At 73.8% G+C, this 57,671-nt stretch carries 45 protein-coding genes (2 of these 45 running past the window's edge); 27 read left to right on the forward strand and 18 right to left on the reverse strand.

Going from position 1 to position 57,671, the window contains the following annotated elements:
- Positions 1-97: the end of an MFS transporter gene (locus ACZ404_RS02085; RefSeq protein WP_468435341.1), read on the forward strand. It extends 1,406 nt beyond the left edge of the window; only the last 97 of its 1,503 coding nucleotides appear in the window; the start codon falls outside the window, past its left edge; it ends in the stop codon at positions 95-97.
- 366 nt (positions 98-463) lie between these two features.
- Here ACZ404_RS02085 and ACZ404_RS02090 read toward each other — a convergent pair whose 3' ends face one another.
- Positions 464-1,258, reverse strand: a complete 795-nt coding sequence (locus ACZ404_RS02090; RefSeq protein WP_468435342.1) for a LysR family substrate-binding domain-containing protein — start codon at positions 1,256-1,258, stop codon at positions 464-466.
- Between the two features lie 58 nt (positions 1,259-1,316).
- Between ACZ404_RS02090 and ACZ404_RS02095 the strand changes: the two genes are divergently transcribed.
- From ACZ404_RS02095 to ACZ404_RS02130, 8 genes are all read left to right on the forward strand, one after another.
- Positions 1,317-1,709 (forward strand): DUF5997 family protein, encoded by a 393-nt coding sequence (locus ACZ404_RS02095; RefSeq protein ID WP_468435343.1) that lies wholly within the window; start codon positions 1,317-1,319, stop codon positions 1,707-1,709.
- Between the two features lie 122 nt (positions 1,710-1,831).
- Positions 1,832-2,686, forward strand: coding sequence for a DUF4132 domain-containing protein (locus tag ACZ404_RS02100; RefSeq protein WP_468435344.1), 855 nt, complete (start codon positions 1,832-1,834; stop codon positions 2,684-2,686).
- The gene (locus ACZ404_RS02105; protein ID WP_468435345.1) at positions 2,683-7,674 is read left to right on the forward strand and encodes a hypothetical protein; all 4,992 of its coding nucleotides are present in this window, start codon (positions 2,683-2,685) and stop codon (positions 7,672-7,674) included. The genes ACZ404_RS02100 and ACZ404_RS02105 overlap by 4 nt, the downstream gene beginning before the upstream one ends.
- A gap of 49 nt (positions 7,675-7,723) precedes the next feature.
- A complete protein-coding gene (locus tag ACZ404_RS02110; RefSeq protein ID WP_468435346.1) occupies positions 7,724-8,893 on the forward strand; it encodes an ATP-binding protein in 1,170 nt (389 codons plus the stop codon).
- A gap of 5 nt (positions 8,894-8,898) precedes the next feature.
- On the forward strand, positions 8,899-12,855 hold the full coding sequence (locus ACZ404_RS02115; protein ID WP_468435347.1) for a DUF5682 family protein: 3,957 nt from the start codon (positions 8,899-8,901) through the stop codon (positions 12,853-12,855).
- Positions 12,852-14,630, forward strand: a complete 1,779-nt coding sequence (locus ACZ404_RS02120; RefSeq protein WP_468435348.1) for a hypothetical protein — start codon at positions 12,852-12,854, stop codon at positions 14,628-14,630. The genes ACZ404_RS02115 and ACZ404_RS02120 overlap by 4 nt, the downstream gene beginning before the upstream one ends.
- 260 nt (positions 14,631-14,890) lie before the next feature.
- Entirely contained in the window at positions 14,891-15,706 is an 816-nt protein-coding gene (locus ACZ404_RS02125; RefSeq protein WP_468435834.1) for a helix-turn-helix transcriptional regulator, read from the forward strand.
- Between the two features lie 308 nt (positions 15,707-16,014).
- Positions 16,015-16,311 (forward strand): L-rhamnose mutarotase, encoded by a 297-nt coding sequence (locus ACZ404_RS02130; protein WP_468435349.1) that lies wholly within the window; start codon positions 16,015-16,017, stop codon positions 16,309-16,311.
- Between the two features lie 147 nt (positions 16,312-16,458).
- Here ACZ404_RS02130 and ACZ404_RS02135 read toward each other — a convergent pair whose 3' ends face one another.
- Both ACZ404_RS02135 and ACZ404_RS02140 read right to left on the reverse strand, forming a co-directional pair.
- A complete protein-coding gene (locus ACZ404_RS02135) occupies positions 16,459-18,690 on the reverse strand; it encodes an alpha-L-fucosidase (RefSeq protein WP_468435350.1) in 2,232 nt (743 codons plus the stop codon).
- Between the two features lie 300 nt (positions 18,691-18,990).
- Positions 18,991-19,413, reverse strand: a complete 423-nt coding sequence (locus ACZ404_RS02140) for a secondary thiamine-phosphate synthase enzyme YjbQ (RefSeq protein WP_468435351.1) — start codon at positions 19,411-19,413, stop codon at positions 18,991-18,993.
- Between the two features lie 90 nt (positions 19,414-19,503).
- On the opposite strand from ACZ404_RS02140, the gene ACZ404_RS02145 reads away from it, so the two are divergent.
- Positions 19,504-20,589 carry an NAD(P)-binding domain-containing protein gene (locus ACZ404_RS02145; protein WP_468435352.1) on the forward strand — a complete coding sequence of 362 codons (1,086 nt, stop codon included), beginning with the start codon at positions 19,504-19,506 and terminating at the stop codon, positions 20,587-20,589.
- A 12-nt stretch (positions 20,590-20,601) separates the two neighbouring features.
- Here the strand turns inward: ACZ404_RS02145 and mltG are convergent, their stop codons facing one another.
- Positions 20,602-21,642 carry an endolytic transglycosylase MltG gene (gene mltG, locus ACZ404_RS02150; protein WP_468435353.1) on the reverse strand — a complete coding sequence of 347 codons (1,041 nt, stop codon included), beginning with the start codon at positions 21,640-21,642 and terminating at the stop codon, positions 20,602-20,604.
- Positions 21,643-21,846: 204 nt separating this feature from the next.
- A complete protein-coding gene (locus tag ACZ404_RS02155) occupies positions 21,847-23,655 on the reverse strand; it encodes an ABC transporter ATP-binding protein (protein WP_468435354.1) in 1,809 nt (602 codons plus the stop codon).
- A gap of 113 nt (positions 23,656-23,768) precedes the next feature.
- Between ACZ404_RS02155 and ACZ404_RS02160 the strand changes: the two genes are divergently transcribed.
- Positions 23,769-24,218: a MarR family winged helix-turn-helix transcriptional regulator gene (locus ACZ404_RS02160; RefSeq protein WP_468435355.1), complete on the forward strand. Its 450-nt coding sequence runs from the start codon at positions 23,769-23,771 to the stop codon at positions 24,216-24,218.
- A gap of 42 nt (positions 24,219-24,260) precedes the next feature.
- Here the strand turns inward: ACZ404_RS02160 and ACZ404_RS02165 are convergent, their stop codons facing one another.
- Both ACZ404_RS02165 and ACZ404_RS02170 read right to left on the reverse strand, forming a co-directional pair.
- The gene (locus tag ACZ404_RS02165; protein WP_468435356.1) at positions 24,261-25,883 is read right to left on the reverse strand and encodes a peptide-N4-asparagine amidase; all 1,623 of its coding nucleotides are present in this window, start codon (positions 25,881-25,883) and stop codon (positions 24,261-24,263) included.
- Positions 25,884-25,938: 55 nt separating this feature from the next.
- The gene (locus ACZ404_RS02170) at positions 25,939-26,694 is read right to left on the reverse strand and encodes a L,D-transpeptidase family protein (RefSeq protein ID WP_468435357.1); all 756 of its coding nucleotides are present in this window, start codon (positions 26,692-26,694) and stop codon (positions 25,939-25,941) included.
- A 243-nt stretch (positions 26,695-26,937) separates the two neighbouring features.
- On the opposite strand from ACZ404_RS02170, the gene ACZ404_RS02175 reads away from it, so the two are divergent.
- From ACZ404_RS02175 to ACZ404_RS02190, 4 genes are all read left to right on the forward strand, one after another.
- Positions 26,938-28,764, forward strand: coding sequence for an ABC transporter ATP-binding protein (locus ACZ404_RS02175; protein ID WP_468435358.1), 1,827 nt, complete (start codon positions 26,938-26,940; stop codon positions 28,762-28,764).
- Positions 28,761-30,542, forward strand: coding sequence for an ABC transporter ATP-binding protein (locus tag ACZ404_RS02180; protein WP_468435359.1), 1,782 nt, complete (start codon positions 28,761-28,763; stop codon positions 30,540-30,542). The genes ACZ404_RS02175 and ACZ404_RS02180 overlap by 4 nt, the downstream gene beginning before the upstream one ends.
- 465 nt (positions 30,543-31,007) lie before the next feature.
- On the forward strand, positions 31,008-31,478 hold the full coding sequence (locus tag ACZ404_RS02185; protein ID WP_468435360.1) for a DUF5709 domain-containing protein: 471 nt from the start codon (positions 31,008-31,010) through the stop codon (positions 31,476-31,478).
- Positions 31,479-31,556: 78 nt separating this feature from the next.
- Positions 31,557-31,820, forward strand: a complete 264-nt coding sequence (locus tag ACZ404_RS02190) for a type B 50S ribosomal protein L31 (protein WP_468435361.1) — start codon at positions 31,557-31,559, stop codon at positions 31,818-31,820.
- Between the two features lie 14 nt (positions 31,821-31,834).
- Here ACZ404_RS02190 and ACZ404_RS02195 read toward each other — a convergent pair whose 3' ends face one another.
- Positions 31,835-32,629, reverse strand: a complete 795-nt coding sequence (locus ACZ404_RS02195) for a metal-dependent hydrolase (protein ID WP_468435362.1) — start codon at positions 32,627-32,629, stop codon at positions 31,835-31,837.
- Between the two features lie 145 nt (positions 32,630-32,774).
- Between ACZ404_RS02195 and ACZ404_RS02200 the strand changes: the two genes are divergently transcribed.
- Both ACZ404_RS02200 and ACZ404_RS02205 read left to right on the forward strand, forming a co-directional pair.
- A complete protein-coding gene (locus ACZ404_RS02200; RefSeq protein WP_468435363.1) occupies positions 32,775-35,288 on the forward strand; it encodes a DEAD/DEAH box helicase in 2,514 nt (837 codons plus the stop codon).
- A gap of 19 nt (positions 35,289-35,307) precedes the next feature.
- Complete coding sequence (locus ACZ404_RS02205; protein ID WP_468435364.1) at positions 35,308-36,177, forward strand: acyl-CoA thioesterase; 870 nt, start codon at positions 35,308-35,310, stop codon at positions 36,175-36,177.
- A gap of 69 nt (positions 36,178-36,246) precedes the next feature.
- Here ACZ404_RS02205 and ACZ404_RS02210 read toward each other — a convergent pair whose 3' ends face one another.
- Both ACZ404_RS02210 and ACZ404_RS02215 read right to left on the reverse strand, forming a co-directional pair.
- The gene (locus ACZ404_RS02210; RefSeq protein WP_468435365.1) at positions 36,247-37,221 is read right to left on the reverse strand and encodes a DUF6397 family protein; all 975 of its coding nucleotides are present in this window, start codon (positions 37,219-37,221) and stop codon (positions 36,247-36,249) included.
- Positions 37,222-37,359: 138 nt separating this feature from the next.
- Positions 37,360-37,773, reverse strand: a complete 414-nt coding sequence (locus tag ACZ404_RS02215; protein WP_468435366.1) for a roadblock/LC7 domain-containing protein — start codon at positions 37,771-37,773, stop codon at positions 37,360-37,362.
- A gap of 92 nt (positions 37,774-37,865) precedes the next feature.
- Between ACZ404_RS02215 and ACZ404_RS02220 the strand changes: the two genes are divergently transcribed.
- A complete protein-coding gene (locus tag ACZ404_RS02220) occupies positions 37,866-38,294 on the forward strand; it encodes a PPOX class F420-dependent oxidoreductase (protein ID WP_468435367.1) in 429 nt (142 codons plus the stop codon).
- Positions 38,295-38,297: 3 nt separating this feature from the next.
- Here the strand turns inward: ACZ404_RS02220 and ACZ404_RS02225 are convergent, their stop codons facing one another.
- The 5 genes from ACZ404_RS02225 to ACZ404_RS02245 form a co-directional block, all read right to left on the reverse strand.
- Positions 38,298-38,900 carry a GTP-binding protein gene (locus ACZ404_RS02225; RefSeq protein ID WP_468435368.1) on the reverse strand — a complete coding sequence of 201 codons (603 nt, stop codon included), beginning with the start codon at positions 38,898-38,900 and terminating at the stop codon, positions 38,298-38,300.
- Positions 38,901-39,124: 224 nt separating this feature from the next.
- Positions 39,125-39,538: a DUF742 domain-containing protein gene (locus ACZ404_RS02230; RefSeq protein ID WP_468435369.1), complete on the reverse strand. Its 414-nt coding sequence runs from the start codon at positions 39,536-39,538 to the stop codon at positions 39,125-39,127.
- Between the two features lie 18 nt (positions 39,539-39,556).
- Entirely contained in the window at positions 39,557-39,994 is a 438-nt protein-coding gene (locus tag ACZ404_RS02235; RefSeq protein WP_468435370.1) for a roadblock/LC7 domain-containing protein, read from the reverse strand.
- Complete coding sequence (locus ACZ404_RS02240; RefSeq protein ID WP_468435371.1) at positions 39,991-42,501, reverse strand: sensor histidine kinase; 2,511 nt, start codon at positions 42,499-42,501, stop codon at positions 39,991-39,993. The genes ACZ404_RS02235 and ACZ404_RS02240 overlap by 4 nt, the downstream gene beginning before the upstream one ends.
- Before the next feature lie 133 nt (positions 42,502-42,634).
- A complete protein-coding gene (locus ACZ404_RS02245; protein ID WP_468435372.1) occupies positions 42,635-43,408 on the reverse strand; it encodes an MHYT domain-containing protein in 774 nt (257 codons plus the stop codon).
- Between the two features lie 152 nt (positions 43,409-43,560).
- On the opposite strand from ACZ404_RS02245, the gene ACZ404_RS02250 reads away from it, so the two are divergent.
- The 3 genes from ACZ404_RS02250 to ACZ404_RS02260 all read left to right on the forward strand — a co-directional run bounded on the left by ACZ404_RS02250 (position 43,561) and on the right by ACZ404_RS02260 (position 45,701).
- On the forward strand, positions 43,561-44,160 hold the full coding sequence (locus ACZ404_RS02250; protein WP_468435373.1) for a class I SAM-dependent methyltransferase: 600 nt from the start codon (positions 43,561-43,563) through the stop codon (positions 44,158-44,160).
- 227 nt (positions 44,161-44,387) lie between these two features.
- Positions 44,388-44,684 (forward strand): hypothetical protein, encoded by a 297-nt coding sequence (locus tag ACZ404_RS02255; RefSeq protein WP_468435374.1) that lies wholly within the window; start codon positions 44,388-44,390, stop codon positions 44,682-44,684.
- Positions 44,685-44,819: 135 nt separating this feature from the next.
- Positions 44,820-45,701: a hypothetical protein gene (locus tag ACZ404_RS02260; protein WP_468435835.1), complete on the forward strand. Its 882-nt coding sequence runs from the start codon at positions 44,820-44,822 to the stop codon at positions 45,699-45,701.
- Between the two features lie 66 nt (positions 45,702-45,767).
- Here the strand turns inward: ACZ404_RS02260 and ACZ404_RS02265 are convergent, their stop codons facing one another.
- On the reverse strand, positions 45,768-45,950 hold the full coding sequence (locus tag ACZ404_RS02265) for a hypothetical protein (RefSeq protein WP_468435375.1): 183 nt from the start codon (positions 45,948-45,950) through the stop codon (positions 45,768-45,770).
- Between the two features lie 390 nt (positions 45,951-46,340).
- On the opposite strand from ACZ404_RS02265, the gene ACZ404_RS02270 reads away from it, so the two are divergent.
- Positions 46,341-49,100: a DEAD/DEAH box helicase gene (locus tag ACZ404_RS02270; RefSeq protein ID WP_468435376.1), complete on the forward strand. Its 2,760-nt coding sequence runs from the start codon at positions 46,341-46,343 to the stop codon at positions 49,098-49,100.
- Entirely contained in the window at positions 49,097-50,368 is a 1,272-nt protein-coding gene (locus ACZ404_RS02275) for an SWIM zinc finger family protein (protein ID WP_468435377.1), read from the forward strand. The genes ACZ404_RS02270 and ACZ404_RS02275 overlap by 4 nt, the downstream gene beginning before the upstream one ends.
- Before the next feature lie 56 nt (positions 50,369-50,424).
- Here ACZ404_RS02275 and ACZ404_RS02280 read toward each other — a convergent pair whose 3' ends face one another.
- Complete coding sequence (locus ACZ404_RS02280) at positions 50,425-50,928, reverse strand: hypothetical protein (protein ID WP_468435378.1); 504 nt, start codon at positions 50,926-50,928, stop codon at positions 50,425-50,427.
- A gap of 153 nt (positions 50,929-51,081) precedes the next feature.
- Positions 51,082-52,248: a xylose isomerase gene (gene xylA, locus ACZ404_RS02285; protein WP_468435379.1), complete on the reverse strand. Its 1,167-nt coding sequence runs from the start codon at positions 52,246-52,248 to the stop codon at positions 51,082-51,084.
- 180 nt (positions 52,249-52,428) lie between these two features.
- Between xylA and xylB the strand changes: the two genes are divergently transcribed.
- From xylB to ACZ404_RS02305, 4 genes are all read left to right on the forward strand, one after another.
- A complete protein-coding gene (xylB, locus tag ACZ404_RS02290; protein ID WP_468435380.1) occupies positions 52,429-53,874 on the forward strand; it encodes a xylulokinase in 1,446 nt (481 codons plus the stop codon).
- A gap of 45 nt (positions 53,875-53,919) precedes the next feature.
- Positions 53,920-55,128, forward strand: a complete 1,209-nt coding sequence (locus ACZ404_RS02295; RefSeq protein WP_468435381.1) for an ROK family protein — start codon at positions 53,920-53,922, stop codon at positions 55,126-55,128.
- A 541-nt stretch (positions 55,129-55,669) separates the two neighbouring features.
- Positions 55,670-56,272 (forward strand): N-acetylmuramoyl-L-alanine amidase, encoded by a 603-nt coding sequence (locus tag ACZ404_RS02300; protein WP_468435382.1) that lies wholly within the window; start codon positions 55,670-55,672, stop codon positions 56,270-56,272.
- Between the two features lie 79 nt (positions 56,273-56,351).
- Positions 56,352-57,671 carry the 5' portion of a winged helix-turn-helix domain-containing protein gene (locus ACZ404_RS02305; RefSeq protein ID WP_468435837.1) on the forward strand. The gene runs 108 nt beyond the window's last position, so the window shows 1,320 of its 1,428 coding nt (coding positions 1-1,320); it begins with the start codon at positions 56,352-56,354; its stop codon lies beyond the right edge, outside the window.

The following is a 57,671-nucleotide window of genomic DNA, read 5'->3' on the forward strand; positions in this document are numbered from 1 at the left end:
GCGACGGGTGCATCCGGATCCGGCGAGGGCCGAGGCAGAGGCCCGCCGGGGCTCGGCGGAGGGCGGCACGGAGGAGGCGCTCCGGCCGGGGGCTTGAGAGACCTCGGAACCTGTCCGGCTCCGGCACGACATGAAGGAACCGGGGCCACAGAACCGGACCGCTCAGCGACCGCATTCGCGCCAGGGGCAGGGCTCGGCCCAGGGTCAGCGATCAGGCCGGGAGCCAGGGATCGGGCCAAGGCCGGGAGCCGACGCTCGGGCCAAGGGCCGCCGCGTGGCCGGTCAGGGGGCGGAGCGAGGTGCGGCGGCGGGGATGTGGTGGGCACTCGGAGACCCAGCACCGCCAACCACGGCACGCAAGGTGCCTGCCCCGGCAGCCGGCGCGCAGTGTGCCCCCGGCAGCCGGCGCGCGGGACCGTGCAGGGTCCTGGGCCGGGTCGCGCCGACCGCCCCGCGCTCTCCCTCAAGACCTCCGGCGCGGCTTCCCCCGCTTGGCCGGCTTGGTGCCCCCGGTGCCCGGGCGGCCCCGTGCGACGCGGCCCGCGGGCTTGGCGCCCGACTGCTTGGCGGCGGACTGTTTCGGGCGGGAACCGTCCTGGTCCGGGTGCTTCCCTTTCTGGCTCGTCTGCGCCCCGGTCTGCGCCGTCGTACGGCCGCGCGTGCTGTTGACCGTGCGGCCGCGGACGATGCCGATGAAGTCCTCCACCAGGTCGGTGGTGGCCTCCTCCGGCCACGACAGCGCGATGGACGACCGGGGCGCGTCGACGACCGGGCGGTAGGTGAGGTCCTTGCGGTGGTACAGGCGGGCCAGGGACTGCGGGACCACCAGCAGGCCCACGTTCGCCGCCACCAGTTCGATCGCGTCCGGGGTCGTGGCCGGGCGCTCGAAGGCGGGCTCGCCCGGCGGACTGTCCCAGTCGAACACGTCGTCGAGAGGATGGAAGAGCACCTCGTCGGCGAGGTCTGCCAGCGTCACCTCCTCCGCCGCCGTGACGAGGTGGTCCTTGGGGACGACCACCACCGAGGTCTCGGTGTAGAGCGGGATCGCGCTGAAGAAGGTGCGGTCGACCGGCAGCCGTACGAACCCCGCGTCGGCCTCCCCCGCGCGCAGCACCTCCGGTGCCTCGGCGGCCGGGACCTGGACGAGGGTGAGCGGGACGTCCGGCAGACGCTCGTTCCAGATCCGCACCCACTTGGCGGGCGTCACTCCGGGAACGTACGCGAGCCGGAACGACGGTGATTCCTCCGAGCCTGTCACCAGGCCAGGTTACCGGCCGTGGTCGGGCCGCCCGCGCCCGGCCGATACCCTTGACCTCATGAGTTCGCAGCAGAGCACCCAGACGATGAAGCCCGCGACCGCGGCGAAGAAGCTGGGTGTGTACCTCCCCGCCACCCCCGCCGCCTTCCAGGAGGGCGTGGTCTCGCGCGCCGAGCTGAACGAACTGCAGGCCAACCCGCCCGAGTGGCTGCGCGAGCTGCGGGAGAACGGCCCCCACCCGCGTCCGGTGGTCGCCGCGAAGCTCGGCGTGTCCATCGCCGGTCTCGCGCGCGGCGGCGTCACCGAGGCGCTGACCACCGAGCAGATCGAGGCGCTCAAGCAGGAGCGCCCTGAGTGGCTGGAGAAGGAGCGCGCCACCCAGGCGGAGGTCCGCAAGGAAGGCGCGCGGCTGAAGAACGTCAAGCGGGAGCAGCAGAACAAGGGCGCCTGACGCCCGCCGCACCCTGATCCTCACTCAGCCCGCAGGCCGTGCCCCGGCGGCACGGACGGCATTGTCAGTGGCCTCCCCTAGAGTTCCGGTCACTTGATCACTGCGCATGCGGGGAGGCATGTATGGGGTGGGTGCCGGCCGGCGACTACGAAGTCGCCCTCGACGGCGGGAAGGTGGTGTGCCGCAACGCGGCCGGGCGGCGGCTGAAGTCCGTGCCCGCGAAGCTCACCGACGATCCGGCGGTCGTGGGTCTGAGGCAGCTCGCCGAGTGGCTGGAGCGGCACGAGCGGCAGTGCCTGGCCGATGTGGAGCGGTGGATGGTCCGCTCGCTGCCGGTGCCGCTCGCCGTCGTCGCCCGGGTGTGGCCGGACCCCGCCTGGCAGGCGGCCCTGCGCGACCTCGTGGTCACGGGTGACGACGGCCGGGTGGCCGGCTTCCTGCGCGACGCCGGCCCCGAGCGCGGCCTCGGCCTGGTCGACCTGGACGGCGACACCGTGCACATCGCCCCCGACCTCGTCCGCATCCCGCACCCGGTCCTCCTCGAAGACCTCGAGGAGCTGCGGGAGTTCGCCGTCGAGCTCGGCGTCGAGCAGCGCGCCCAGCAGCTGTTCCGCGAGGTCTGGCACCGCCCGGCCGTTCTCGACGCGGACGGCACGCAGGTGGAGGAGTACGCGGGCGGCTCGTACAAGGAACTGCGCTTCCTGCACGGCCGGGCGGCCCAGCTCGGCTACCGCGTGCGCGGCGGGAACGCGGTGTGCCCCGTCCTGGAGGACGGACGCGCCGTCGAGGCCCGTGTCTGGGTCGGCGACTACGACAGCTACGAGGAGACGGAGACCGGCCCGCTGGTGTGGGCCGATCCGGCCGGCCGCGTGCTGAAGCTCGGCCGGATCGGGCCGGTCGCCTGGTCGGAGGGCATGCGCATGGCCGCCGCGCTGTACGCCGGGCGGGACATCCAGGACGAGGAGCAGGCGGCATGACGGGGACCACGGGGCACGACGAGACCACCCTCGGCGCGCTGCTCGACGCCGGCGCCGTGCTGCCGCCGGGCAGCACCGCGCGCGAGGACGCCGACAGTCTCACCGTCCGCGTCTACACGCACCCCGCCCTCGACGGCCGGCAGGTGGTGCGCCTGGTGCCGGGCACGCTCGGCGAGGCCGAAGACCTGGCGCTGGAGTTCCTCGGGCTGGCTCGCGCGCCGGAGACGCCCGAGGTCGGGCAGGTGCGCAGGGAGACCCTGGGCTTCCCGGCCTGGGCGCTGGTCAACGACCCGGCGAACGGGCACCACGCGCTGGCCCTGGTCAAGGACGTCGAGCGGCTCGCCCGGCAGGCCAAGTCCCGTCCCGGCACCGCCAAGGAGGGCTTCGAGGCGCTCGGCCAGCGGCTCGGGCGGGCGGTGCCGCACTTCCTGCCGACCTTCTACGAGCAGGCCGCGCGGGTCTTCCTGCAACACGAGAACACCACGTACGCCGCCGCGTTCTTCGGCAAGGCCCGCGAGGCCGAGCGGGTGCACGCCCTCGCCGTGGACGAGGAACGGCAGCGGGCGGTGTTCCTGGAGTTCGCCTTCGCCGGGGCGTTGACCGTGAAGGCCCTCAAGGAGCACGTCAGGGACCTGGCCCGGCGTCTCGACCCGGCCGCCGCGTGGGCGCAGTTCCGGCAGCTGGCGGTGGAGCGCTGCGCGGCCGGCATGCCGCCGTACGCCTCCCTGCCGCAGGACGCGCGCGGGTTGATCAAGGCGGCGGGCCTGGACCGGGACACCGAGGAGTGCGCCCTGGTCGCCGACCTGATCGCCTCCCCCGCCGCCGTGCGGGCGCCCGCGTCCTTCTGGAACGCCTACCGCGCCGTCCTGCCCGTCCTCGTCGAACGGCAGCCGGCCGTGCGGGCCCGGCTGCTGGAGATCATGCCGGCCGGGCTCGGCCGGGAGGTCGAGGACGACGAGTTCTGGCTGTCGGTGCTCGCCGAGTGCGGGGCCGATCGCCTGCTGACCGAGGCGGAGGCGGCTGGGGAGTACGGCGTCGATCCCGCCGACTGGCTGAGCCGCTGGGCGTCCTTCCGCAAGCACGGCGGCTCCTTCTCGCGCCGCTCGCCGGCCACGCTGGCGCTGGTCGCCCGCATGGCACCGCAGTTGCGGGCGGCGGGCCGGCCCGTGAACCTGTTCACCGGGCGCTGGCACGCGGGCGCCGACCTCGACCTGCTGGACCTCTGCGTCGCCGAGGGCGTCCCACTGACGGTGCCCGGCGCCGAGGCGAACGTGCATCTGCCGCTGGCCGACTGGCTGAAGGACACCCGTACCGGCCGCCGCGACCTGGTGGCCGTCGCGGCCGAACCACGCTGTCGGCGGCTGCTGCACCAGGCCGTGGGCACGGTCGGCAACGACACGCACAGCACCACGCTGCTGAAGGCCGTCGCCGCCCATCCCGTGCTCAGTGTCGTGCTGCGCGAGTGGCTGGACGAGGCCGCCGGGGACTTCACGCGCGCGGTGGGCCTGCCCGGCGCCCGCAGGGCACTGGACCGGCTGCGGCCCTTCCGGCCGGTCGCCGCCGAGGCCGGACCCGATGCCGTCGCCCGCGTCGCCTCGCACGAGGTGGCGCCGCTGCTCGGCCGCACCCTGCGCGCCGGCATCCTGGACGAGCTGGGCTGGGCCGCCCTGGACGAGGCGCTCGAACTGCTCGACGCCGAGTTCCGCAAGGGCGAGGACAACACGGTGACCCTCCACGAGGCGTGGCCCGCGCTGATCCTGGTGCGCCGGCAGCGGGCGGTCGTGGTCGGCCCGGACAAGATCCTCCTCGACCACCACCTGCGCCTGCCCCAGCAGCCGGACCGCTGGCAGCGTCCCCGTCTGCGGTACGTGGACGGCGAGTTGCTGGTGATGTGGCGACAGGGCAGCAAGAGCTGCGGCTACTGGTCGGCCCGGCCCACCGAGGTGTTCGAACTGGGCGGCGAGCAGATCCCCGGCTGGTGGTCCGGTCACGAGACCGGCACCGCCTCGATCCCGCTGCCCGGCGGCGGTCGCGCCACCGGCGGCCGCGCCCTGCACCCCGGGGACACGGTCCTGCCGCCGAGCCGTGACGTGATCGGCGACGGCACCACGTACTGGCGACGGGGCCGGCAGGGCCGCGAGACGGTGTGGCTGGAGTACGACCCGGCCACCGGCACGCACGGCCGCGCGTCCCTGCCGGAGCTGCTGCGGTCGGGCATCCGTGAGGACGCTTCCCTGCAGCCCGGCTTCTGCGAGGTGCTGCCGCTGCAACCGGGCCTGGAGGACAGCCCGTTCGGCACCGACGGCAGGGTGCTGGGCCGCTGGGTGCGCGTCGAGGGCGAGGGTGCCGGGGCCCGCAGGACCGCCGGGACGCCCGACGGGCGTGTCGTCTCCGTGCCCACCGAGTACGGCGGCCGGGCGGGCGCGGCGCCGCTCGGGGCACTGCGGCTGCCCGGCGGCGCGGAGCCGGTCGCCGCGCAGGTGATCCGGCAGGTCGCCCTGTTCGCGGCGGACGACACCTCCCCGGACGGCGAGCTGGGCCGGGTGGCGCCCACTGAGCGCGGCAGCGAGTACGCCGCCGGCACCCGTCTGGTGCCGCCGCTCCCCTACTGGCACGCGCTGCGTCCGCGCGACGCACAGGGCTCGGCGGTGCTGCGCGCCCTGACCGACGAGCAGGCGGCGGAGCTGCTGCGGGTGACGGCCCACGCCCTGGCGCAGCGGCAGGAGGCGCTGGCCCGCGCGGGCTCGGACGAGGCCGCCAAGGCCGCCGTACCGGCCGCGGACGCGGTCGCCCGTGATGCCGTCGCCCGCGCGCTGCCCGGCATCGGCGACGGCCGGCTGCTCACCGGTGTGGTCTCGCTGGTGCGCGTGGCGCTGCGCCTCACCGAGTCGGCCACCACCTTCGCCACTCCTCCGCAGGAGCGGCCCCGGGAGGCCCGCGCGGGGTCCGAGGAGATGTTCGCGGACTACAGGCCGCGGCACGGTGAGGACCGCACCCTGCACGACGCGCTGTCCGGGATCGCCGGTCTGCACGGCTGGTGGTACGGGGAGCGGTGGAGCGTGCTGCGGCAGGTCCGCGCCGTGAACCACGTGCTGTCCGGCAAGCCCGCCGAGGGCAAGCCGCTGCCCGGCCGTGGGCACCTGGCCGCCCTCGCCGGCGGCTGGCTGAGCGACGAGCACACCGTCCCCGGGATCGGCATGGTCTGGCCTCCCGTCCTGGGCGTCCTGCGGGCGCTCGCCCTCCGGGCCGCCTCGCCCGCGCTGACCGACGCCCAGCGCGAACCCCTGCTCCTGCTCTTCGAGGCGGTCACCGAGGGGCCGCTCGCGGTGGCCCGCGGCGCGCTGCGCGAGATCGTGCTGAGCGAGCCGCACGACAAGCAGCAGCGAACCGGCCAGGTGCTGCGCCGGGAGGGCCGCACGGTGGTGATCCTCGGCTGCCAGAACATCGACGGCGAGCGGGCCCGCGTCAACTGGCTGGCGCTGGACCACGATCCGTCCGGTGCCTTCGGTGCGGTCGCCCACTTCGTGCTGGAGAGCGAGGTCCGGCACACTCCGGCGATCTCCGCCGAGGACCTCGCCGCGGTCACCCGGCTGATCCGGGACAAGGGCGCCGCCGACTGGCACACCGAGGCACCGGAGCGCCTGGTGGCGGCGACCGGCGGCGCGCTGGGTCCGCTCCAGGCCACCGTGCTGCTGGCCGGTCTGCCCCCCGCGCCCGGCGTCGAGGGGCTCGCCACGATCGGTCTGAAGGCCCGGCAGAACGAGTTCGGCCAGTCCCGGGTGAAGGTCCTCGACCTGGACGACCGCACCGCGCTTCTGGGTGCCCTGCTGCCGGCCGATCCCGTCGAGCTGTGGACCTGCGGACCGGACACCGAGGCCGCGGGCCGGGTGTGGGCGGAGCGCCTCGGCTCCCTGGTGCGCGTCCCCGAGGAGATCAGCGCCGACCTCGCGGGCGTGGGCGCCGGGTACGCCGAGGAGGTGCTGAATCCGGAGCGCACGCCGTGGCTGGCGCGCACCACCGTGCTGCGGCCCGGCAAGGACGGCGGCCTCGGCTGGGCGGATCCCGAGGCGATACCGAGCCGGCACGACCTGACGTCGGCCGTCACCGCCCTGGCCGCGCTGGCCTACGTTCTGCCGTACGGCCACCCGCTGCGCGCCCACCTGCCCGGCGGACTGGCCGCGCTGCGCCGCCGGTTGGCGGACCCGGAGCTGCTGCTCGACCTGGACGTCGAGTGGACGGAGAAGGGCGGCTCGACCGCCGTCGAACTGCGCAAGGCCTACGGCCTGCCGGCGACCGGGGGCGGCGACGCGCACCGGCTCACCCGCGCCGGCGAGGCGATCGTGCTGCGCCCCTGGTACCGCGACACGGAGACGGTCCTGATCCGCCCCGCCGCGCTCAGCGGGCCGGACGACGCCGTGTTCGGGCTGCTCGAAGGCCTGGTCGGCGGCGCGCGCGGGCACGGCCTGCACGCGCTGCGCACGCTGCTCGGCGACGAGGCGGCCCGGGCGGTCGCTGCCGACGGGACGGCCGGCTACGCGCAGGACCCCTCGGTCAGCGTGCCCGAGCTGGTCGCCGAGGTCGCCGCGGCACACGGTCTGGGCGAGGACGCGGCCGCGCTCTACCTGCAGCTGCTGGCCCTGCCCGACCCGACGGACCGCAACCGCGCGCGCTGGACCGGCTGGAAGCCCGCCCGGACGAAGAAGGCCCGCACGGAACTGGCCGCGACCGACCTGGTCGTGGAGGCCAAGCGGCCGCGCGCCGGACGCACCCTCTTCCTGCCCTGCGGCTGGCGCGACCTGAAGGCGCCCGCGCTGCCGGTGGAGACCTGGAAGGAGAGCCTGTACCCGGTTCTCGGCCACGGGCGTGCCCTGCCCCTGCTGCCGGTGCCCGAGCTGTTCGCCCGGGCCTGGGACCGCGTCCGCGCCGGCGACGCCCCCGCGTACGAGGAGCTGACCACGCGGGCGACGCGCAGGGGGCGGCGCCGATGACCCTCCTCTCCCCGATCCCCGCTCGTACCACGCCGAAGGACACCCGCCGATGACCACCGTCCTCGTCCCCGACGCCACCCGACAGATCGTCCCGCCCGAGGACCGGTACGCCACCGAACTCGCCTTCCTCGCCGCCTACGACACCGGTCCGCGACCGCCCGCGTGGCGGCTCACGCCCCGGGCCGTCGTCACGTTCGTCATGGGCAGCGGCGGCCGGGCGCTGCCGCTGCCCGAGGACGCCGCCGTGCCCGAGGGGGTGCCGCGGCGCCTGGAGATCTCGGGCAAGTTCGTCGGCGACCGGGCTCTGGTGGAGCGGTGCGTCGTCACGCTCGCCGGTGAGCGGGGCCTGCTGCTCGTCGGCGAGCCCGGCACCGCCAAGTCCCTGCTGTCCGAGCTGCTGTCGGCGGCCGTGTGCGGGACCAGCGGCCTGGTCGTCCAGGGCACCGCCGGCACCACCGAGGACCAGCTCAAGTACGGCTGGAACTACGCCCTGTTGCTCGCCCAGGGGCCCAGCCGGCAGGCCCTCGTCCCGTCACCGGTGCTCACCGCCATGGCCCGGGGGGCGATCGCCCGGGTCGAGGAGGTCACCCGCTGCCTGCCCGAGGTGCAGGACTCCCTGGTGTCGCTGCTGTCGGAGCGGCGGATCGCGGTACCCGAACTGGCGGGCGGCGACGACGCTTTGGCGCACGCGGCGCCCGGGTTCAACCTCATCGCCACCGCCAACCTGCGGGACAAGGGCGTCTCGGAGATGTCCGCCGCGCTCAAGCGCCGCTTCAACTTCGAGACGGTGGGCCCCATCGCGGACCTCGACGCCGAGACCGCGCTGGTGCGCGGCCAGGCCCGGGCGTCGGTGGAGCGGGCCGGGGCGCCCTTCCAGGTCGACGACGCCGTGCTGGAGGCACTGGTCACCGCCTTCCGTGATCTGCGGGAGGGCCGCTCGGCGGAGGGCTGGGAGGTGGAGCGGCCGTCGACCGTGATGAGCACGGCGGAGGCCGTGGCGGTCGCCGGCGCGCTCGGCCTGGCCGCGGCCTACTTCCCCGGCGACCGCGACGTCCTCGGCCTGCTCCCGGGCCACCTCCTCGGAGTCGTGCGCAAGGACGACCCGGCGGACGCGGCCCGGCTGCGCGGCTACTGGGACGGCCCGGTCCGGCGGCGCGCCGAGCAGGGCTCCGCCACCTGGCGGACCCTGTGGGACCTGCGCACGGTCCTGGAGGGCTGACCACCGTGCCCGACGCTACTGCCGAGGCGGCCCTCGCGGCCCTCACCGACCCGGCGGCGCCCTACCTGGTCGGCGTACGGCACCACGCGCCCTCCCTGGCCGCGGCCGTGCCCGCGCTGCTGGAGGCGGCCAAGCCGGACGTCCTGCTCGTCGAACTCCCGGCCGAGCTGCAGGACTGGCTGCCGTGGCTCGCCCACGAGGACACCCGAGCACCGGTCGCCCTCGCCGCCGCCCGCGGCGACGGCGCCGGCGGTCCGGCGTTCTACCCCTTCGCGGACTTCTCCCCGGAACTGGCGGCGGTGCGCTGGGCGGCACGGCACGGCGTACCGGTCGTCGCGTGCGACCTGCCGCTCGCGGACCGGGCGTGGGGCGGGGCCGAGCCGGAGGCGACCGCCGGGGGCACGGCTGTGGGGGCCGAGGAATCCGGAGACGGGCCCGCGTCCGAGGACCCGGCCCTCACCGGGGCACGGCCTGGCGGCTGCCTCACACCGGGCAGCGGCCACGCCCTGGCCCCGTCCGGGCTCGTCGACGCGCTGCGTTCCCGTCTCACCGGGCGGCCCGGTGACGACCTGTGGGACCGGCTGGTCGAGGCCACCGCCCCGGGTTCGCCGCCGGAGGCGCTGCGCCGGGCCGCGCTGCTGACGGGCTGGGCGCTGCGCGCGGACGCGGCGGCCTCCGGCGGAGTGCCGGAGCTGGATCTGCGGCGCGAGGCGTGGATGCGGTCGTGCCTGGCCGCCGCGACGGCACACGGCGAGCGGGCCGCCGTGCTGGTCGGCGCCTTCCACGCCCCGGCGCTCGTGGCCCCGCCCTACGGCGCGGAGGCCGGTGGCACCGTATCCGCCCCGCCCGACGTCACGGCTGCGGCAGGCACCGTGCTTGCCCCACCCGACGGCACCGAGTGGGGAGCCGTCGCACCCGCCCAGCTCGACGGCACGGCCTGCGCCGTACCCGCCCCAACCGAGAGCGCCGAGGCCGCCGGCGCCGTACCCGCCCCAACCGAGAGCGCCGAGGCCGCCGGCGCCGTACCCGCCCCAACCGAGAGCGCCGAGGCCGCCGGCGCCGTGCTCGCCCCGCCCGACGGCGCCGACGCCGGTGCCGTGCCGGCCCCACCCGACGGCGCCGACGTGTCCACCGGTCGTATCCGGCCGGGATCGGCCCGCGCCGGGAAAGGGGCCGCGCCGGTCGCGAACAAGGCCCAGCCCGTCTGGACCACGTCCCTCATCCCCTACACCTACGCCCTCCTCGACGAGCGCTCCGGCTACCCCGCGGGGATCCGCGACCCCGAGTGGCAGCACAGGGTGCTCGAGGCGGCCGGTGATCCCGGTGCGCTGGAGGACGCGCTGACCGGTGCCGCCGTACAGGTGTGTGCGGAGCTGCGGGCCCTCGGGCACCCGTCCGGCCCCGCAGACGCGCGGGAGATCGTACGACTCGCCGGTGATCTGGCCCGGCTGCGGGGCCTGCCCGCGGCGGGCCGGGGCGAGTTGGTGGAGGCGGTGCAGACGGTGCTCGCGCAGGGCGAGCCCTACGGGCGGGGCCGGGCCGTCGCGCGGGCGATGGAGAGGGCGCTCGTCGGCACCCGGGCCGGGCGTCCCGCTCCGGACGCGCCCCGCAGCGGGCTCGCTCCGGCGGTCGAGGCGGAGCTGGCCGCACTGGGCCTGCCCGGGCCCGCCGACTCGGGCCCCGGCACCGCGCGCGACCTGCGGCTCGACCCGCTCCGCTCCGACCTGGACCGCCGCCGCGAACTCCTGCTGCGCCGCCTGGCGGTGTGCGCGGTGCCGTACGCGGAGCCCAAGGGGGTCGCCGGCACGGGTGGCGCCGAGGCGCTGACCTCGCGCTGGGAGGTGCGCTGGACCCCGGCCACGGCGGCCATGCTGACCGCGGCGGGCGTCCGCGGTGTCACCCCGGCCCAGGCCGCCGAGGGTGTGCTGCGGGAGCGGCGCCGCACGGAGCGCGCCGAGGGCGGCCCCACCGCGGCACAGGCCCTGCAGGGTCTGGAGCGGGCGGCGGAGTGCGGACTCGGAGGTCTGGCGGACGAACGGCTGGAGGACACCGCCGAGGTGCTGCCGAACGCGGGCACGCTGCCGGAACTCCTCGCCGCCCTCGCCCTGTTGGACCGGTTGCGCGCCGGTCACATCCCGGGGCTGCCGGCCGACGAGGACCGTACGGTGCGGGCCGCGGCCGTGGCCGAGCTGCTCACCACGGCTGCCGTGCGCCAGGTCGACGGGCTGGCCGGTTCCGAGGACCCCGCCGACGCCCACGCCCTGCTGGAACTCGCCCACCGCGCGGACCTGCTGGGCGGCATCCGGCTCACGGACGCGCTCGCCCGCCTGGCCGCCGGCGGCTCCCCGCTGATGCGCGGGGCCGCGGGCGCCGTCCGGGTGCTGCTCGGGCAGGAGGATGCGGGCGGCTTCGGTGACCGGGTGGCGTCCTGGGTGGACGGCGCCTGCGACGCGGAGTCCCGGTCGGCACTGACCGCGCGGCTCACCGGTCTGCTGACCGCGGCCGGGCAGCTGCTGGAGTCGGCGGCGCCCGCGCTGGAACCTCTGCTGGGCCGGGTGTCGGACCTGTCCGACCAGGACTTCCTGGACCGGCTGCCGGCCCTGCGGGGTGGTTTCGACACGCTCAGCCCCGCCGCCCGCGACCGGCTCCTGTCCGCCGTCGAGGAGCGCCTGGACGAGCGGTATCTGGCCGACACCGGCGCCGCCGACCCCGTCGCGCTGGCCCGCTGGACCCGCGCCGACCTCGCGGCCCGTGCCGCCCTGGCCGACTGGGGACTCCTGCCGCCGGCCCGCCGGCCGGAGGCGGCCGGCGACGCGGCCGGCGGACCCGCCGCGCCCGCTTCCGCCACGGACCACCGGCTGGCACCGGCCGACCGGTGGCGCCTGGTGCTGGGCCGCCGCACCGACCAGCTGCCCGCCTCCGCCCGTCCGTTGGCGACCGCACTGGACGAGCTGTACGGCAGCGGGCGCGGCGAGGGCAGCCGGGGCGACCTCGCCGGCGCGGGCCGCGGCGGCGGGCGTGAGGCGCCGTATCCCGGGGTGCGCGAGTGGTCCGAGGAGCTGGCGGCGCTCTTCGGGCCAGGCATCCGCGAGGAGGTACTGGCGGCGGCCGCCGCCACGGGCCGCCAGGACGTGTTCGCGGAGCTCGACCCGGACACCGTACGGCCCTCCGTCGACCTGCTCCGCTCGGTGCTGCGGCATGCCGGAGGGTTGCCGGAGGCCCGGCTGGCCGCGCTGCGTCCGCTGGTGAGGCGCCTGGTCGACGCGCTGACCCGGCAGTTGGCCACCCGGTTGCGCCCTGCCCTGCACGGCACCGCCCTGCCGCGCCCCAACCGGCGCCCGGGCGGCGGGCTCGACCTGCCCCGCACGCTGCGCGCCAACCTGGCGACGGCACGGCGTATGCCGGACGGCACGGTCCAGGTCGTTCCCGAGCGGCCGGTCTTCCGCACCCGGGCGCGCAAGGCCGCCGACTGGCGGCTGATCCTGGTCACCGACGTGTCCGGGTCCATGGAGGCGTCCACGGTCTGGGCGGCGCTCACGGCCTCCGTGCTGGCCGGGGTGCCCACCCTGTCCACGCACTTCCTGGCCTTCTCCACCGAGGTCATCGACCTCACCGACCACGTCGAGGACCCGCTGTCGCTGCTGCTCGAGGTCAGCGTGGGCGGCGGCACGCACATCGCGGCCGGGCTGCGGCAGGCGCGCGCACTGGTCACCGTGCCCTCGCGCACGCTCGTCGTGGTGGTCAGCGACTTCGAGGAGGGCCACCCCGTCGGCGGGTTGCTGGCCGAGGTCCGCGCCCTGGTCGGGGCCGGCTGCCATGTCCTCGGCTGCGCGAGCCTCGACGACGCGGGCCGCCCCCGGTATTCCACCGGGGTCGCCGGTCAACTGGTCGCCGCGGGCATGCCGGTGGCCGCCCTCAGTCCGCTCGAACTCGCCCGCTGGGTAGGGGAGAAGATCGCATGACTCCGGAACCCGTGGGATCGGACGGTGAGCGGCCCGAGCTGCCGCCGGTCGATCCGTCCGTGACGGCCGAACTCGTCGGGGCGCTCTCGCCCCGGCTGCGCAAGCGGCTCGACGCGGGCGTCGCCAAGCTGTCCGGCCGCCCGGCCGTCCGCGACGGCGACACCGTGCGCATCGCCGTCGACGACAGCACCGCCGTGGAACTGCACGCTCCCGGCGGGACGGTGACGCGCGCGGACGCGGTCCGCTGCGGCTGCCTGCTGGCCCCGGACTGCCTGCACCGCGCGGCGGCGGCCTCGGCGGCGCCGGTCGCGGAACCCGTCGCGCTCCCCTCTGCGGGATCCCCCGCGGATCCGGCGCCGGTGACCGCATCCGGGCAGCCTGGCGCGAGGGAGCGGGAGGAGCCCGAGCGGGCGGGCCCTGAGCAGCACGCCGCCGCAAGGGCCGTCCACGCCGCCGCGGCCGCCGTGCTCGAAGCGGGTACGGACGGCTCCGGCGCGGTGCTCCAGGCGGAGTTGCTGCGTGCCGCGCACACGGCTCGGCTCGCGGGGCTGCCGAGGGCCGCCGCCGCGGCCGTCTCCGTGGTCACCGCGCTGCGCGCGGCCCGCTCCGCCGACCCGGCGTACCGCCTCGCCGACCTGGTCGGCTCGTTGCGCGAAGCCCTGTCGGCGGCCCACCGCCTACCGCGCGCCGAGGGCGCGGAACTGACCGAGTGGCGCGGCACGCTGCGCCAGCCGTACCGCCCGGACGGCTCGCTGCGGTTGTACGGCCTGTTCTCCGAGCCGGTGCTCACGGCGAGCGGGTACGCCGGTGCCGTGACCTGGACCGCCGACGCCCACGGCCGCCTGTACCAGGTGTCGGACGTGGCACCGGGCGGCGCCGGGCGGGCGGTGGGCGCGGCCGACCGGGCCGTCCGCGTGGGCGACACGGCGCTGACGCACCGTGAGCTGGCCCGGGCGGGACTGGCGGTGTCCGGGGCGACGGTCTCCCCGACGGGCAGGCTCGGCGCGGGCGCGGGGGTACGGGCGGTCCGGGCGTCCGGTGCCGGCTGGCGCGAGGAGCCCCTGGACCGCCTGTGGTCGGTGCCGGCCGCCGAGCAGGTGGGCCGGGCCCTGGCCGGGGGCCACGACCTGCTGTTCCTGGAGGTGACCCTCACCGGGACGGCGAGGGAGGCGGCGGGTGACTGTCTCCTCGCCGACTGCGGGGGCGTCGGCCTGCGCCTGACCGCCGCCCACGACCACCCGGCGCTCCCCCACCGCGACAACCTGCGTCTGCTGGCCGCCGCACGGGGCAGCCGGCTCCGGGTGATCGCCCGGCTCGCTCCGGCCCCGCACCCCCGAGCCCTGCTGCTGGCCGTCGAGCACCCCGCCGACCCCGGCAGCCGTGTCGACGCCGGTCTGGACCGGCTCCAGCACGCCGACCTGCCCGTGGCGCCCGCCTCGCCGGCCACCGCGGTGGCCGTGCCCACGCCCGAGGAGGCTCCGGTTCATCTGCTGCGGCGCCGCGTGCACCAGGCGGCCTCGGGCGGCCGGCTCGTGCTGTCCTTCGAGGGCCCGGGGCACCGGGGGGCCGACGCCCGGCGGCTGGCCGGGTACGGTCTGGCGACGGCGGGTGACCTCCTGGACGAGCTCCACGCGGCTGCGGCCGAGCGCTCCCGGGATGTCTTCGGCCGCCTTCTCCCGGCGGATCCGGACCGGTTCGCCCGCGCCTGGCTGGCGGCGGCCCGCTACACCGACGAGGTCGACCGTGCTCTGTGCGCGGCGGCCTGGGGCGCCTGAGCATGGGGGTCTTCGGGTGCCTGAGGGGGATGGCTCGGGGCACCGGGGAGCGGGCGAGGGCGGCTCCTGGAGCCGCGGCAACGCCGGGCGGGCCGCCGTTCCCCCGCGCCGGCGGCCCGCCCGGCGTGCGTCCGAGCTGGTCGGCGCCGCCGGGTTGAAGTCTGCGGCAGCCGGGGATGGCGGGGGTATGCGTACAAGTACGTACACGCGCCGGACAGGGGGACGGTGAGCGGGCGAGACGCGGAGAGGACACCGTGGTACTGGGGCTGGACAGGGCCTACGAACGTTTGACGGCGGTCGCCGTCGCGGCGCTCCACGAGCGGGATCCCGGGCGTCTGTGGCCGATGCTCAGCAGCGCGCTGGTGGATCTGTGCGGCGGTGAGGCGGTCGTGCACAAGCTGGAGGACTGGAGCGAGGCCAGCGGCACGGTCGGCGTCGCCCCCGGCGCGGCGGCCGCCGAACTGGCCCGGCTTGGCGAGGCGGAGCTGGGTCTGCTGCGCGCGGGCTACCCCTTCGCCCAGCACTACGCGGGCCGCCCCGACCGGGCCCCGGTCACCGCGCACCGTGCGGCGGGCCCCGGCTGGACCGGCAGCGCGACCGCCCGCCTGCTCGACGACACCCTCGACGTCGACCACGTGCTCGGGGTACCGCTGCCCGGCAGCGGTACCCCGATCACCGGCTGCCTGGTCTACCGCTCGGGTGCGGACTTCACCGACGACCACCTCGCGATGGCCGAGCGCGCGCAGCCGCTGCTGGCCGGCGTGGAGCGGCAGCGGCAGTTGCTGGAGGAGTGGCGGCGGTCCGCCGCGGCCCCGGCCGGGCCGGCGGACGAGCGGGCGGCGGACTGCGCGCTGACGCCGCGCGAGACGGCCGTGCTGTTCCTGCTCACCGACGCCCTGACCGCCGACGCCGTCGGCCGCCGCCTGGGCATCTCGGTCCGTACGGTGCACAAGCACATCGAGAACATCTACCGCAAGCTGGGCACCCGCGACCGCGTCAGCACGCTGCTGCGCGCCCAGCAACTGGGTCTGGTCCCGTCCCCGTCCCGGCGACCCCCTGTCACTCCGGGAGGCTGAGCCGCGCCTGGGAACCGTCCAAGGCTCCGTGCATCGAGCGGGACACACCCGCGGGCCCGCCGCCGGCGCGGGACCCGCGCTCAGCCGAACAGGCGCCGCTGGATCTCCTTGCGGCGCCTTCGCGGAGCACACCATCACCGCCGTCCGGTACACGACGTGCGCGGACGACAGCTGGATCGGGGACAGGCACGACTACGGCCACACGGACCCCGTGGTCACCGACACCGAACAGTCCTGTGACAGCGCCTTCCTGACGGTCCACCTGCCGGCCTCCACCCGGATCCGGCTCACACTCCGGCTCCGGCTGCGTGCCAACACCCCCAGCTACCGGACGCCACGTCTGGCCGGGAGTCGAAGCCGCCCCCCTGCGGGCTCAGATCCGCAACTACAGCATCTTCCTCCACGGCGACGCGCTGTTCGCCTACTTCGAGTACCACGGCGAGGACTTCGAGGCCGACATCGCGGCACTCGAGGCCGACCCCGAGACGCAGGAGTGGTGGAGGCTCACCGAGTGGCCCCCGCCTACGTCGGCATCTGCGGCACCGACCTGCGCTGAGTCGGCCCGGGCGTGGAGGGCTGTTCGCCCGGCGACGCGGTCACCGTGAGCCACTGCGCCGGGAGGACACCTGTCCGGCCTGCCGGGCCGGGAACCGGCACATCTGCCAGCACCTCGACTTCATCGGCATCGACTCTCCCGGCGCGATGCAGCAGCGCCGGACCGTGCCCGCCACTCGGGTCACTGCGGTGCGGTGTCAGAGGGCGGTGAACGTCCACAGCAGGTTGGTGCTGCTCCCGTACGTCCACTGCTTGGTGACGGAACCGGAGGCCACGTCGCCGCCCCCGTCGAGGACGAGGCCGGTCGTACGGTTGGCGATCGAGTAGCGGCCGTCGCCCCGGTGGGTGATCTTCCACTGCTGGTTGGTGCCGCCGTTCCACGGTGCCTGCCGAGCGGTGGCCCCGTTCGCGGTGGCGCCCCAGCCGTCGGCGACCATCCCGTTGGTGCGGTTGATCAACTTGTAGTAGCCGCCCCCGACTTCGACCACCTGCCACTGGAGGTTGGGGCTGCCGTCGTACGTCCACTGCTTGAGGCCGTCGCCGGCGCCGACGTCACCGCCGCTGTCCAGGGCCAGGCCGTCTGTGACGTTGGTGATCCGGAAGTACATGGACGGCTTGAACTGCACCTTCAGGGAGGAGACCGCGTCGTTGTTGCCGGTCACCCGGAGGTCGGGGGTGTCGGCGGTGAAGGTCCACGAGGTGCCGGTGAAGCCGTCTCCGGAGTAGCCGATCACCTGGTAGCCCGGAGCAAGCCGCAGGGAGGAGAGAGTGCGGGTGCCGAGCCCGGCGAGGCCGAGCTGGTCGCCGGTGCAGTCGCCGATCGCCAGGACCGCGCCGGCACCGTCGTAGTCGACGTCTCTGAAGAGCACGGCGCCGTGCGCGGGCGCCAGGGTGGGTATCTCACCGGAGAAGGCGAGTTTCAGGACGTAAGCGTTGGCGCCGAACGGTGCCGACGAGGGCAGGGTCACCCGCAGCCCGGTGGAGTCCTGTGCCGGCGCGGGCAGCGTGATGTAGGTGCCGGCAGTGGCGTCGAGCAGCTTCACGGACGTCAAGGACGTGAGGTCGATCCGGCCCGCGGCGAGGGTGGCGATCCTCAGAGTACTGCCGGGCCAGCCGAGGACGGTGGCGTACAGGACGGTGTTGGCCTTGTTCCGCGTGAACCGGATGTCCTGCGCGGTGCCGGCGGTCGGGTTGGTGAACGCGCCACCGCCCATCTTCGTCGGGCCCTCGCCGTACGCGGTCCACGCGCGCGTCGCATACACCGACTCGCCGAAGCGCCGCAGATGGTCGCCGATCCCCAGCAGAACGTCCTTCTGAGCCTGCGGGATCGTGCCGTCGGCCATCGGCGCGATGTTCAAGAGCATGTTGCCGTTCTTGCTCACCCGGTCGATGAGCGAGTGCAGCATCTGCTGGACGCTGTAGTAGCCGATGCCCTGGGTGTAGCACCAGCTGGAGTTGGAGATGCTGTCGTCGGTGAGCCAGTAAGGGGCGGTGAGGTCGGCCGGGCCGCCGCGCTCGTAGTCGAAAACCTCACCGTGGCCGTTCATCCCGTCCTTGTAGGTGGCGACGACTTCCGTGCCCCAGGAGTTGGCCTGGTTGTAGTAGTACGCCAGGAAGTTCAGCCGCTGCTGCTCGTCGACGGCGTCCAGCTTGAAGTCCTGCCACAGGATGTCCGGCCGGACGTGGTCGATGACTTCCTTGAGCTTGTCGTACCAGAGTTGATTCTCCGCCGCCGGACCCAGCTGTCCGTACAGCTTCCTCAGGCTCGGGTCGGTCTGCGCGGGGACGTGATCGTAGAAGCCGTTGAAGTGGTACGCGTGGTGCATGGCCACCAGCAGCTTGAGGCCCTTGGCGCGGACGGCCGTGGCGAACAGCCGCAGCAGGTCCAGCTTCGGCCCCTTGGCGGCCGAGTTCCACTCGTTGGCCTGGCTGTCCCACATCGAGTAGCCGTCGTGGTGCTCGGCGACGGGGCCGGCGAACTTCGCACCGGCGTCCACGAACAGCTGCACCCACTCGTCGGGGTCGAAGTGTCCTCCGGCCGACTTCAGCTTCGGCGCGAACTGGACGTCGTGGCCCGCCAGGTCCTTCGCCCCGTTGATGAAGTCGTGGTACGGCCACGCCGAGGGTTGACCGAAGGTGGCGACGTGGTGCGTGTTGGCCGCGCTGCCGTCGATGTACATGTTGCGCGGATACCACTCGTTGTCGTACGCGGGGACGCTGAAGACGCCCCAGTGGAAGTAGATGCCGAACTTGGCGTCCTGGAACCACTCCGGAGCCGGCGGATGCTGATCGACCGAGCCCCAGTCGGCCGTGTAGGTGGCGGGCGCCGCTTGGGCGTTGCCGGCGCCGAACACGCCCCCGGCGACGGTTGCCGCGGCCACGCAGGTCGCACCGGCAAGGAACTGGCGTCTGTTGGTCCAACTCGACATGGGCATCCCTGGTACGGAGGAGGGGAGGGGGGTGCGCTCAGCAGAACGGAGCGTCCTGGTGCCACGGATGAAGGTCGAGCATGGGGAGCACTCATGTCAACAGTCGTGCGTGAGATTAATGGGATGAATGAAGGGGACCGAACCGAACGCGCCGCTCCGGCACACCCTTTTCGATCCCATTTGAGCTGCACAGTTCACAAGCGCTGGCCCGACACAAGAGCGCCGGCCGCATACACACATCCCATCTATCTGGTGTGCATGCTTGCTCACCGACCTGGCTGCAGCAACCGACGACCCCGCTCAGCCCAGGAAGCTCAGGCGTACCTGACGGTTGGCGTTGTCGACGTTGGTGTCCACCAGGCACACCGACTGCCAGGTGCCCAGTTCCAGTCGCCCGCCGACCACCGGAAGCGTGGCGTGGGGCGGTACGAGGGCGGGCAGGACGTGGTCGCGGCCGTGGCCGGGGCTGCCGTGGCGGTGCTGCCAGCGGTCGTCGGCGGGGAGCAGGGTGTGCAGGGTGGTCAGGAGATCGTCGTCGCTGCCGGAGCCCGTCTCGATGACGGCGATCCCGGCCGTCGCATGCGGGACGAAGATGTTCAGCAGGCCGTCACGGCCGGCCGCCGCCTCGCGCAGGAAGCTCTCGCAGTCGTCGGTGAGATCGACGACGCGTTCCCGGGATCCGGTGGCGATGTTCAGGACTCGCGTGGTGAAGACATCTGACATGCTCCCATCCTGACCCAGAGGCCGCGTTCCACACGCCAGGGGCGCCGAACTGCCGGGAAGATCCCCGGGCGCGTCCCTGTTGGGAGAGGCGTGAACGGAACACGCGAGGTCGAGGCAGTCGTCATAGGCGCCGGCCAGGCCGGACTGTCCAGCGCCTACCACCTGCGGCGCACCGGATTCGAGCCGGCCCGCGACTTCGTGGTGCTGGACCACTCCCCCGGCCCGGGCGGCGCCTGGCAGTTCCGCTGGCCGTCGCTGACCTACGGCAAGGTGCACGGGATGCACTCCCTGCCCGGCATGGAGTTGACGGACGTCGACCCGGCGCGGCCGTCGGCGGAGGTCATCAGGGAGTACTTCGACCGCTACGAGCGCACCTTCGGCCTGCGGGTGCGACGGCCCGTGGAGGTGCGGGCCGTGCGTGCGGGAAACGGCGGACGGCTGCTGGTGGAGACCTCGGACGGCACCTGGTCCACCCGAGCGCTGATCAACGCGACCGGCACCTGGGACCGGCCGTTCTGGCCGCACTACCCCGGTCGGGAGACCTTCCGGGGACGCCAGCTGCACACCGCGCAGTACGCCGGGCCGGAGGAGTTCGCCGGGCGGCGTGTCGTAGTGGTGGGCGGCGGTGCGTCCGGCACCCAGCACCTGCTGGAGATCGCCCCGTACGCGGCCGCCACCACCTGGGTCACCCGGCGGCCCCCTGTCTTCCGTGAGGGCCCCTTCGACCAGGAGGCGGGCCGGGCGGCGGTGGCGCTGGTGGAGGACCGGGTACGGCAGGGACTGCCGCCGCGGAGCGTGGTCTCCGTCACCGGGCTCCCGCTCAACGACGCGATCCGGCAGGGCCTGGCCGACGGGGTCCTGGACCGGCAGCCGATGTTCGACCGGATCACCCCGGACGGGGTGGAGTGGCGGGACGGACGGCACGTGGCCGCCGACGTGATCCTCTGGGCCACCGGCTTCCGGGCCGCGCTCGACCACCTCACGCCGCTGCGGCTGCGCGAGCCGGGCGGCGGCATCCGCGTCGACGGCACCCGCGTGGTCGCCGATCCGCGGATCCATCTCGTCGGCTACGGCCCCTCGGCCAGCACCATAGGGGCCAACCGGGCCGGGCGTGCGGCCGTACGGGACATCCGGCGGCTGCTGGCCGAGCAGCCGGTGGAGTCGGCCGCCGCGTGATGCCCCGCCGGCTCACTGCGGCGGCAGCGTGACCGTGGGCTGTGTGACCGGGGGCCGCTGCGGGCTCGCGGGCTGCGTGACCGGGGGCCGCTGTGTGTCCGAGGGCTGCAGCGGGGCCGGGGGCTGCTGCGATGCCGGGGGCCGCTGTGGGCTCGGGCTTCCGCTCGGCCGGGGCTGCGCCGTCGGCGACTGGTGCCGGGCGTTGAACTCGGCGACGTTGCGCTGCTGCTCGTTGTAGTCCGCGGTGAAGCGGGTGTCGCCCGGCTTGACCGTGACGAAGTACAGCCAGTCGCCCGCCGGCGGGTTGGTCACCGCGCGCACGGCGTCCTCGCCCGGGTTGTCGATCGGGGTGGGCGGCAGGCCCATGCGCTGGTAGGAGTTGTACGGGTTGTCCATGCGGGTGTCGCCCACACCGGTGTGCACGCTGGTGCGGTTCAGGGCGTAGTTGAGGGTGGAGTCCATCTGCAGCGGCATGCCGTGCTGCAGCCGGTTGAAGACGACCCGGGCCACCTTGCCCATGTCGGCCTTGGTCGCGGCCTCGGCCTGCACGATGCTGGCGACGGTGACGGTCTGGTAGACGTTCATCGTGGTGTGCTGCGCCCCGGCGGCGACCGGCGCCCTGTCGAACTTCTCGTTGGCGGTGTCGACCATCAGCCGTAGCAGCGACTCGGGAGTGGCGCCCTTGTCGACGGGATAGGTCGCGGGGAACAGATAGCCCTCCGGATTGCCGTCGGCCTCCTTGGGCAGCTTCAGGTGCGCCTTGCCGAGGGACTTGCGGGTGCTGCCCGGGGGCAGCCCGAGCGCCCGGTCGACGGCGTCGTACACCTGGCTCGCGCGCCAGCCCTCCGGGACGACCAGTGTGCGGGGGGCGGCGGTGTGCTGGTGGCCGGTCTTCGGGGGCAGCAGCAGCGGCACCGCCACGGCCGCGCCGGCCAGGACGGCGCCGGTCAGGACGAGGACGAGGACGAGCTTGCCCCGACGCGTGAGGCGCAGCGTGCCGGGCTGCACCGTGCCCCGGCGCGCCGTGCTCCGTGGCATCGCGCTGCGTGGCATGGCGCTCCGTCGCGTCGTACTGCGTCGGCTCGCGCTCCGTCGCGGAGTGTTCATCTGCATGCGGGCACGGTAGTACGCATATGACCATAAACCCGACATATCGTCAGCTTGCCGGGTGAGGTCGCCCCTCAGTGGCCGGACCGCTCGCCCGAGCGAGCCGCCCCGGCACCGTCGGCGCGTCAGCCCGCCGGCACCGTCAGCCCGTCAGCCCGCCGGCTCCAGCTGCGCGTCGCGGCGCACCAGGGCCGCGTACCGCCCGTCGCGCTCCAGCAGCTCCTCGTGCGTGCCCCGTTCGGCGACCCGGCCGGAGTCCAGCACCACGATCTGGTCGGCGCCGCGGACGGTGGACAGACGGTGGGCGATGGTCAGGGTGGTCCGGTCGGCGGACAGGGCGTCGATGGCGTCCTGCACGGCGGCCTCGGTACGGGTGTCCAGGGCGCTGGTCGCCTCGTCGAGGATGAGGACCGGCGGGTCGCGCAGGATGGTGCGGGCTATCGCCAGGCGCTGCTTCTCGCCGCCGGAGAAGCGGTGGCCCCGTTCGCCGACGACCGTGTCGTAGCCGTCGGGCAACGCGGCTATGTGGTCGTGGATCTGGGCCGCCCGGGCCGCCGCGTACAGCTCCTCGTCGGTGGCGTCCGGCTTGGCGAAGCGCAGATTGTCGGCGACCGAGGCGTGGAAGAGGTACGTCTCCTGCGAGACGACGCCGACCGCGCGGGCGAGAGTGTCGAAGTCGAGGTCACGGACGTCGACGCCGTCGAGGGTGACACGGCCGCCGGTGACGTCGTAGAGCCGCGGCACCAGATAGCCGAGCGTGGACTTGCCGGCGCCGGTCGGGCCGACGACCGCCAGGCTGCCGCCCGCGGGCACGGTCACGTCGATGCCGTCGAGGACGGGGCGGGTCCGCTCGTCATGGTCGTAGCGGAACTCGACGCTCTCGAAGCGGACCTCTCCCTTGATCCGGTCGAGGTGGACCGGCTGCTCGCGCTCGGTGATGTCGACGGGCAGGTCCAGGTACTCGAAGATGCGCTGGAAGAGCGCGAGGGAGGTCTGGATCTGGACGCCGGTCGCCAGCAGGCTCACCGCCGGGCGGAACAGGCCCTGCTGGAGCGAGACGAAGGCGACGATGGTGCCGAGGGAGGCCTGCGGACCGCCGAACCGGAGGGCCAAACCCGCGGTCCAGTAGATGACGGCGGGCATCGCGGCCATGACGATCGTGATGACGGCCATGCGCCAGCGCCCGGCCATGTTCGACCGCACCTCGAGGTCGACCAGGCGCTCGGACTCCTCGGCGAAGGACGCGGTCAGCGAGTCGGAGCGGCCCATGGTGCGGCCGAGCAGAATGCCGCTGACGGAGAGCGACTCGGTGACGGTGGCGGCCATCGCTGCCATCTGCTTCTGCCGCTGGGTGGTGATTCTCTTGCGTTCGTTGCCGACGCGGCGGCTGATCCACACGAACACCGGCAGCAGGAGCAGCGAGACGATCGTCAGCCGCCAGTCGAGGGCGACCATCGCGACGATCGTGGCGACGACGCTGGTGGCGTTGGAGACCAGCGAGGTCGCGGTGGAGGTGACGGTGGCCTGCATGCCGCCGATGTCGTTGGCGATGCGGGACTGCACCTCGCCGGTGCGGGTGCGGGTGAAGAAGGCGAGCGACATGCGTTGCAGCCGGCCGTAGACGGCGGTGCGCAGGTCGTGCATGACGCGCTGGCCGACGGTGGTGGAGATCAGCGTCTGCAGCACGCCGAACACGCTGGAGAGGACGGCGCTGAGGATCATGCCGAGCGCGAGCAGGCTCAGCAGCCCGGTGCGGCCCTGCGGGATCGCGACGTCCAGGGTCTCCTTGAGGAGGAACGGTGTGGCCACCGAGACCAGCGAGGCGGCGCCGACCAGCAGGCCGACGATCGCGAGCCGCCCTCGGTAGGGGCGGAAGAGCTTGAGGATGCGCCGCACCTGCCGCGGCTGTTCCTTGGCGTCGGCAGGCGGGGTCCAGGAGGGTTCACGGTCGGGATGCATGGGCTCCTACGGAGGTGAGCGGGCGCCGGCCGAGGGCTGCCGGCGAGGACTGACGGATCGTAGCTCATTGTTACCTATACTCACAATGAACGGCATCCTGATATTGTTCCCGCATGACCACCCCCGACCCCGACGGCCTGCTCGCCGAGCAGCTGCTGAGGCTCACCCGCCGGGTGCACCGCATCCAGAAGCGCCACCTTGAGCGGCGTGACGTGGGCATCACACCGGCCCAGTCCCGGCTGCTGCGCACCCTGGCGCACTGCGCTTCGCCCCCGCGCATGGCGGACCTCGCCGAGCGCCTGGAGGTGGTGCCGCGGGCGGTGACGACGCTGGTCGACGGGCTGGAGGCGAACGGCAAGGTGCGCCGGGTGGCGGATCCGGCGAACCGGCGCGTGACCCGGATCGAGCTGACGGACGAGGGCCGGGCGGCCCTGCGCGAGCTGCGCGGAGCCCGCCGGTCGGCGGCCGAGGAGATCCTCGCGCCGCTCACCGAGAAGGAGCGCCAGGTGCTGGGTGTGCTCCTGGACACGCTGATCGAGGGGGAGCCCGCCAAGCGCTGCTGAGGACAGGGCCCCCGGCCGGCGTGCCCAGGAGGGATGCCCGGCTCAGCAGCGACTGCGGTCCTCCGTCAGCACCCCCTGCTCCGTGGTCAGAGAACGGTCGTAGCAGCCGTCCGAGCCGTGGCGGCGGTACCGCTCGCTCGACGTGCCGACGGCGTGCCGCTGCTCGCGCGGGACGTTGACCGTGTACGCGGCATCACCGCTGTAGGTGTCGTCGAGCCGTGACCATGTGGTGCGCCGGCCGCCCTGTCGCTCCACGAGCGTGACCCGGTCGCCGAGCGTCAGCACGGTGCGCAGCCGGTCGTCCGGGCCGAGGGTCGTGGTCCCGTTCACGGTGTACGTCCGGTGGGTGTGCGTCGTGTGCGCCGTCCGCGCCGGAGCGGGTGCGCCCCCGGTGGTGACCGTCTCGTCGTCCGTCCAGGTCGCGTCCAGCCCGTCCGTGTTCTCGCCGTCGGTCCAGCGGTGCGCGGAGCGGTTGGCGAGGGTGCGGGTGACCGTGGTGGTCACGCGTCCGTGCGAGGTGTCCAGGTATCCGGAGACGGTGAGCCGGTGACCGGCCTCGGTGTCGACCCGGTTCTCCGTACCGGGGGTGTAGACCGAGGAGTTGGCGAGGTCCGTCGCCCGGTCCACGGTCAGGGCTCCGCTCACCCGGGCGCGGTGCGCGTCCTGCCAGACCAGGACGTTCACCGGGGTGCTCCAGCCCGACCGGCCCGCGGGCACGCCCACGACGGAGACCTCCACCCGGTGCGGGCGCCCGTCGTCGAGGAGCCCCGCGAAGGGCGTCAGGTCGTACTCCAGTGGCCGTACGTCGAAGGCGCGCGGTCCGGGGATGACATACCAGAGGAACGGGTTGGACCAGCCGCCGGTCCACACGTGCGGGTAGGGCGCAGCGATCCCCGCAAGGTGCCCGTCGACCGTGATCTGCACCTCGCGGTACGGCCCGTGGTCGGCCTTGCAGGAGTACGACGCCGGGTCGGCCACGGTCAGGTACCAGAACTCCTCGCAGCCGCCGCCGGATCCGGTGGCGTACACCTCGGCGACGATGCGCTCGCTGTTGCGCGGGGTAGTGAGGGTCGTGCCGCCGGGCGTGTCGGCCAGGGTGAGGACACGGTCGGGGGCCGGGGTCGCGGGGCGGCCCGCGTAGAAGGTGAGCGTCGCTTTGACGCCGATGACGCCGGTGTAGGTGTCGTCGACCACGTTGCCGATGAGCATCTCGACGTCCTGCGCCCTGCGGAAGGTGTCGCTGTAGCGGGTGACGTCCTTCTCGACGTGCCAGGCGATGCCCTCGGGGGAAGGCTCGGGCGTCGAGGTGCGCAGGATCTCGACCCCGCCGACGTGCAGGTAGCCGAGCCGGTCGAACTGACGGCCCTTCACCGTGCCGTCGAGTCGCAGCACGACCTTGCTCCAGCGGTCGCCGCAGCCCTGGGGCGGTGTGTAGGAGCCCCGGTAGGGGGTGAAGTCGCGGAACTGCGTCTCGGCCAGCGTGACCTGGCAGGACCTGGTGTGCGGCCGGGCGACCGGCGGGGCCGCGGTCACCGGGTCGTGCCAGTCGGTGCCGAACTCGCCGGGCACAGGGGCGGCCTGCGCGGCGGCAGTTCCGCCGGCGAAGAGGGTACTCACCAGGAGGGTCGCCCCGGCGAGCATGGACATGACTAACCGTCTTCTCATGGCCGGTGTTCTACGGGGAGACCGGGCCGCCCCGCAATGACGCCTCCCTGGCCGGTCAGGCGTCCAGCTCCGCCCGGTCGCCCATGACGATCACCGGGTGACGGGCGGGGTCGAGCGTGCGCAGCAGGTACTGCATGGCCTTCTTGGACACACTGACGCAGGCCGAGGTGCCGCTGCCATGGTCCATGTGCAGCCAGATGCCGCCACCCTTGTCCTGCCCCAGGGGGCGGGTGCCGTCGAGCGGTGCGGTGCCCCGGACACGGTTGTAGTCGATGGCGATGACGTAGTCGAAGTCGTGCTGGTGCGACGCGGCCCAGGACGACGGTGGCGCGTAACCGGCCGCGTTGTGGTCGTACGGCAGCCTGGTGCCCGGGTCGGGCAGGACGCCTCCCGCGTCGGAGAGGGTGAAGACGCCGACCGGGCTGCGCTTGTCGCCCTCGTGGTGGTCGGTGGTCCAGCCCCGGCGGCCGTTGTGGGCGGGCCAGCTGTTCGCCGCGTGCCAGTGCGTACCGCGCCGGGTGTAGAGCACGACCCTCGACTGTGCCGAGTTCCGGCCCGCGCCTACCGCGACGACGACCTGGCTGGAGTCGGCCGGTATCCGCCGGTACAGGCGATCTCCGACATCCGGGATGCGGGTCGGGTCGGCCTGTGGGGTGGAGCTGTGCGAGGCCCTGGCCGCCGGACCGGCCGCCCCGCCGGCCCGGTCGCTGCCTGACTCGGAGCCTCCGCCGCCGCAGGCGGACAGCCCCGCCAGCAGGGTCCCGAACGCCGCCACCCCGACCGTCACACGCCACACACCGTCGATCCGCACCCGACCATGGTGGCATCCCGTTCCCAAGGCGGTGCGACCGCCCCGGTGTTCACACCGGTGTTCGACGCCTCCGGACCCGCCTCTGTCCTGCGGACGAGTCGGCCCGCCGCACAACCCGGCCTGAACCCGGCGCATTTCACCGACCGCCGGAGAAAACCGGTTGAATTTCACCACTCTGCGACGCGACCCTTTCACGGTTTGTTGCCGCCTCCCCCCACACCTGACACGAGCCACTGGGACGTCATGCAGATTCAAGACCTTCCGTATTCCGACCCGGGCGTCCCGGACGCGCGATCGGGTCCTCGCTTCCTGTGGTGGCTCTGGCGCAACCAGCTGGGCGGCCAGCTGAAGTCGCTGGCCTGGGGCCTGCTGCACTTCGTCTCCGTCTCCGCGCTGCCCTTCTGCGTCGGCCTCGCCGTCCAGGCGGTCGTCGAGTCCTCCGGCACCCGACTGGCCCTGACGGGAGCTCTGCTCCTGCTGTGCGGAACCGGGGTCGCGCTGGGCGACACCTTCCTGCACCGGACCGCCGTCACGAACTGGATCACCGCCGCCGCCCGGGTCCAGCAGCTGCTGGCCCGCAAGGCGGCGCACCTCGGCTCCGCGCTGACCCGGCGGGTCGCCGCCGGAGAGGTGGTGGCCGTCTCGACCGGCGACGTGGAGAAGATCGGCTGGTTCGTCGAAGCCCTCTCCCGGTTCACCGCCGCCGCGCTGACAGTCGTCGTGGCCTGCGTCGGCCTGCTCTTCTACCAGCCGGCCCTGGGCGCGGTCGTCGCCGTCGGCCTGCCGGTCGTGGCGCTCGCAGCGCTGCCGCTGCTCCCCCGGGCCACCCGCCGGGCCGACCTCCAGCGCGAGAAGGCGGGCCGTGCCACGGAGCTGGCCTCGGACACCGTCGCGGGGCTGCGCGTCCTGCGCGGCATCGGCGGCGAGGACCTGTTCCTCGACCGCTACCGGCGCGCCTCGCAGGAGGTGCGGCACGCCGCCGTACGCAGCGCCCGGATGTGGTCGCTGATCTCCGCCATCCAGGTGCTGCTGCCCGGACTGCTGCTGATCGCGGTCGTCTGGCACGGCATCGGCCTGGCTCGTCAGGGGCGGATCACGGTCGGCGAACTGGTCACCGTCTACAGCGCCGTCATGGTCCTCAGCTATCCGCTGCGGCACTTCGAGGAGATCGCCATGGCGTACTCCTTCTCCCGTCCGTCGGCCAAACGCGCCGCGCGCGTGCTCTCGCTGGAGCGGTCCACCGACGCCGAGGGATTGCGCGAGGCCGCGGTGCCCGGCGGCGACCTGTTCGACCCGGCCACCGGTCTGCTCGCGGACGAGGGCCTGCTCACCGCCGTGGTGTGCGGTGATCCGGACGCGGCCGGGCGGCTGGCGGAACGCCTGGGCGGCCACCCCGCCGAACCGGGCGTCTCGGTGCTGCTCGGCGGGGTGCCGCTCGACGACCTTCCCCTCGACAGCGCCCGCACCGCCGTCCTCGTCCAGGACAAGGACCCGGTGCTGCTGTCGGGCACGCTGCGCGACCTGTTCGACGTGCCCGCGTCCGGCGCCGTCCGCGCCGAGGACGCGCTGGCGGCCGCGCAGTGCGCGGATGTGCTGGAGGCACTGGTGCAGGGCTCGCTGGACGTCGCCGACCCGATGGACGCGCGGATCACCGAGCGCGGCCGCTCCCTGTCGGGCGGCCAGCGCCAGCGGCTCGCGCTGGCCCGGTCCCTGATCACCGACCCCGAGGTCCTGGTCCTGGACGAGCCGACCTCCGCGGTCGACTCGCACACCGAGGCCCGGATCGCGGACGGCCTGCGACGGCTGCGCGCGGGCCGGACGACGGTGGTCTTCACCTCCTCGCCCCTCCTGCTGGACCGCGCGGACCGGGTCGCCCTCGTGCACGCGGGCGAGGTCGTGGCGGTCGGCGTGCACCGCGAACTGGTCGACACCGACCACCGGTACCGGGCCGTGGTGACACGGGAGACCGACGAGGAACTGGCCGCCGCCGGCCCGGACCGGAACCTGACCGAGGAGGGCGCCCTCCTGGGTGCCCTGGACAAGCTCACAGAGATCGAGGAAAGCGCATGATCGGCGTTGCGCCACCGGCGTACGACCCGGCGGCCCCGACGACCGCCACCACCCTGCCCGTCGGCGCCGCCGCCACCGTACGCGCCTACGTGGCCGAGCTGTTCCGCCGGCACCGCCGGGCCTTCCTGCTCCTCATCGCCGTCAACACGGTGGCCGTGCTCGCCTCCATGGTGGGCCCCTACCTGCTCGGCGGCCTCGTCGAGCGGGTGTCGGACCACGCGCGGGACCTCCATCTCACCGCCACCGCCGGGATGTTCGTCCTCGCGCTGCTCGTGCAGGCCGGCTTCGTCCGGCAGGTGCGGCTGCGGGGTGCGATGCTCGGCGAGCGGATGCTGGCCGACCTGCGCGAGGACTTCCTGGTCCGCTCGGTCGGGCTGCCGCCGGGCGTGCTGGAGCGGGCGGGCACGGGCGACCTGCTGTCCCGCATCACCACCGACATCGACCGCCTCGCCAACGCGATGCGGGAGGCCGTACCTCAGCTGGCCATCGGCGTCGTGTGGGCGGTGCTGCTCCTCGGCGGTCTCGTGGTGACGGCCTGGCCGCTGGCGGCCGCCGTCCTGCTCGCGGTGCCGGTGCTGGTGGCGGGATGCCGCTGGTACTTCCGACGGGCCCCTTCCGGCTACCGCTCGGAGGCCGCCGGATACGCCGCCGTCGCCGCCGCGCTCGCCGAGACCGTGGACGCGGGGCACACCGTCGAGGCGCACCGGCTGAGCGCCCGGCGCATCGCGCTGTCCGAGCGACGGATCAAGGAGTGGACCGCCTGGGAGCGGTACACCCTCTGGCTGCGGTCCGTGCTCTTCCCGGTCATCAACGCCGTGCACGTCATCGTCCTCGGCTCGGTCCTGATGGTCGGCGGGACCTTCGTGCTGCGGGGATGGATCGACGTGGGCCAGCTGACCACCGGCGCCCTCGTCGCACAGATGCTCGTCGACCCGGTGAACCTGATCCTGCGCTGGTACGACGAGGTGCAGGTCGCCCAGGTGTCGCTGGCCCGCCTGGTCGGCGTACGGGACATCGAGCCGGACGCCGGGGACCCCGCGCTGGCCCCCGCCGGCCGGGACGTGCACGCCGACCGGGTGCACTTCGGCTACCGCGAGGGCGTCGACGTGCTGCGCGAGGTCTCCCTGGCGGTCGCGCCGGGAACCCGGCTCGCGCTGGTCGGCCCGTCCGGCGCGGGCAAGTCCACGCTGGGCAGGCTGCTCGCCGGCATCTACGCGCCCCGGGACGGCCGCATCACCCTGGGCGGCGCCGAACTGTCCCGGATGCCCGTGGAACGCGTCCGCTCGCACGTCGCCCTGGTCAACCAGGAGCACCACGTCTTCGTCGGCTCCCTGCGCGACAACCTCCTGCTGGCCCGCACCGACGCGGAGGACGCCGAACTGTGGGCGGCGCTGGACGCGGTCGACGCGGACGGATGGGCGCGTGCGCTGCACGACGGCCTGGACACCGAGGTCGGGTCCGGCGGGCTGACGCTGACCCCGGCGCAGGCCCAGCAGATCGCGCTGGCCCGGCTGGTGCTGGCGGACCCGCACACACTGGTGCTGGACGAGGCGACCTCGCTGCTCGACCCGCGTGCGGCTCGCCACCTGGAGCGCTCCCTGGCCCGCGTCCTCGACGGCCGCACGGTGGTGGCCATCGCCCACCGGCTGCACACCGCGCACGACGCCGACGTGATCGCCGTCGTGGAGAACGGACGCATCAGCGAGCTGGGCAGCCACGCGGAACTGGTCGCGGCGGACGGCGCCTACGCGGCGCTGTGGCAGTCCTGGCACGGCTGAGGGGGTGAGGCGAGGCCGTGTGCAGGGCTGAGCGGGACCGCGCGTACGGGCACCCGCACGGCCCGAGCGCCGCGCCCTTTCGTCCTTGACCGTGGGGACCGCGTCGGCGGGCTGGGCCCGGGCGCGTGGCGCCGGGTTGCGCTGTGCTGTCGGGTCCCGGTGGCACGGGCGCATCCGGGCGGAGGGCGGTGTCAGGGCCCGGCGCCATGGGCGTCCCCCGGCGGAGGGTGCCGTCAAGCCTCGGTTGCGGGGCGCCGGACGGTCCCGGCGGGGGTGCCGTGGCCGTGGCGGGTCGCCGTGCCGTTGCGCGGTGGCGAACAGGGGTGGAAGGCTGGAGAGCGGCACCGGCTCGGGGAACGGCCGGGGACTCTCCGGTTCCCGCCGTGTGCACCCTGTGCCGAGCGTGCCGGCGGCGCGCAGCCTCTCGCCGGGGCACGAGGCCGCCCTCACCACCTGGAGGTACCCGTGGACAGCGCCGACGGATGGGGGGATGACGTCTACCAGCCCGATCCCTCGGAGATCCGGGAGGACTCGGGTGTGCTCGACGTCGAGGACACACTGGACTTCGACGGCGTCGAGGACCCGCTCGACCGGGGCTGGTCCCCTCCCGAGCGGCCGTGGGCGGTGGAGCACACCGGAGTGACGGCGCGGGAGCGCCAGACCGGGGAGACGCTGGACCAGCGGCTCTCCGAGGAACTGCCGGACACCGCCGCACCGGACGGCGACGGTCTCGGTGACTGCGACAGCACGGACGGGGAACTCCTCGACAACGAGGTCGGTGCCCTGCGCTCCGGCCGCCTGGTCGCCCCCGACGAAGGGGCGCACGAGGACGAGGAGAGCGCCCTGGTCGCCACCGACGTCGGTATCGACGGCGCCGCCGCCTCCGCCGAGGAGGCCGCGATGCACATCGTCGACGAGGACACCCTGCCCGGCTGATCCGGATCGCCGGGGCGCCCCCGACGAGGCGGGCGGCCCGGACGCCCCCTGCCCGACCGCCTCGCCCGAGGAGCCGCCATGCAGCAGGACAAGCACCCCGACTACCAGCCCGTGGTCTTCCGCGACCGCGCCGCCGGTTACGCCTTCCTCACCCGGTCCACCGCGCGCAGCGAGCAGACCATCGAGTGGGACGACGGCGAGACCTACCCGGTGATCGACGTGGAGATCTCCTCCGAGAGCCACCCCTTCTACACGGGCAAGGCCCGCACGGTGGACACCGAAGGCCGCATCGCCCGGTTCGAGCGCCGGTACGGCGGGGCGGACACGGGCGGGACGGCCTGACCGCCCGGGGTGCCTCAGATCACGTTGAGCGCGGCGGCACAGCCCACGCCGCCGAGCAGCATGAAGACCGGCATGAGCACCCTCAGCTCGACCCAGCTGCCTGCCCGGAACCGCATGATCTTCGGCGGCCCCACCGGGTACCAGCGCTTGCGGCCCAGCGGGATCGGCCACAGGATCGGGCAGCCGGAGACCGTCAGCGCGTCCCCGATGTCGTGCACCAGGGCGCCCAGGACGATCGGCAGCCCCAGCCAGAGGTACTCCTGCCCGGGTGCGGTGAACAGCCAGTTCGAGCCATTGCCCGGCTTGTCCAGGATCCCCGCCAGGATCCAGGCGCTGGTGGCCGCGAGCAGCCACACCAGGACGTCGCTGCTGGAACCCCGGGCCGCCCGCCACAGCAGGCCCTCGATCGCCAGCACCATGTGCACGAAGAGGATCGCCAGCACCGCCCAGCGGCCGCCGGCGATCGCCGCCGCCGAGCTGCCCGCCCCGATGAGAACCGCCCACAGCCAGGTGTGCGTGAGCGTGCGATGGCCGCCGGAGCGGCGCGCGTCGCCCTTCATCCTGGTCGCCTTGTAGACCGCGTACGACAGCTTGTCCACGATCTCGCAGATCCAGCGCGAGACCGGCCCGAAGGCCCGTGAGATGGTGGCCGCCCTGTGGTCGAGATCCGGGGCGAGCGCGGCGCCGGCGCAGATCAGCGCCCCGACCAGGAGGACCGGCCAGGGCATCGGGTGCCCGGCCGCGGCGGCGGCCGCCCCGACGCCGAGCCAGGCCGCGGCCCCCGACAGTGAGTGTGCTGGTCCCATCATGGCCGCTTCCCGCCCCATTCCTCGTGTGCCGCTGTCCAGTTGACCTGGTGCGCTGACGCGTTGTCGGCGAGACAGCGTAGCGGCCATGATCTTGGCGTCCGCAGCCGATTCCCCTCTCGGGGAGAAGGCCAGGCAAGATGGGGGCGTGACCCTCATCGATCAGCTGCCGCCGACCGCCGACCCCGACGCCCTGTACGAAGCCTTCGAGTCGTGGGCGCAGGAGCGCGGTCTCACCCTCTATCCCCACCAGGAGGAGGCGCTGATCGAGGTGGTCTCCGGGGCGAACGTGATCGTCTCGACGCCCACCGGGTCCGGCAAGAGCATGATCGCCGCGGGTGCGCACTTCGCCGCGCTGGCCCGGGACGAGGTCACCTTCTACACCGCCCCGATCAAGGCCCTGGTGTCGGAGAAGTTCTTCGAGCTGTGCAAGCTGTTCGGCACCGAGAACGTCGGCATGCTCACCGGCGACGCCTCCGTGAACGCCGACGCGCCCGTGATCTGCTGCACCGCCGAGGTGCTGGCGTCGATCGCGCTGCGCGACGGCAAGCAGGCGGACGTCGGCCAGGTCGTCATGGACGAGTTCCACTTCTACGCCGAGGGTGACCGAGGATGGGCCTGGCAGATCCCGCTGCTGGAGCTCCCCCAGGCGCAGTTCATCCTGATGTCGGCCACGTTGGGTGATGTGTCGTTCTTCGAGAAGGACCTCACCCGCCGCACCGGCCGCCCCACCGCGGTGGTCCGCTCGGCCACCCGTCCCGTGCCGCTCTCCTACGAGTACCAGTACACCCCGCTCACCGAGACGCTCACGGATCTGCTGGAGAGCAAGCAGGCGCCGGTGTACATCGTGCACTTCACCCAGGCGCAGGCCGTGGAGCGGGCACAGGCTCTGATGAGCATCAACATGTGCTCGCGCGAGGAGAAGGACCAGATCGCCGAGCTGATCGGCAACTTCCGCTTCACCACCAAGTTCGGCCGCAACCTCTCCCGTTACGTCCGGCACGGCATCGGCGTCCACCACGCCGGCATGCTGCCCAAGTACCGGCGCCTGGTGGAAAAGCTCGCGCAGGCCGGTCTGCTGAAGGTCATCTGCGGCACCGACACGCTCGGTGTGGGCGTCAACGTGCCCATTCGCACGGTCCTGTTCACGGCTCTGACCAAGTACGACGGCAGCCGGGTGCGCACCCTGCGCGCCCGCGAGTTCCACCAGATCGCGGGCCGCGCCGGCCGGGCCGGATTCGACACCGCAGGGCTCGTGGTGGCCCAGGCCCCCGAACACGTCATCGAGAACGAGAAGGCTCTCGCCAAGGCGGGCGACGATCCGAAGAAGCGCCGCAAGGTGGTGCGCAAGAAGGCACCGGAGGGGTTCGTCGCCTGGACGGAGAACACCTTCCAGAAGCTGATCGAGTCGGAACCGGAGCCGCTGACGTCGCGGTTCCGGGTGACGCACACGATGCTGCTGTCGGTGATCGCACGGCCCGGCAACGCCTTCGAGGCGATGCGCCACCTGCTGGAGGACAACCACGAGCCGCGCAGGCAGCAACTGCGGCACATCCGCCGGGCGATCGCCATCTACCGCTCGCTGCTGGACGGCGGGATCGTGGAGAAGTTGGAGAAGCCGGACGCCGAGGGCCGGATCGTCCGGCTCACGGTCGATCTCCAGCAGGACTTCGCGCTGAACCAGCCGCTGTCCACGTTCGCGCTCGCCGCGTTCGAACTCCTCGACCCGGAGTCGCCGTCCTACGCCCTGGACATGCTCTCCGTCGTCGAGTCCACGCTGGACGACCCGCGCCAGATCCTCGTCGCGCAGCAGAACAAGGCACGTGGCGAGGCCGTGGCCGCCATGAAGGCCGACGGCGTCGAGTACGAGGAGCGCATGGAGCGCCTCCAGGACATCACGTACCCCAAGCCCCTGGAGGAGCTGCTCTTCCACGCGTACAACACCTACCGCAAGAGTCACCCCTGGGTCGGTGACCACCCGCTGTCGCCGAAGTCGGTCGTCCGGGACATGTACGAACGAGCGCTTTCGTTCACGGAGCTGGTGTCCTTCTACGAGCTGGCCCGCACCGAGGGCATCGTGCTGCGCTACCTGGCGAGCGCCTACAAGACCCTCGACCACACCATCCCGGACGACCTGAAGTCCGAGGATCTGCAGGATCTGATCGAGTGGCTCGGCGAGATGGTCCGCCAGGTGGACTCCAGCCTGCTGGACGAGTGGGAGCAGCTGGCCAATCCGGCGGAGATGACCGCCGAGGAGGCCCAGGAGAAGGCCGACGAGGTCAAGCCGGTCACCACCAACGCGCGCGCCTTCCGGGTCCTGGTCCGCAACGCCCTGTTCCGCCGCGTGGAGCTGGCCGCTCTGGACCAGGTCGAGACGCTGGGCGAGATGGACGGCGAGTACGGCTGGGACGCCGAGGCCTGGGGCGCGGCGATGGACAGGTACTGGGACGAGTACGACGACCTCGGCACCGGTCCCGACGCCCGTGGCCCCAAGCTGCTGGTGATCAAGGAGGAGCCGGAGAACGGTCTGTGGCGCGTGCGCCAGATCTTCGACGATCCGGGCGGCGACCACGACTGGGGCATCAGCGCGGAGATCGACCTGGCGGCCTCCGACGCCGAGGGACGTGCGGTCGTGCGTGTCACCGATGTCGGCCAGCTGTGACCACAGGAGAATCCCACCGATGACGACGAATCCGGCCGAGAGACTGGTCGACCTGCTCGACCTGGAGCGGATCGAGGTCAACATCTTCCGTGGCCGCAGCCCGCACGAGTCCCTGCAGCGGGTCTTCGGCGGGCAGGTGGCGGGCCAGGCGATGGTCGCGGCCGGGCGCACCACGGACGGCGACCGCCCGGTGCACTCGCTGCACGCGTACTTCCTGCGTCCGGGCCGGCCGGGCGTTCCGATCGTGTACCAGGTGGAACGGGTCCGCGACGGGCGGTCGTTCACCACGCGCCGGGTCACGGCCGTGCAGCAGGGCCGCACGATCTTCAATCTGACCGCCTCCTTTCACAAGCCTGAGGAAGGACCGTTCGAGCACCAGCTGCCGCCGGCCCGCGAGGTGCCGGACCCGGAGACGCTGCCTACGGTGACCGAGGAGATCCGCAAGCATCTCGGCGCGCTGCCGGAGCAGTTGGAGCGGATGGCGCGCCGCCAGCCCTTCGACATCCGCTACGTCGACCGGCTGCGCTGGAACGCCGAGGAGATCCAGGGGGCCGAGCCGCGCAGCGCCGTCTGGATGCGCGCGGTGGGACCGCTGGGCGACGACCCTCTGGTGCACACGTGCGCGCTGACCTACGCCAGTGACATGACCCTCCTGGACGCCGTCCGCATCCCGGTCGAGCCCCTGTGGGGCCGGCGCGGCTTCGACATGGCGTCGCTGGACCACGCCATGTGGTTCCACCGGCCGTTTCGCGCGGACGAGTGGTTCCTCTACGACCAGGAGTCCCCGATCGCCACCGGCGGGCGCGGTCTGGCCCGGGGCCGCATCTACGACCTGCAGGGACGGCTGCTCGTCTCGGTCGTCCAGGAGGGCCTGTTCCGGGCCCTGTAGGGGAGTGTGCCCGGCCTGCAGCCCTGCTGGGCCGCACGCGGGTCCCTGATGCCTTGCGGCATGGGAACTTCAGACGCCTGCGAGCCGGGGGCTTCTGCGGCGCAGCCACTTCCGCAGCCCACGACTCGGCCGCTGCCCCTCCGTGCCGCCGGCCTCGTGCACCGGCTCGGGCTCCCGGGGTGCGGCCCGCGGGACCGGCGGCACTGCGGGCACGGCGTGAGGTGCGGTCGGTCGATGCGTCCGCCCGGTGTGCCGTGGGGTCGGGCGCCGGGAGGTCGTCTGCGCGCGTGCCTCCTGCATCGCGTGGGCCAGGTCGCTGCGCAGCCAGCCGATCTCGTCGGGGTCCTGGGCCGTCATGAGTTCGTCGGCGAGGTGCGCGGAGGGAGATCCGGGGGCGCCCTGATGAGGCGGTGCCGGCCGGAAGCGGTTCAACTCGGCCCGTTCATCAGGGTTGCGCACGACGTCGGCCACCTCTGCGGGCGGGAGGAAGGCGGCCACGGTTCCGGCCCGGGCCCAGGGACTCTCGGCCTGGCGCAGCAGGAAGCCGAGGTGCCGTCCCCGCCAGTTGCGGGCGCGCAGGTCCACGCCGGCCGCCACCTGGCTCCGCAGCGTCTCGGGGGTGCGTCCCTTGAGCAGGTGAGCATGCTCCGCACCGGCCGTGAACTGCCGTAGCTCCTCGGCCAGGTACAGCCAGACCACGGCCCGGTAGCGGTTGAGATAGAAGCGCACCGGCACCAGCAGCCCGAGGCGGGCGAGCCGGGTGAACCGGCCCGCGGAGATCTCCATGAGGGCGGCCCCCTCCGCGGTTCCCACGACCTGGACGCGCTCCCGGAGACTCTCCGGGAAGCCCTCCTGGCCGCGCAGCCGGTCGATCTCGGCGCGCTCGACCCGGCGGCCCCCGCCACCGCCCTCGTCGGGCACGGTGCGGATGCGGCCTAGGTGCACGGCGAAATCGAACTCGCTGCGCTTGAGCTCCAGTTCACGAGCGGCGCGGCTCGGTGCGCAGGTGCCGGATCGGGTCGGAACGAAGGTGCTTGCCGACATGGTCGTACTCCCCAGTGGAGCGGGTGGCTCACGCCCTGTGCGTTCGCCGTGCACCCACCGTAGCCGCTTCGGCACATGCCGCGGCGAGCCTGTGGACAACTCCCTGGTGGTGCCGTATTCGCAGGTCAGCGGCCTGTGTCAGAGGTCTTGGGCGGAGGCCTGGTCGGGTTTGCGGGCGTCCACGCCGAGGTGCTCGCCGACGCGGTTGACGAGGAGGGTCATCTCGTAGGCGATCTGGCCGATGTCGGCCTCGGCCCCGCTGAGCACGCACAGACAGCTGCCGGTACCCGCGGCGGTCACGAACAGCACGGCGTCGTCGTACTCGATCATCGTCTGGCGCACTCTGCCCGCACCGAAGTGGCGTCCCGAACCCTTCGCCAGGCTGTGCAGACCGGACGCGACGGCGGCCAGGTGCTCGGCGTCCTCCCGGCGCAGCCCCGTGCTCGCTGCCGTGACCAGTCCGTCGTTGGACAGCACCAGTGCGTGCCGCACGTGGTCCACCCGCTCGGTCAGATCGTCCAGGAGCCACCCGAGACCCTGGTTCTGCGCCATGTTCCGTCTCCCCGTGTGATGTCTCCCCCTGGCTGGAGGATCTGACCGCCAGCCTTCCCCACGACCGGCGTCCGGGCAAGCAGGATGGGCGTATGGCACAGAAGATGACCGATGAGGAATGGCGGGCGTTCGTCTCGAACGGCACCCGAACCGGCAAGCTGTCCACCGTCAGCGCCGATGGGAGCCCGCATGTGGCCCCGATCTGGTTTCTGCTGGACGGTGACGAACTGGTCTTCAACACGGGCAAGAAGACCGTGAAAGGGCGCAATCTTGCCCGTGACGGACGGATCGCCCTGTGTGTGGACGACGACCGGCCACCGTTTCATTTCGTGGTGCTGAGCGGGCGCGCCCGGCTGTCGGAGGACCTGGACGAGATGCGGCACTGGGCCACGCGCATCGCCGCCCGGTACATGGGCGAGGAGCGCGCCGAGGAGTACGGCGCCCGCAACGGTGTCCCGGGTGAACTGCTGGTCCGGGTGACGGTGGAGAAGGCCGTGGCGGTGAAGGACCTTGCCGACTGAGGCTCAGCCGACCGAGTCGAGGAGCCGGGCGGTGTGCATCCGCCCGGCGTACTCGACCAGGCGGATCAGCACCTCCTTGCCGGAGTTCCGGTCCCGCGCGTCGCACAGCACCACCGGGGTGCCGTGGTCGAGGTCGAGGGCCCGGCAGACGTCGTCGGCGCCGTAGTTGCGCGCTCCGGCGAAGCAGTTGACGGCCACGACGAACGGGATGCGCCGGTGCTCGAAGTAGTCGACGGCCGGGAAGCAGTCCTCCAGGCGGCGGGTGTCGGCAAGGACGACGGCGCCGAGGGCTCCCTGGGAGAGCTCGTCCCACAGGAACCAGAAGCGGTCCTGCCCGGGCGTGCCGAAGAGGTACAGGGACAGGCCGGAGCGGATCGTGATGCGCCCGAAGTCCATGGCGACGGTCGTCGTGACCTTCTGGTCGACGCCGTCGGTGTCGTCCACCAACTGACCTGCTTCGCTCAGCAGTTCCTCGGTGCGCAGCGGGCGGATCTCGCTGACGGCGCCGACAAGGGTCGTCTTGCCGACACCGAAGCCGCCGGCGACCAGTATCTTCAGCGCCAGGGCGGACGTGTCGCCCGCGGCGCCGGAGTGCTCGGAGACCATGATCACTTCTCTCGGGAGGGCCGGCTGCGGTCGGTGGCTGGATACTCGGATGGCTCGAACGGCTCGAAGTGCTCGGAGCAGGAAGTCAGCATCATGACAAGTCCAGGGCGCCCGCGAGGAGTTCTACCGGAATACACCTGATGTGAACGGATCGTGCGCGCTTGGAGGTGCAACGCGCACGGAACGGAGTGCGGCTGGGCGCCGGTTGGCTTGTGCACGTTCATCTACAGCGCCCGCAGTCCTTCGATGACCTCGCGCAGAATCCGTTCGTCCGGCAGGTGCGCCGGCGGCACCGGGCGGCTGACGGTGACGCAGCCCAGCTCCAGGAGGTCACCGAGGAGGACCCTGACCACTCCCACCGGCAGGTCCGCGCCGGCGGCGAGTTCGGCGACGGACTGCGTCTCGACGCGGCACAGGGCGATCAGCGACCGGTGTTCGGGACCGAGCGCGGTGTCGTCGTCCATCGCCGGTGCGGCGGGGTCCAGAGTGACGAGGGCGATCAGGTCGAAGCGCACTCCGGTGGGGCCGGGCTGGGTACGTCCGCCGGTCATGGCGTAGGGACGGACCAGGGGGCCGGCCTCGCCGTCGTACCACTGGCTGCCCTGCTCGCGCGGGCCGCCGTTCGGGTTCTCGGTCATCGGTGCCGCCCTTCCGGTTCATCCGGCGGCGGGCGGCTGGGCGGCGACGCGCGGCGCGGAGTACAGGTGCTCGCCCACACGCTTGACCAGGCGTGCCATCTCGTAGGCGACCAGTCCGATGTCGGCGGTGACAGCCGTGAGCACGGCGAGGCAGGAGCCTTCGCCCGCGGCTGCCACGAAGAGGAAGGCGTCGTCCATCTCCACCATGGTCTGGCGTACGCCGCCCGCTCCGAAGTGCCGGCCGGCGCCCTTGGCGAGGCTGTTGAAGCCGGAGGCCACGGCCGCCAGGTGCTCCGCGTCCTCCCGTGCGAGGCCGGTGGACGCGCCGACGGCCAGGCCGTCGTTGGACAGCACGACGGCGTGCCGTACCTCGCTCACCCGCATCACCAGGTCGTCCAGCAGCCAGTCCAGTTCGCCGGATCGCTGGGCGGCCCTCATGTTCGGATCCTGGATCATGCCGGGTCTCCTTCGGTGCTGTGACTGCCCGTTTCGGGTTCCGGGGCGGCTGCGCGGCCGGGCTGCCTGCCGCCACCGCGGGCCCAGCCCTCCCGGTAGGCCGCCATGCGGTCCCGTACGAGTTCGGGGGTGCGCCGGCCGTCGTCCCGCGGCCCGGCGTCCGGCACCGGCTCCTCGGGGCGCTGGTGGCGGAGCTGGGGCGCGAGGCTCGCCTGGCGTACTCGGCGCGGCAGGTCGTCGGAGGGCTCGGAGTCGCTCGGCGGGTGGTGCGGCCTCAAGGCGGTGACTCCGGGGGGCGGGGGTTCGTGCGGGGGCGTCGAGGGGGCCGGGGCGGTGGCCGCGAGGGCGGGACGCCCGATCTGCGCGGCGACCGACGGCGTCGGCGCGTCGGGCACGCGCGCGTAGACGCGCGGCGGCTCCGGCTGTGCCGGTGTCTCCCGGTGTACGGCGTGTTCGGCGGACCCCGTGTGCAGCAGGGCGGTGGGCAGCAGGACGACGGCGGTGGTGCCGCCGTACGGGGAGGTACGCAGGTGCACCTTGATGCCGTGCCGGGAGGCGAGCCTGCTGACGACGAACAGGCCGAGGCGGTCGCTGTCGAACAGGTCGAGGGCCTCGGACTGCTCGATGCGCCGGTTGGCCTCCGCGAGGGTCTCGCCGCCCATGCCGAGGCCCCGGTCCTCGACCTCCAGGGCGTAGCCGTTGCCGACGGGTTCGCCGGTGACGCGCACGCGCGTGTGGGGCGGTGAGAACTGGGCGGCGTTCTCCACGAGCTCGGCGAGCAGGTGGGTGAGGTCGGCCACCGCCGCGCCGACGACGGACGCCTCCGGGAGCTGGCGCACCTCCACGCGCGCGTAGTCCTCGACTTCGGAGACGGCCGCGCGGACGACGTTGGTGAGGGACACGGGCATGCGCCAGGCCCGGCCGGGTGCCGCTCCGGAGAGGATGATCAGGCTCTCGGCATGGCGCCGCATCCGAGTGGTCAGGTGGTCTAGCCGGAAGAGGTCGCTCAGTTCGTCGGGATCGTCGGAGCGCCGTTCCATGCTGTCCAGGAGGCTGAGCTGGCGGTGGACCAGGACCTGGCTGCGGCGGGCGAGGTTGACGAAGACGCCGGAGATGCCGCTGGCGAGTTCGGCGCGTTCCACGGCGGCGCTGAGGGCGGCGCGGTGGACGGTGGTCAGGGCTTCGGCGACCTGGCCGGTCTCGTCCTCCGCGGGTGGTCCGGCGGGCGCCTCCGCCTCGATGTCGATCTCCTCGCCCGCGCGCAGTTTTCGCATCGCCGCGGGGAGTTTGCGGCGGGCGATCTCCAGGGCGTCGTTGCGCAGGCTGACCAGTTCCACCACCAGGCCGCGTCCGATGCGGACCGAGATGACGAGCGAGGCGGCGACGGCGGCGAGGCCGAACAGGACAGCGGCGCCCGCCGGGCTGAGCAGACCGCGGGTGAACGGGTCGGCGCGGCCCGCGACGGCTCGCCCGGTGTCGGCAGCGATGGTCCTCATGCCGTCCTGCACGCGCGCGTGGGCGGTGCCCCACGGGCTCGTCGGCCCGGTGTCGACGGCCTTGGCGGCGGGCCCGCCACCGAGGACCCGGTCCTCGGTGGCGGTGAGAACGGTGTAGCCGCTGCTGTCGGCGAGGTCGCGCCAGGCGGCGCGCTGCGCGTCGGGAAGGTCGGCGACGGCTGCCTCGACGAGGGTGCGGCGCGTGGCGACGGCCGCGCCGAACAGCCGCATCCGTTCGCCCTGGAGGTTGCCGGCCGGCCGGGCGCTGCCGAGGACGGCGTCCTCCTGGGCGAGCGCCTCGGCGGCGCGGGAGAACTCGAGCAGCACGCGCGCGTCGGAGCCGACGTCGGCCTGCTGGATTCCCGTCAGGGCGCCGTCCACCGCGAAGGCCGTCCCGATGGTCTTCGTGTACTGGGCGTAGACCTCGCTCCAGCCCGCCTCGTGGGCGCGCACGGCGGCCCGCAGCGGGCGCAGGTGCTCGGCCCCGGTGACGAAGGCCTCGAGGCGTTCTGCGATCCCCGCGGGCAGTTCCTGGCTGTCGGCGACGGTGTGGCCGTTGCCGAGCCGCAGCCCGGCCACCGCGCGGTCGGTCCGGGCGGCCAGGGCGTCGAGGTCGTCGCCGCTTCCCGCCCCCGGGTCGGCGGCGTGGGCCACTGCGGCGGCGCGCTCGGTCTGCAGGGCGGTGACGGCCGCGGCCACCGGTCCGCGCAGGTCGGTGTCGACCTGCTGCGACTGGCGCAGCCGGGCCACGTCCTGGGCGGTGCTGACGGTGGCGTAGGCCCACAGCGCGAGCAGGGAGACGACGGGCACCATCAGCAGGCAGACCACCTTGGCGCGCACCGTGCGGGGGCGTGTGTGCCAGCGGCCTGCGGGCGCGTGGTCGGGCTGCGCGTCGAGGGGCAGGTCCACGCTCTCGTCGGCCGGTGGCCCGGCGTGGGCGCGGCGGCCGCGCGGCGGGGCCGGGGACTGCTCCGGGTCGCCGGCTTGCGGAATGCTACGGGGTGGGCGCATGGCCTCCTCGCTCGGGACGTGGGTCGGGGCTGCGGGGCGGGCCGCTGCGGACTGGCGGCGGGGCCCGGCCCGTACGGGCGGTTGAGTCCGGTTCGGGTCCGTGCCGGGCAGCAGGGTCCGGGCCGGGCTCGCGCTATCCGGTGGCGCCCTGGACGGGCCGCTGGGCCGAGGCGGACGCCGCACGCTCGTCGGCCGTGGGCGAGAGGGCGACGAAGGCCGAGGTGAGGAACAAGTAGGACCCGAGGCCGACGGCGAGGGGGAAGATGAACTGCATCGCCGTGGCCCCGGGCAGCGCCTGGCCGGAGGGGGTGACGCGCACGCTCACCGCGAACATCCCGGTGTAGTGCATGCTGCTGACGGCCGCTCCCATGACGAGGGAGGCGAGGGTGACCGCGAGGGGTGACTTGATGTTGAGCCCCGCCCACAGGGCCGCGGTCGCCGCCACGACGGCGATCAGGACCGACAGTCCGACGAGGACGGGGTCGTAGGTCACGTCGCCGTGCAGCCGTACCGCCGCCATCCCCAGGTAGTGCATGCTGGCGACGCCCACCCCGGTGGTGAGTCCGCCGAGGAGAAGGGCCCGGTTGCGGTCCCGGCTGTAGCCGACGGCGAAGACGCCGGCGCAGACGACGACCATGGCGACGACGAGGCTGAGGATGGTCAGCGGCACGTCGTAGCGGATGTCGGTGCCGGAGACGCGGAAGCCGAGCATGGCCACGAAGTGCATGGTCCAGATGCCCGTGCCGATCGCGGAGGCGGCGGTGACGAGCCAGTTGCGGCGCGAGCGGCCGGTGGTGGCCAGGGCCCGCACGGTGCAGCGCAGCCCCAGTGCGGCGCCTATGCAGGCCATCAGGTACGACAGAGCGGGGGTCAGCCAGCCGAAGGCGGCGTGGTCCAGGTGTCCCATGGCCCCGGGACGCTAGCCGGGGCAGGGGCGTGCAAAGGGAGCGCATTTCGAAAGGTGTTGGAATATGACACAGAGATGCGAAGGAACGATCGCCTCCCGCTCGAACATGCGCGCAGGAGTATCCCCCGTGCCGGTGAGGGATCATGCCCCACATGAGTGACGACCACACACACGTCCAGGAGTTCTTCACCGCCCGCGCGGCCGACTGGGACAGCAGGTTCCCCGACGACGGCCCCGCCTACGCGGCCGCCGTGGCCGACCTCGGGCTGCGGCCGGGCGACCGCGTGCTCGACGCGGGCTGTGGCACGGGCCGTGCGCTGCCCGCCCTGCGGGCCGCCGTGGGGCCCTCCGGGGTGGTGGCCGGGGCGGACCTGACTCCTGCGATGCTGCAGGCCGCCGTTCGGGCCGGCCGGGACCGGGACGGGTGCCTGCTGCTCGCCGACGTCGCCGCGCTGCCGCTGCGGTCGCAGTCGCTGGACGCCGTGTTCGCGGCAGGCCTGATCGCACACCTGCCGCAGCCCGCGGAGAACCTGCGGGAACTGGCCCGTGTGGTGCGCCCGGGAGGCACGCTCGCACTCTTCCACCCCATCGGCCGCGCCGCCCTCGCGGCCCGACAGGGCCGCCGGATCACCCCGGACGACCTGCGCGCCGAGGCGAACCTGAGCCCCCTGCTCGCCCGCGCGGGATGGCGCATGACGTCGTACGTCGACGAGGACCACCGCTTCCTCGCACTGGCGGAGCGCAACACCTGACGCACGCGCCGCTCAAGGCTCGGGGCGGCCACGGGACGGGAAATTCGAACGGCATGGGGACCGACGCGTTGCACGAGGGCCCGCCGCGGAGTCCGTTCACTGGCCACTCGGGCCGCTCCGAGGGCTTCGGCATTTCGCCCTCTTCTGCTCGTGAAGCTTCAACTCTACGTTGAAGAGCAGCAGATGGGCGATCAGCGAGGACGCCGCCCAGAGAGAAGGTGGAGCAGATGTTCGACGCGATGCGCAAGTACGCCACCCGGTTCCGTACCTCTTCGGGCGCGGAGGCGGCGGGAGGCCGGGATCGGCGTGCACACAACTTGTTCGAAGCCGCGGCCGCGTATGTGGCGGCCCGGGCGGAGGACGACCAGGACCGGATCGACGAGACGGCGGCCTGGGTGTCGCCGGAGGCGCTGTCGTTCGGGGTGAGCGAACTGGCGTGCCGGGCCGTCATCGCGCTCGCCCGCGAGCGCGACCAGACGCCCGGGACGGTGGCTCGCGATCTCCTGGGGCTGCCGACGGCCTGAACAGCCCGCCGATCCGCGGTCGATTCGCCCCCCTCCAGGTGGAAACCTGCAGCTCCGCGTGGTGTGCGGAGTCGTGACAAGCGCCTTCCGCTCGCACTAGGGTGCGCGCCGATGGACCAACCACTGGAGGCAGGGATGGCCGGGACGGACGAGGAGGCCGTCGCCGCCGCGGACGAGGCGCTGTATGTGCTCACGGCGGTGCTGCTGACGCCTGCGCAGTTTCCGAGCGTGCTGGGCGACGACTACCCGGAGGCCTGCGCGGCGCTGGGCCTGGCGCCGCGCGCCGACGGATACGGGCTGGTGCTCGGACAGGACGGCGACGGGGCGCGCTGGACCGTCGTCATCGACGACGTCTCGCTGGTCGCCGTGGCGATCGCGTCCTGGGACTGCGGCATGGAGTACGAACTGTCGCCGGACGAGCGCACGGTCGTGGCCGCTCTGCCCGGGTGGCCGCTGGCCGTGGCCGTCGCCGCCCCCGGGGTGCCCGCGCCGCACGATCCCGACCCCGAGGACGCGGGCCGGCCCGCCCTGGCCCCGCCCGACACCACCACCTGGGGACCGGCTCAGCGACGCCTGGGCGCCGATGAGATCGCCCTGCAGTGGGCGGTGTGGCGGGAGCAGCTCGGCGAGGACTACTTCCCGTCCCCCGAGGAGCAGGCGAAGCGAGCGGCCTCGGCGGACGGCCACGGGGCCGCGGCAGAGGGAGAAGAGCCCTCGGCGGACGGTGAGGAGAGCCGGCCCAACGACGGCCATCGGAGTGTCCGGCGGGTGCTGGCGGAGGCGCGTGCCTACATCGACTCGCCGCCGCCGCTCGGCCGGGTGCGCTCGTCCTTCGCGCCGGGCGACGCCCGTACGCTGCGCGCCGACGGGCCCGGCTGGTCGATCGTGGCCCGCACCGACGACATCGCGTTCGTCCTGCTCGACGAGAGCCCCGGCGAGGTGGTGCCGGTGGGCCGGGGCCCCGAGCTGCCCGGCCTCCTCGAGGCGCTCGACAAGATGGCCGTACGGCCCATCTGAATCCCCGGAGCCCCCGGGGAGCCGCCCCACTCGGAGACGCGGCCCCCGGCGGCGGCCCGGAGCCCCTCAGCGGCCGAGTTCCTTGCGCGCAACCCGGCGGAGCCGGCGCCGCTGCGAGGGGTCCAGCGTGAGATACGCGGCGGCCGGAACCCCCACCACGATGAGGAACGCCACCCACCAGGGCAGCCATATCAGCAGGATCAGACCGACCGCGACGCCCCCTGCGGCGATCTTCGCGTTCTTGGACATGAACGTCGCCTCCTCCGCGGCCCTCCGCCGCTCTCTGTTCAGAAAACGGTCGCGCCCTCCTCGCGGTTCCGCACCTGGACCCTGAGACATCCCTGACCCTGGCCCCTAGTGGTCCAGGTCACAGCAAAGGCGTTCAGGATCGGCTCTTCCCTTGCTGTACCCTCGGCGACTCCGAGGCGAGTAGTCAAGTTTGAGGAGTGCTGCAGAGCTGTGCAGAGGATCCCTACGGCACCACCCTCCGGTCCCCCCTCCGCATTACGTTCCGACCCGCCCGCCAGTCCACCCTCCGATGCGTCCGCCGATCCGTCCGCCGGTCTCTCCTCCGACCTGTCCGAACTGGCCCGCTGCTGCCCCGTCTTCCTACCGTCCGACCCACCGCGCGCCGGCCTGATGGCCTTCTGGCGGGCGGACGGCCGAGCCCTGCCGGCCGTCGGCCGGGGCGTGGTCTCCGAGCTGGACCTGGTGGTGCCCACGCCCGGCCGGGGTGTCGAGAGGGTGCGGCGGCCGGCCCTGCTGCTGCCGGTGTGCACGGCACTCCCCGTGCTCACGCGGGCGCGTGCCGAGCAGGAAAGTCACCGGGCCGCTGCTTTCTGGGGCTCGGCAGGCCTGCTCGCCCTGCACCTGCTGGCGCGCGGGCTGCTCCTGCCCGGCCTCTCCCCGGGCGATCACGACGCCTGGCGGGTGGGTCCGCTGTCCGCGCGCGATGCGGAACGGGTCCGCGAACTCGCCGCTGCCATGCCTCCGGCGGCGCACGCCGTTCCGCTCACCGCCGATGGTCCGCCGCGGCTGCCCGATCCCGAGCGGCTGCTGCGCGCCTTTCTGGACGCGGTCGCCGACACGCTGCCCCGCTCCCCCGCCGCGCCCCTGGTGACGGGCGGTGCTGCGTTCGCGGCGCCGGAGCCGCAGCATCTGCCCGGCCTGCGGGCGTGGGCCGACGACCTCGACGCGGGTCATGACGCGGGCCTCCGGCTGTCGCTGCGCGTGGAGGCGTTGGGCCTGCACGAAGCCGTAGCCGGGGAGGACGCTCCGGTGCGGTTCCGTGCCGTGCTCCAGGTGCACGGGGTGAGCGAGCCGGCGGACGTCGTGGACGCCACCGGCCTGTGGGCGCTTCCGGAAGCCGCGTCCGAGGAGTCCGGCCCCCGCGCGCGGGCGGCCACGCTGCTGGCCCTGCGCCGGGCGGCCCGGGTCTGGCCGCCGCTGACTCCGCTGCTCTCCGCCGCTGTTCCCGACGCCGTGGATCTGGCCGACGAGGAGATCGCCGAGCTCCTCGGTGAGGGCGCCGGGGCGCTGGCCGCCGCGGGAGTCGACGTGCACTGGCCGAAGGAGCTGTCGCACGAGCTGACCGCGCACGCGGCCGTCGGCCCGGCGGACGAGGAGGCGGCGGCGCTGCCGTCGTTCCTGCCGGCCGATGCCCTGCTCACGTTGCGCTGGTCGTTCGCACTGGGCGGGCGGGAGTTGTCGCGCGAGGAACTGGACTGGCTCGCGGAGGCCAAGCGCCCTCTGGTCCGGCTGCGCGACCGATGGGTTCTGGTCGACCCCCGGGAGGCGGAACGCGCCCGTGCCCGGCAGGAGCGCCCCGTCAGCCCGGTGGAGGCGCTGGCGGCCGCTCTGGCGGGCTCCACCGAGGTCGACGGCCACCGGGTCGACGTACGGGCCTCGGGGTGGCCGGCGCGCTTGCGGGAGCGGCTCGTGGAGCCCGAGGCGGCCGCAGAGCCCGCCGAGCCGCCCCCCGGCCTGGCCGCCACGCTGCGGGACTATCAGCTGCGCGGCCTCGGCTGGCTGGCCCGCACGACCGCCCTCGGGCTCGGCTGCTGTCTGGCCGACGACATGGGCCTCGGGAAGACGGTCACCCTGATCGCGCTCCACGTGCACCGGCAGGCGGACCCCTCGTCGGCCGGCCCGACGCTGGTGGTCTGCCCGGCGTCCCTGCTGGGCAACTGGCAGCGTGAGATCGAGCGGTTCGCACCCGGGGTCCCGGTCCGCCGGTACCACGGGTCCGGACGGCGTCTCGAAGCCCTGGCCGACGGCGAGTTCGTGCTCACCACCTACGGCACGATGCGCCTGGACGCCGAGCGGCTGGCGGGGGTGCCCTGGGGCCTGGTGGTGGCCGACGAGGCGCAGCATGTGAAGAACCCGTACGCGGCGACCGCGCGGGCGCTGCGGTCCATCGGCGCACGCGCGCGCGTGGCGCTCACGGGCACACCGGTGGAGAACAACCTCACGGAGCTCTGGGCGATCCTCGACTGGACCACACCGGGGCTGCTCGGCCGTCTCGGCTCCTTCCGCGCACGGTATGCGCAGCCCGTCGAGGGCGGCCGGGATCCGGCTGCCGCCGAGCAGCTCGCGCGGCTCTTGCGGCCGTTCCTGCTGCGTCGAAGGAAGTCCGACCCGGGCATCGCGCCGGAACTGCCGCCCAAGACCGAGACCGACCACCCGGTGGCCCTGACGCACGAGCAGGCGGCCCTGTACGAGGCGTTGGTCCGCGAGACGCTCGACCGGATCGCGGGGGCCGATGACATGGCCCGCCGCGGTTTGATCATGAAACTGCTGACCGGGCTGAAGCAGATCTGCAACCACCCGGCGCAGTTCCTCAAGGAGGACGGTCCGAGGCTCGCGGGCCGCTCGGGGAAGCTGGAACTGCTGGACGAACTGCTCGACACCGTCCTGGCCGAGGGATCGGGGGTGCTGGTCTTCACCCAGTACGTGCGGATGGCCCGGCTGCTCGCCCGGCATCTGACGGCCCGTGGAGTGCCGTCCCAGCTGTTGCACGGCGGCACCCCGGTGGCCGAGCGGGAGGAGCTGGTGTGCCGTTTCCAGGACGGCGAGGTACCCGTGTTCCTTTTGTCCCTGAAGGCCGCGGGCACGGGTCTGAACCTCACCCGGGCCGAGCATGTCGTGCACTACGACCGCTGGTGGAACCCCGCGGTGGAGGCACAGGCCACCGACCGCGCGTACCGCATCGGGCAGACCCGTCCGGTGCAGGTGCACCGGTTGATCGCCGAGGGCACGGTCGAGGACCGCATCGCGGAGATGCTCGGCCGCAAGCGGGAGTTGGCGGACGCGGTGCTCGGTGGCGGGGAGGCCGCGCTGACGGAGCTGACGGACGCGGAACTGGCCGCGCTGGTGGAACTGCGCGGGGAGGCGCGATGAGCCGTGACGAGCACGCGCGGGACCGGCGCCCGGAGCGCACGTTCGCGGCCCTGCCGCCCGCGCGTGGGTGGGGGTTCGCGCGGACCTGGTGGGGCCGCGCCTGGCTGGCGGGGCTGGAGGACGCTGCTCTGGAACCGGCCGCGGTGAAGGCGGGGCGCCGGCTCGCGCGCGCGGGCGGTGTGGGAGCGGTGACCGTTCGGCCGGGCCGGGTCACCGCCGTCGTCCGCGACACCGACGGCGCGGCGCACCGCGCCGACGTCCTCGTGCCCGAGCTGTCCGAGGAGCAGTGGATCCGGTTTCTGGACCTGGCTGTCGAGCAGGCGGGGCATCTCGCCGCGCTCCTCGACGGGGAACTGCCCTCGCACCTGATCGAGGACGCGGCGATCCGCGGAGTCGACCTCCTGCCGGGTTCGCTCGATCTGGAACCTGAGTGCGGCTGCGGCTCCTGGGACCACTGCGGGCACACCGCCGCCCTGTGCCACCAGGTGGCCGGGCTCCTGGACGAGGATCCGTTCGTGCTGCTGCTCCTGCGCGGCCGGACACGGAGTGCGCTGCTGGAGGCGCTGCATGTGCGAAGCGTTCCGGCCCCCGGCCTGCCGGCCGAGGGCGTGGACGCGGCCGAAGCCTGGGCGGCCGCGGGCATCCTGCCTCCGCTGCCCCCTGTGCCGGACCTCCCCGAGTCACCGGGCGGACCGGCGTCCTTCGTCGCCGAGACGGCGCCGGTGCCCGGGATCGACCCGGCGGCGCTGGAGCACCTGGCCGCGAGCACGGCCGTAGCGGCGCACCGACTGCTCGCGCAGACCCTCGACGGACGGCGGGCCACCGGCATGGATGTGTCCGCCGCCGTGGACGTGGTCCGTCTCGCCGACGGGCAGGTGCCCGACGCGGTCGCCGACCGGCTCGCCGAAGGGTCGGGGCGTGGCCGCGGGGGTTTGGCGGTGGCTGTCCGCGCCTGGCGGACCGGTGGTGCCTCGGCGCTGGCGGTGCTCGACGAGGAGTGGCAGGTGGAGGGCGCCGCACTCGCACGCGCGCGTGCGGCGCTGGAGGCGGCCTGGGAGGCGGACGAGCGTCCGGTGTTCCGGCGCAGCGGCAACCGGTGGACGCTTCGCGGCGAGGGCGTTCAGCTACGCCTCGGCCAGGACGGGCGCTGGTGGCCGTACCGCTGGGAGCAGGGCCGTTGGGTTCCGGCCGGTGGTGCCGGCCTGGACCCTGCGACCGCCCTGGTCATGGCGCGGCCCGGCGTGGACCCTCCGTCCGCAGACAGCTGAGCGCGCGTGAACCACGACGTGCCCGCACTCGCCGGAACGCCCCTGTGAGACGCGCGTCAGGGCAGTTCGTCCGAGAGGGAGGGCAGGAGCGTTTTCAGGTCGCTCGGTACGGCCGTGGGCAACCGCGAGGGCAGATCCGTGGGCAACCGCGAGGACAGATCCGTGGGCAGCAACGAAGGCAGCCCTGACGGCAGTTCGGTCGGCAGCCGGCTCGGCAGCTCCGTGGGCAGGCTGAAGGACGCCCCGGGAGACGGGCCGGTGCCGGTGCCGCCCCCTGCCGGGCCCTTGTCGTCTCCCGAGCCGTGGCCCCGCGAGGCGATCAGCACCACGACAAGGACCACGGCGGCGGCCACCAGGACCGCCAGGGCGCCGAACAGGGGGCCGCGGCCCCGCCGCCCGGGCGGCGCAGGCCACGATTGCTCCGGCTCGCCCTCGGCGGGCGGGTCGTAGCCTCCGGGCGGTGGCGGGCCGTAGCCCCCGGGCGGTGGGCCGAAACCGCCGGGCGGCGGGGTGCCGTCCGGCGGGTCGGGCGGCATGGGAGGTACGGGCGGCAGCGACATGCCCTCCAGAGTCGCCGCCGCCCGGGCGCGAGGCCACCCGCGCGCGGAAGCTGATACCGGCTCACGTCTCGGACCGTACGATTCCGTCGCATCCCTGACGCGGGTCCGACGAGCCTGCGCGCAGCGCGCGTGCACGCGCGCGTGCGGGTGTGCTCAGCCCCGCGCGCCCAGCAGGTGGTCCATCGCGAGCTGGTCGAGCTGCTCGAAGGCCATCCCGCGCGCGGCGGCCGCCTCCACGTCGAAGTCCTCGAAGGCGGTGCGGTCGGCGAGCAGGGCCTCGAGGCCGTCCGCCGCGGTCGGCTGGGCCAGCTCGTCCAGCCGCGAGGCGCGCAGCGCTGCCTGGACCTCCGGGTCGGCCCGGAAGGCCGCGGAGCGCTCCTTGAGGATGAGGTAGTTGCGCATGCAGCCGGCCGCCGACGCCCACACGCCGTCGAGGTCCTCGGTCCGCGGCGGCTTGAAGTCGAAGTGGCGCGGGCCCGTGTAGCCGGCGCTCTCCAGCAGGTCGACGAGCCAGAACGCGGCGCGCAGGTCACCGGCGCCGAAGCGCAGGTCCTGGTCGTACTTGATGCCGGACTGGCCGTTGAGGTCGATGTGGAAGAGCTTGCCCGCCCACAGGGCCTGGGCGATGCCGTGCGGGAAGTTGAGCCCGGCCATCTGCTCGTGGCCGACCTCCGGGTTCACGCCGTACAGCTCGGGGCGCTCCAGGCGCTCGATGAAGGCCAGCGCGTGACCGACGGTGGGCAGCAGGATGTCGCCGCGCGGCTCGTTGGGCTTGGGCTCGATGGCGAAGCGGAGGTCGTAGCCCTGGGAGGTGACGTACTCGCCGAGGAGGTCGAAGGCCTCCTTCATGCGGTCGAGGGCGACGCGCACGTCCTTGGCTGCGCCGGACTCGGCGCCCTCGCGGCCGCCCCAGGCGACGTACGTCTTCGCGCCGAGTTCGACGGCCAGGTCGATGTTGCGGATCGTCTTGCGCAGCGCGTAGCGGCGCACGTCGCGGTCGTTGGCGGTGAACGCGCCGTCCTTGAAGACGGGGTGCGTGAAGAGGTTCGTGGTGGCCATCGGGACGGTCAGGCCGGTCGCGTCGAGAGCCTGGCGGAAGCGCTTGATGTGGGACTCGCGCTCGGCGTCGGTGGACCCGAAGGGGATCAGGTCGTCGTCGTGGAAGGTGACCCCGTAGGCGCCGAGCTCGGCCAGGCGCTGCACCGTCTCGACCGGGTCGAGGGCGCGGCGCGTGGCGTCGCCGAACGGGTCCCTTCCCTGCCAGCCGACGGTCCACAGGCCGAAGGTGAACCTGTCCTCGGAGGTGGGCTGGTAGCTCATGCCGCGGCTCCTTGCTGGGTACGACTATTTCGTCATGGCCGTTTACAAATTAGTATGCGGACGCACCTCTGGGAAGAGACAAAGTGTCTTTGCCGACAAGGTGTCTTTGATGGATGTCTAGCCAGATGTCTTTGCCGGCTCACAGGACGCCCCCGCAGAGCCGCGGAAGAGGAGAGCCCGATGTCAGCAGCCGAGGGTCCGCTCGTCGTGGGTGTGGACACGTCCACCCAGTCCACGAAGGCGCTGGTCGTCGACGTGGCGACCGGGGAGGTCGTGGCGAGCGGCCAGGCGTCCCACACCGTGTCCTCCGGTGCGGGCCGGGAGAGTGATCCGCGCCAGTGGTGGGAGGCGATGTGCGAGGCGCTGCGCCAGTGCGGTGAGCCGGCGCACGAGGCCGCCGCGGTGTCGATCGGCGGCCAGCAGCACGGCCTGGTCACCCTGGACGAGCGGGGCGAGCCGGTGCGCCCGGCGCTGCTGTGGAACGACGTCCGCTCGGCGCCGCAGGCCCGCCGGCTCGTCGAGGAGCTGGGCGGTGCGAAGGCCTGGGCGGAGCGCACCGGCAGCGTGCCGGGGGCGTCGTTCACGGTGACGAAGTGGGCGTGGCTGGCCGAGCACGAGCCGGAGGCGGTCCGCGCCACCCGGGCGGTGCGCCTCCCCCACGACTACCTGACCGAGCGCCTCACCGGCCAGGGCACCACCGATCGCGGCGACGCCTCCGGCACCGGCTGGTGGGCGTCCGGTACGGAGGCGTACGACGAGGAGACGCTGGCGCACATCGGGCTCGACCCGGCGCTGCTGCCCCGCGTGGTGCGGCCGGGGGAGGTGGCGGGCACCGTGCGCGACAGTCACGACCTGCCGTTCTCCAAGGGCACCCTCGTGGCGCCCGGTACGGGGGACAACGCGGCGGCGGCGCTGGGCCTCGGACTGCGGCCGGGCACGCCGGTGCTGAGCCTCGGCACGTCGGGCACGGTGTACGCCGTCTCCCGGCACCGCCCGGCCGACCCGACCGGGACGGTGGCGGGCTTCGCCGACGCGCACGGGGACTGGCTGCCACTGGCCTGCACCCTGAACTGCACCCTCGCCGTGGACCGCGTCGCGGCTCTGCTGGGGCTGGACCGCGAGGCCGTCGAGCCCGGCACTTCCGTCACCCTGCTGCCGTACCTGGACGGCGAGCGCACTCCGAACCTGCCGAACGCCTCCGGCCTGCTGCACGGACTGCGGCACGACACGACCGCCGGCCAGCTGCTGCAGGCGGCCTACGACGGTGCGGTGCACGCGCTGCTCGGCGCGCTCGACCTGGTCCTGGACGAGGACGCGGACCGCAGCGCCCCGCTGCTGCTCATCGGCGGCGGGGCTCGCGGAACCGCCTGGCAGCAGACGGTACGGCGGCTGTCCGGGCGGCCGGTCCAGGTGCCCCGGGCCGGGGAGCTGGTGGCCCTCGGGGCGGCGGCGCAGGCGGCGGGCCTGCTGACCGGCGAGGACCCGTCCGCGGTCGCCCGGCGCTGGAACACGGCGGCGGGCCCGGTGCTGGAGGCCGTGGAGCCGGACCGGGCGGCGCTCGACCGGATCAGCGGGGTACTCTCCGACGCGGCCCCGCTGCTGGAGCGGGCCACGGACGCGCACTGAGCCCGGCCCGACGCCGGGCCGGCGACAGCGAGGACTGAGGGAGGCATGACCGCACCGCCGCACGACGGCCGCCTGCCCGGCCCCGGCCGGTCTCTGCCGGACACCCAGCAGGGCATGCGCCGCCGCAACCTGTCCCGGGTGATGCACGCCGTCGGTGCGGAGGGTCCGCTGTCGCGGGCCGCGGTCGCCTCACGGATCGGGCTGACCCGGGCGGCGGTGTCGACCCTGGTGGACGAACTGATCCGCCGGGGGCTGCTGGAGGAGCTGGGTCCGGAACGGCCGGGCCGGGTGGGCCGTCCCGGTTCGGCGCTCGCGGTCAGCGGGCGCGGTCCGGCCGGCATCGGGGCGGAGATCGGCGTCGATCACCTCGCGGTGTGCGCGGTCGATCTGCGCGGCACGCTGCGGGCGCGGGCCGTGCGGCGCGGCGCGAACCGCGGCCGGGCTCCCGGGCCGGTGATCGAGGAGCTGACGGCACTGGTCCACCAGGTCGTGGCCGAGGCGGACCGGGAGGGCCTGTGGCCCGCCGGGCTCGCGGTCGCCGTGCCCGGACTGGTGGCCCGGGACGGCCGTACGGTCGTGCGTGCTCCGAACCTCGACTGGCGCGAGGCGGACCTCGGTCCTCTGCTGCCCGGGGGCCTGCCCCTGACCGTGGACAACGAGGCGAACTTCGGCGCTCTCGCCGAGCTGTGGCTCGGCACCGGCACCCCGCGCGACTTCCTGCACGTTTCGGCCGAGATCGGCATCGGCGCCGCGGTCGTCGTGGACGGCCGCTTGCTGCGCGGCACCCGGGGCTTCGCCGGCGAGCTGGGCCATGTGCCGGTGCGCCCGGACGGGCCCGCCTGTCCGTGCGGGGGGCGCGGCTGTCTGGAGCAGTACGCGGGTGAGGAGGCGGTGCTGCGCGCCGCCGGTCTGGAGCCGCGCGAGGACCTGGTCGGACTGCTCGCGGAACGGGCAGAGACGGGTGACGAGGCGGTACGAGGGGCGCTGCAGGACGCCGGTACGGCCCTGGGCATCGCCCTGACCGGGGCCGTGAACCTCCTCGACCCCGAGACGGTCGTGCTGGGCGGTGCCCTCGCAGGCCTCTCCCCCTGGCTCCTGCCCTCCCTGGAAGCCGAGCTGACGGGCCGTACGACGGGGCCGGCCTGCCCGGTGGCGGTGTCCGGGCTGGGCCCCGAGGGCCCGCTGCTGGGCGCCGCCCACTCGGTCGTCCGCACGGTGCTCGACGATCCGGCGTCGGTGGCGGAACGGCCCTGACGGCCTCCTTCGGCAGGTCGGGATCACTCGATCGGGTGGCCGAGTTGTCCACAGTTCGTGGGATGTCCACGGATGCGCGGCACGTTCTTCTGCCCAACTCCCCCGCGCCGTACCGTGATTCGCACGAGGCGCAACCGCCGGTCCTCTCCCGGTGGTGCGCCCGCCGGGCGAGGGAACGGACCCTCGCCGAGTGAGAGTGTGCTGACACGCATCGGGGGAGCCATGCACGCCGAGACCCAGTCCCTGCACCGGCCTTGTACGCCCACCCTGCGGCCGCCACCGCGGATGCGGCCTCGGACCACATCGCGCATTCGCCCGCGGACTGTGTGGGCTGGACGCGTGTCGGTTCGCAACCCCGGCGGACGCCCGGTCGTTGGCCGCCGTGTGCGACACCGACCGCGCGTGCGGGACCGGGCTCCGCGAGGAGTGGCTGCCCGCCGTGGGGACCCCACCGCCGCGCCGGGCCCCCTCGCCCGCGGCGGCGTACGGGTCGCACCGGCATGCGACACCCCCCACACCCGCTTCCGAAAGGCAGCCGACGATGGACACCCACCGGCCCGGACCACAGCTCGGCAGACGACACGTTCTGAAGGGAGCGGTCCTCTCCGCCGTCCCCTTCGCCCTGTTCCCCGGCACCCGCGCGGGCGCGCGGGAAGCCGTCGACTACCCGCCGGCCGACTGGCAGCCGGCGTACTCCGGGAACTACACCTCCTCCTCCCGCCCCGGGTCCTACGCCGTCGACCGTGTGATCATCCACGTCACGCAGGAGACGTACGCCGACACCCTGGCCATCTTCCGGGACCCGGAGAGGGCGGTGTCCGCGCACTACCTGGTCCGCTCGGCGGACGGACACGTCGCCCAGTGCGTCCGTGAGGCGGACATCGCCTGGCACGCGGGCAACTGGGGCTACAACACCCGCAGCATCGGCATCGAACACGAGGGCTGGGACGACCAGCCCGGCTACTTCACCAACGCCCTCTACGAGCAGTCCGCCCGGCTGACGGCGGCGATCTGCGCCCACTACGGCATTCCCAAGGACAGGGAGCACATCATCGGCCACTACCAGGTGCCGGGCACCGACCACACCGATCCCGGTCCCTACTGGGACTGGGTCCGCTACATCAGACTGGTCAATTTCGCCTAGGCGGGCGTCGGACCGGTTGTCCGCACCGGCACGGCGCGTGACGATGGGCGCAACCGTTGCGCCGTCCCGGGAGGACGAGTTGACCGATCCATGGGTGGCCCTGGAGCCGGGGGCCGACCCTGCCGAGCGTGCACGGGCGCTGCGCCGGGCGCACGAGACGTTCACCAGGGCGGGGACGGTGCCGCGCCCGGTGCGGTCGGTGGTGGCCGAGTCCTGGCGGCGCAGCGCGCGAGCCGGTGTGGGTCCGGACGGCACCGCGAGCGTGGAGCTGACCGACGGCGACCTCGGCGCCTACCGGGCCGAACACCCGCTGGCCCGGGTGATGCCGCTGTTCCGGGAGCTGATGGGGACGTTCGCCGCCGACGGCGAGCATCTGCTCGCGGTGTGCGACGCACACGGCAGGCTGCTGTGGGTGGAGGGGCATCCGGCGACCCGGCGCCGGGCCGACCGGATGAACTTCGTGCCGGGGGCGCGCTGGTCGGAGACGGCGGTGGGCACCAACGCGCCGGGGACCGCGGTCGCGGTGGACCGGCCGGTGCAGGTGTTCGCGGCGGAGCACTTCATACGGCGGGTGCAGCCGTGGACCTGTGCCGCCGCGCCGGTGCACGATCCGCACACCGGCCGGGTCCTCGGGGCGGTGGACATCACCGGGGGCGACGGGCTGGCGCATCCGCACAGCCTGGGCTTCGTAAGGGCGGTGGCGCGGGCGGCCGAGTCGCAGCTGGCGCTGCTCGTCCCGCCCCGGCGGGCCGAGGACACCGCTCTGCTGTGCGCGCTGGGCCGCGACGAGGCCGAACTCCACCTGGGCGGGCGGCGGGTCAGGCTGAGCCGCCGGCACAGCGAGATCCTCGTCCTGCTCGCCCGGCATCCCGAGGGGCTGACCGGCGACGCGTTGCTGTGCGCGCTGTACGCGGACGAGTCGGTGACCCCGGTGACGCTGCGGGCGGAACTGGCCCGGCTGCGGCGGCTGGTGGGCACGGGGCTGCTCGCGTCACGGCCGTACCGGCTGACGGTGGCGGTCGAGTCCGACGTCACGGTGGTGGAGCGGCGGCTGGAGGCGGGTGCGCTCACGGCGGCTGCGGAGGCGTACACCGGCCCGCTGCTGCCGGGCTCGCAGGCCCCGGCGGTCGTACGGCTCCGTGCCCGTCTGGCCGGCGGTCTGCGGACGGCGCTGATCGCCCACCGAGACCCCGACCTGCTGGCCGACTGGGCGCACGCGCCATGGGGCGAGGACGATCTGGAGGTGTGGCGGGCCCTGGCGGCGGTGCGGCCCTCGGCTCCGGTGCGGGCACGGCTGGCCGCGCTGGAGACCGAGCTGGGCCTGTCGGCGGCACCGGCCCGGCGCGGTCTGCCCGCCGTACCGGCCCCGCGCGGTCTGCCCGCCGTACCGGGCGCCCGC

This window comes from Streptomyces sp. NPDC030798 (assembly GCF_055572275.1).

Bases quoted from the DNA above. Each gene is read 5' to 3' on its own strand.
- ACZ404_RS02155 (WP_468435354.1), bottom strand. From the start codon at position 23,655: ATGCATCCCGACCGTGAACCCTCCTGGACCCCGCCTGCCGACGCCAAG.
- ACZ404_RS02265 (WP_468435375.1), bottom strand. From the start codon at position 45,950: ATGTCCAAGAACGCGAAGATCGCCGCAGGGGGCGTCGCGGTCGGTCTG.
- ACZ404_RS02135 (WP_468435350.1), bottom strand. From the start codon at position 18,690: ATGTCGAGTTGGACCAACAGACGCCAGTTCCTTGCCGGTGCGACCTGC.
- ACZ404_RS02195 (WP_468435362.1), bottom strand. From the start codon at position 32,629: ATGATGGGACCAGCACACTCACTGTCGGGGGCCGCGGCCTGGCTCGGC.
- ACZ404_RS02235 (WP_468435370.1), bottom strand. From the start codon at position 39,994: ATGATCCAGGATCCGAACATGAGGGCCGCCCAGCGATCCGGCGAACTG.
- ACZ404_RS02100 (WP_468435344.1), top strand. From the start codon at position 1,832: ATGGGGTGGGTGCCGGCCGGCGACTACGAAGTCGCCCTCGACGGCGGG.
- ACZ404_RS02240 (WP_468435371.1), bottom strand. From the start codon at position 42,501: ATGCGCCCACCCCGTAGCATTCCGCAAGCCGGCGACCCGGAGCAGTCC.
- ACZ404_RS02180 (WP_468435359.1), top strand. From the start codon at position 28,761: ATGATCGGCGTTGCGCCACCGGCGTACGACCCGGCGGCCCCGACGACC.
- ACZ404_RS02175 (WP_468435358.1), top strand. From the start codon at position 26,938: ATGCAGATTCAAGACCTTCCGTATTCCGACCCGGGCGTCCCGGACGCG.
- ACZ404_RS02205 (WP_468435364.1), top strand. From the start codon at position 35,308: ATGACGACGAATCCGGCCGAGAGACTGGTCGACCTGCTCGACCTGGAG.
- ACZ404_RS02215 (WP_468435366.1), bottom strand. From the start codon at position 37,773: ATGGCGCAGAACCAGGGTCTCGGGTGGCTCCTGGACGATCTGACCGAG.
- ACZ404_RS02275 (WP_468435377.1), top strand. From the start codon at position 49,097: ATGAGCCGTGACGAGCACGCGCGGGACCGGCGCCCGGAGCGCACGTTC.
- ACZ404_RS02300 (WP_468435382.1), top strand. From the start codon at position 55,670: ATGGACACCCACCGGCCCGGACCACAGCTCGGCAGACGACACGTTCTG.
- ACZ404_RS02270 (WP_468435376.1), top strand. From the start codon at position 46,341: ATGGCCTTCTGGCGGGCGGACGGCCGAGCCCTGCCGGCCGTCGGCCGG.
- ACZ404_RS02255 (WP_468435374.1), top strand. From the start codon at position 44,388: ATGTTCGACGCGATGCGCAAGTACGCCACCCGGTTCCGTACCTCTTCG.
- ACZ404_RS02120 (WP_468435348.1), top strand. From the start codon at position 12,852: ATGACTCCGGAACCCGTGGGATCGGACGGTGAGCGGCCCGAGCTGCCG.
- ACZ404_RS02280 (WP_468435378.1), bottom strand. From the start codon at position 50,928: ATGTCGCTGCCGCCCGTACCTCCCATGCCGCCCGACCCGCCGGACGGC.
- xylB (WP_468435380.1), top strand. From the start codon at position 52,429: ATGTCAGCAGCCGAGGGTCCGCTCGTCGTGGGTGTGGACACGTCCACC.
- ACZ404_RS02140 (WP_468435351.1), bottom strand. From the start codon at position 19,413: ATGTCAGATGTCTTCACCACGCGAGTCCTGAACATCGCCACCGGATCC.
- ACZ404_RS02165 (WP_468435356.1), bottom strand. From the start codon at position 25,883: ATGAGAAGACGGTTAGTCATGTCCATGCTCGCCGGGGCGACCCTCCTG.
- ACZ404_RS02245 (WP_468435372.1), bottom strand. From the start codon at position 43,408: ATGGGACACCTGGACCACGCCGCCTTCGGCTGGCTGACCCCCGCTCTG.
- ACZ404_RS02250 (WP_468435373.1), top strand. From the start codon at position 43,561: ATGAGTGACGACCACACACACGTCCAGGAGTTCTTCACCGCCCGCGCG.
- ACZ404_RS02260 (WP_468435835.1), top strand. From the start codon at position 44,820: ATGGCCGGGACGGACGAGGAGGCCGTCGCCGCCGCGGACGAGGCGCTG.
- ACZ404_RS02225 (WP_468435368.1), bottom strand. From the start codon at position 38,900: ATGGTCTCCGAGCACTCCGGCGCCGCGGGCGACACGTCCGCCCTGGCG.
- ACZ404_RS02110 (WP_468435346.1), top strand. From the start codon at position 7,724: ATGACCACCGTCCTCGTCCCCGACGCCACCCGACAGATCGTCCCGCCC.
- ACZ404_RS02295 (WP_468435381.1), top strand. From the start codon at position 53,920: ATGACCGCACCGCCGCACGACGGCCGCCTGCCCGGCCCCGGCCGGTCT.
- xylA (WP_468435379.1), bottom strand. From the start codon at position 52,248: ATGAGCTACCAGCCCACCTCCGAGGACAGGTTCACCTTCGGCCTGTGG.
- ACZ404_RS02210 (WP_468435365.1), bottom strand. From the start codon at position 37,221: ATGTCGGCAAGCACCTTCGTTCCGACCCGATCCGGCACCTGCGCACCG.
- ACZ404_RS02095 (WP_468435343.1), top strand. From the start codon at position 1,317: ATGAGTTCGCAGCAGAGCACCCAGACGATGAAGCCCGCGACCGCGGCG.
- ACZ404_RS02105 (WP_468435345.1), top strand. From the start codon at position 2,683: ATGACGGGGACCACGGGGCACGACGAGACCACCCTCGGCGCGCTGCTC.
- ACZ404_RS02160 (WP_468435355.1), top strand. From the start codon at position 23,769: ATGACCACCCCCGACCCCGACGGCCTGCTCGCCGAGCAGCTGCTGAGG.
- mltG (WP_468435353.1), bottom strand. From the start codon at position 21,642: ATGCCACGCAGCGCGATGCCACGGAGCACGGCGCGCCGGGGCACGGTG.
- ACZ404_RS02230 (WP_468435369.1), bottom strand. From the start codon at position 39,538: ATGACCGAGAACCCGAACGGCGGCCCGCGCGAGCAGGGCAGCCAGTGG.
- ACZ404_RS02220 (WP_468435367.1), top strand. From the start codon at position 37,866: ATGGCACAGAAGATGACCGATGAGGAATGGCGGGCGTTCGTCTCGAAC.
- ACZ404_RS02190 (WP_468435361.1), top strand. From the start codon at position 31,557: ATGCAGCAGGACAAGCACCCCGACTACCAGCCCGTGGTCTTCCGCGAC.